The 57,671-nt window shown below is 40.8% G+C and carries 52 protein-coding genes and 1 pseudogene (2 of these 53 cut by a window edge); 11 read left to right on the forward strand and 42 right to left on the reverse strand.

The features are described 5' to 3' along the window. A protein-coding gene (locus IHV11_RS18645; RefSeq protein WP_197195860.1) for a vWA domain-containing protein crosses the window boundary here: on the reverse strand, positions 1-525 show its 5' portion. Its footprint begins 60 nt before the window's first position; 525 of the gene's 585 nt are visible here — the first part of the coding sequence; the start codon lies at positions 523-525; its stop codon lies off the left edge, out of view. A 97-nt stretch (positions 526-622) separates the two neighbouring features. On the opposite strand from IHV11_RS18645, the gene IHV11_RS18650 reads away from it, so the two are divergent. After that, positions 623-1,123 carry a hypothetical protein gene (locus tag IHV11_RS18650; protein WP_197195861.1) on the forward strand — a complete coding sequence of 167 codons (501 nt, stop codon included), beginning with the start codon at positions 623-625 and terminating at the stop codon, positions 1,121-1,123. Positions 1,124-1,166: 43 nt separating this feature from the next. On the opposite strand, the gene IHV11_RS18655 is transcribed toward IHV11_RS18650, so the two are convergent. From IHV11_RS18655 to IHV11_RS18665, 3 genes are all read right to left on the reverse strand, one after another. Next, the gene (locus tag IHV11_RS18655; protein WP_197195862.1) at positions 1,167-2,279 is read right to left on the reverse strand and encodes an NAD(P)/FAD-dependent oxidoreductase; all 1,113 of its coding nucleotides are present in this window, start codon (positions 2,277-2,279) and stop codon (positions 1,167-1,169) included. A gap of 111 nt (positions 2,280-2,390) precedes the next feature. Beyond that, complete coding sequence (locus tag IHV11_RS18660) at positions 2,391-3,176, reverse strand: SDR family oxidoreductase (RefSeq protein WP_197195863.1); 786 nt, start codon at positions 3,174-3,176, stop codon at positions 2,391-2,393. A 120-nt stretch (positions 3,177-3,296) separates the two neighbouring features. Further along, a complete protein-coding gene (locus tag IHV11_RS18665; RefSeq protein WP_197195864.1) occupies positions 3,297-4,418 on the reverse strand; it encodes an NADH-dependent flavin oxidoreductase in 1,122 nt (373 codons plus the stop codon). A gap of 406 nt (positions 4,419-4,824) precedes the next feature. On the opposite strand from IHV11_RS18665, the gene IHV11_RS18670 reads away from it, so the two are divergent. Further along, positions 4,825-5,283, forward strand: a complete 459-nt coding sequence (locus IHV11_RS18670) for a TspO/MBR family protein (RefSeq protein WP_197195865.1) — start codon at positions 4,825-4,827, stop codon at positions 5,281-5,283. A 47-nt stretch (positions 5,284-5,330) separates the two neighbouring features. Here IHV11_RS18670 and IHV11_RS18675 read toward each other — a convergent pair whose 3' ends face one another. The 22 genes and pseudogenes from IHV11_RS18675 to IHV11_RS18780 form a co-directional block, all read right to left on the reverse strand. Continuing rightward, a complete protein-coding gene (locus IHV11_RS18675) occupies positions 5,331-6,044 on the reverse strand; it encodes a VCBS repeat-containing protein (protein ID WP_197195866.1) in 714 nt (237 codons plus the stop codon). A 111-nt stretch (positions 6,045-6,155) separates the two neighbouring features. After that, positions 6,156-7,247, reverse strand: coding sequence for a D-xylose ABC transporter substrate-binding protein (gene xylF / locus IHV11_RS18680; RefSeq protein ID WP_197195867.1), 1,092 nt, complete (start codon positions 7,245-7,247; stop codon positions 6,156-6,158). A gap of 23 nt (positions 7,248-7,270) precedes the next feature. Continuing rightward, on the reverse strand, positions 7,271-8,791 hold the full coding sequence (locus tag IHV11_RS18685; protein WP_197195868.1) for a response regulator: 1,521 nt from the start codon (positions 8,789-8,791) through the stop codon (positions 7,271-7,273). Beyond that, positions 8,769-10,232, reverse strand: a complete 1,464-nt coding sequence (locus IHV11_RS18690) for a sensor histidine kinase (RefSeq protein ID WP_197195869.1) — start codon at positions 10,230-10,232, stop codon at positions 8,769-8,771. The genes IHV11_RS18685 and IHV11_RS18690 overlap by 23 nt, the downstream gene beginning before the upstream one ends. After that, positions 10,229-11,206: a sugar ABC transporter substrate-binding protein gene (locus IHV11_RS18695; RefSeq protein WP_197195870.1), complete on the reverse strand. Its 978-nt coding sequence runs from the start codon at positions 11,204-11,206 to the stop codon at positions 10,229-10,231. Before IHV11_RS18695 ends, IHV11_RS18690 begins: the two co-directional genes overlap by 4 nt. A gap of 176 nt (positions 11,207-11,382) precedes the next feature. Continuing rightward, positions 11,383-12,558, reverse strand: coding sequence for a sugar ABC transporter permease (locus tag IHV11_RS18700; protein WP_197132309.1), 1,176 nt, complete (start codon positions 12,556-12,558; stop codon positions 11,383-11,385). Between the two features lie 11 nt (positions 12,559-12,569). Next, positions 12,570-14,090 (reverse strand): sugar ABC transporter ATP-binding protein, encoded by a 1,521-nt coding sequence (locus IHV11_RS18705; protein WP_197195871.1) that lies wholly within the window; start codon positions 14,088-14,090, stop codon positions 12,570-12,572. Between the two features lie 92 nt (positions 14,091-14,182). Next, entirely contained in the window at positions 14,183-15,283 is a 1,101-nt protein-coding gene (locus tag IHV11_RS18710; RefSeq protein WP_197195872.1) for a sugar ABC transporter substrate-binding protein, read from the reverse strand. Positions 15,284-15,462: 179 nt separating this feature from the next. Continuing rightward, positions 15,463-15,858, reverse strand: coding sequence for a VOC family protein (locus tag IHV11_RS18715; protein ID WP_197132305.1), 396 nt, complete (start codon positions 15,856-15,858; stop codon positions 15,463-15,465). A gap of 133 nt (positions 15,859-15,991) precedes the next feature. After that, a complete protein-coding gene (sstT, locus tag IHV11_RS18720) occupies positions 15,992-17,230 on the reverse strand; it encodes a serine/threonine transporter SstT (RefSeq protein ID WP_197195873.1) in 1,239 nt (412 codons plus the stop codon). 298 nt (positions 17,231-17,528) lie between these two features. Then, the gene (locus IHV11_RS18725) at positions 17,529-19,196 is read right to left on the reverse strand and encodes a M4 family metallopeptidase (protein WP_197195874.1); all 1,668 of its coding nucleotides are present in this window, start codon (positions 19,194-19,196) and stop codon (positions 17,529-17,531) included. Positions 19,197-19,497: 301 nt separating this feature from the next. Continuing rightward, on the reverse strand, positions 19,498-20,175 hold the full coding sequence (locus tag IHV11_RS18730) for a Type 1 glutamine amidotransferase-like domain-containing protein (RefSeq protein ID WP_197195875.1): 678 nt from the start codon (positions 20,173-20,175) through the stop codon (positions 19,498-19,500). 101 nt (positions 20,176-20,276) lie between these two features. Further along, a complete protein-coding gene (locus IHV11_RS18735; RefSeq protein ID WP_197195876.1) occupies positions 20,277-20,879 on the reverse strand; it encodes a lysozyme inhibitor LprI family protein in 603 nt (200 codons plus the stop codon). A gap of 159 nt (positions 20,880-21,038) precedes the next feature. Beyond that, complete coding sequence (locus tag IHV11_RS18740) at positions 21,039-21,995, reverse strand: tRNA dihydrouridine synthase (RefSeq protein ID WP_197195877.1); 957 nt, start codon at positions 21,993-21,995, stop codon at positions 21,039-21,041. 255 nt (positions 21,996-22,250) lie between these two features. Continuing rightward, the gene (locus IHV11_RS18745) at positions 22,251-23,165 is read right to left on the reverse strand and encodes a hypothetical protein (protein WP_197195878.1); all 915 of its coding nucleotides are present in this window, start codon (positions 23,163-23,165) and stop codon (positions 22,251-22,253) included. A 69-nt stretch (positions 23,166-23,234) separates the two neighbouring features. Next, entirely contained in the window at positions 23,235-24,686 is a 1,452-nt protein-coding gene (locus IHV11_RS18750; protein ID WP_197195879.1) for an MBOAT family O-acyltransferase, read from the reverse strand. Positions 24,687-24,810: 124 nt separating this feature from the next. Then, positions 24,811-26,205, reverse strand: coding sequence for an AMP-binding protein (locus tag IHV11_RS18755; RefSeq protein ID WP_197195880.1), 1,395 nt, complete (start codon positions 26,203-26,205; stop codon positions 24,811-24,813). Beyond that, complete coding sequence (locus IHV11_RS18760; RefSeq protein WP_137791400.1) at positions 26,198-26,446, reverse strand: phosphopantetheine-binding protein; 249 nt, start codon at positions 26,444-26,446, stop codon at positions 26,198-26,200. Before IHV11_RS18760 ends, IHV11_RS18755 begins: the two co-directional genes overlap by 8 nt. Before the next feature lie 544 nt (positions 26,447-26,990). Further along, positions 26,991-28,367, reverse strand: coding sequence for a 23S rRNA (uracil(1939)-C(5))-methyltransferase RlmD (gene rlmD / locus IHV11_RS18765; protein WP_197195881.1), 1,377 nt, complete (start codon positions 28,365-28,367; stop codon positions 26,991-26,993). A gap of 117 nt (positions 28,368-28,484) precedes the next feature. Further along, positions 28,485-28,890 (reverse strand): annotated as a pseudogene (locus tag IHV11_RS18770) (DUF1259 domain-containing protein). Between the two features lie 144 nt (positions 28,891-29,034). After that, entirely contained in the window at positions 29,035-29,499 is a 465-nt protein-coding gene (locus IHV11_RS18775) for a GNAT family N-acetyltransferase (RefSeq protein ID WP_197195882.1), read from the reverse strand. Positions 29,500-29,578: 79 nt separating this feature from the next. Then, complete coding sequence (locus IHV11_RS18780; RefSeq protein WP_144704382.1) at positions 29,579-30,484, reverse strand: diacylglycerol kinase; 906 nt, start codon at positions 30,482-30,484, stop codon at positions 29,579-29,581. A 367-nt stretch (positions 30,485-30,851) separates the two neighbouring features. Between IHV11_RS18780 and IHV11_RS18785 the strand changes: the two genes are divergently transcribed. The 6 genes from IHV11_RS18785 to IHV11_RS18810 all read left to right on the forward strand — a co-directional run bounded on the left by IHV11_RS18785 (position 30,852) and on the right by IHV11_RS18810 (position 35,726). Further along, the gene (locus IHV11_RS18785) at positions 30,852-31,064 is read left to right on the forward strand and encodes a hypothetical protein (protein ID WP_197132279.1); all 213 of its coding nucleotides are present in this window, start codon (positions 30,852-30,854) and stop codon (positions 31,062-31,064) included. Positions 31,065-31,113: 49 nt separating this feature from the next. Then, on the forward strand, positions 31,114-31,944 hold the full coding sequence (locus IHV11_RS18790) for a TIM barrel protein (protein ID WP_197195883.1): 831 nt from the start codon (positions 31,114-31,116) through the stop codon (positions 31,942-31,944). Between the two features lie 129 nt (positions 31,945-32,073). Continuing rightward, positions 32,074-32,892 (forward strand): ABC transporter permease subunit, encoded by an 819-nt coding sequence (locus tag IHV11_RS18795; protein WP_197195884.1) that lies wholly within the window; start codon positions 32,074-32,076, stop codon positions 32,890-32,892. After that, a complete protein-coding gene (locus IHV11_RS18800) occupies positions 32,889-33,809 on the forward strand; it encodes a hypothetical protein (RefSeq protein ID WP_197195885.1) in 921 nt (306 codons plus the stop codon). Before IHV11_RS18795 ends, IHV11_RS18800 begins: the two co-directional genes overlap by 4 nt. Before the next feature lie 14 nt (positions 33,810-33,823). Then, the gene (locus tag IHV11_RS18805) at positions 33,824-34,804 is read left to right on the forward strand and encodes an ABC transporter ATP-binding protein (protein WP_197195886.1); all 981 of its coding nucleotides are present in this window, start codon (positions 33,824-33,826) and stop codon (positions 34,802-34,804) included. Continuing rightward, complete coding sequence (locus tag IHV11_RS18810; protein WP_231620407.1) at positions 34,797-35,726, forward strand: ABC transporter ATP-binding protein; 930 nt, start codon at positions 34,797-34,799, stop codon at positions 35,724-35,726. Before IHV11_RS18805 ends, IHV11_RS18810 begins: the two co-directional genes overlap by 8 nt. A gap of 51 nt (positions 35,727-35,777) precedes the next feature. On the opposite strand, the gene IHV11_RS18815 is transcribed toward IHV11_RS18810, so the two are convergent. Next, positions 35,778-36,272: a hypothetical protein gene (locus IHV11_RS18815; protein WP_197195887.1), complete on the reverse strand. Its 495-nt coding sequence runs from the start codon at positions 36,270-36,272 to the stop codon at positions 35,778-35,780. A 102-nt stretch (positions 36,273-36,374) separates the two neighbouring features. On the opposite strand from IHV11_RS18815, the gene IHV11_RS18820 reads away from it, so the two are divergent. Then, a complete protein-coding gene (locus IHV11_RS18820; protein WP_197195888.1) occupies positions 36,375-37,337 on the forward strand; it encodes a hypothetical protein in 963 nt (320 codons plus the stop codon). 72 nt (positions 37,338-37,409) lie between these two features. On the opposite strand, the gene IHV11_RS18825 is transcribed toward IHV11_RS18820, so the two are convergent. Next, on the reverse strand, positions 37,410-40,493 hold the full coding sequence (locus IHV11_RS18825; RefSeq protein ID WP_197195889.1) for an efflux RND transporter permease subunit: 3,084 nt from the start codon (positions 40,491-40,493) through the stop codon (positions 37,410-37,412). Positions 40,494-40,586: 93 nt separating this feature from the next. Here IHV11_RS18825 and IHV11_RS18830 point away from each other — a divergent pair, with 93 nt between their 5' ends. Beyond that, entirely contained in the window at positions 40,587-41,420 is an 834-nt protein-coding gene (locus IHV11_RS18830; RefSeq protein WP_197195890.1) for a TetR/AcrR family transcriptional regulator, read from the forward strand. A gap of 311 nt (positions 41,421-41,731) precedes the next feature. Here the strand turns inward: IHV11_RS18830 and gatB are convergent, their stop codons facing one another. The 10 genes from gatB to IHV11_RS18880 all read right to left on the reverse strand — a co-directional run bounded on the left by gatB (position 41,732) and on the right by IHV11_RS18880 (position 54,779). Further along, entirely contained in the window at positions 41,732-43,162 is a 1,431-nt protein-coding gene (gene gatB, locus IHV11_RS18835; protein ID WP_197195891.1) for an Asp-tRNA(Asn)/Glu-tRNA(Gln) amidotransferase subunit GatB, read from the reverse strand. 12 nt (positions 43,163-43,174) lie between these two features. Further along, a complete protein-coding gene (gene gatA / locus IHV11_RS18840; protein ID WP_197132256.1) occupies positions 43,175-44,632 on the reverse strand; it encodes an Asp-tRNA(Asn)/Glu-tRNA(Gln) amidotransferase subunit GatA in 1,458 nt (485 codons plus the stop codon). A gap of 15 nt (positions 44,633-44,647) precedes the next feature. Further along, positions 44,648-44,938: an Asp-tRNA(Asn)/Glu-tRNA(Gln) amidotransferase subunit GatC gene (gatC, locus tag IHV11_RS18845; RefSeq protein ID WP_197195892.1), complete on the reverse strand. Its 291-nt coding sequence runs from the start codon at positions 44,936-44,938 to the stop codon at positions 44,648-44,650. Between the two features lie 613 nt (positions 44,939-45,551). Then, the gene (locus tag IHV11_RS18850) at positions 45,552-45,806 is read right to left on the reverse strand and encodes a YciI family protein (RefSeq protein WP_197195893.1); all 255 of its coding nucleotides are present in this window, start codon (positions 45,804-45,806) and stop codon (positions 45,552-45,554) included. A gap of 90 nt (positions 45,807-45,896) precedes the next feature. After that, complete coding sequence (locus IHV11_RS18855) at positions 45,897-46,241, reverse strand: DUF3905 domain-containing protein (RefSeq protein WP_197195894.1); 345 nt, start codon at positions 46,239-46,241, stop codon at positions 45,897-45,899. A 236-nt stretch (positions 46,242-46,477) separates the two neighbouring features. Next, positions 46,478-48,025 carry an L-glutamate gamma-semialdehyde dehydrogenase gene (gene pruA / locus IHV11_RS18860; protein WP_197191946.1) on the reverse strand — a complete coding sequence of 516 codons (1,548 nt, stop codon included), beginning with the start codon at positions 48,023-48,025 and terminating at the stop codon, positions 46,478-46,480. Between the two features lie 471 nt (positions 48,026-48,496). After that, positions 48,497-49,708, reverse strand: a complete 1,212-nt coding sequence (locus IHV11_RS18865) for a CamS family sex pheromone protein (protein ID WP_197195895.1) — start codon at positions 49,706-49,708, stop codon at positions 48,497-48,499. Between the two features lie 42 nt (positions 49,709-49,750). Beyond that, on the reverse strand, positions 49,751-51,757 hold the full coding sequence (gene ligA, locus IHV11_RS18870) for an NAD-dependent DNA ligase LigA (protein WP_197195896.1): 2,007 nt from the start codon (positions 51,755-51,757) through the stop codon (positions 49,751-49,753). 21 nt (positions 51,758-51,778) lie between these two features. Continuing rightward, on the reverse strand, positions 51,779-54,019 hold the full coding sequence (pcrA, locus tag IHV11_RS18875; protein ID WP_197195922.1) for a DNA helicase PcrA: 2,241 nt from the start codon (positions 54,017-54,019) through the stop codon (positions 51,779-51,781). 67 nt (positions 54,020-54,086) lie between these two features. Continuing rightward, entirely contained in the window at positions 54,087-54,779 is a 693-nt protein-coding gene (locus IHV11_RS18880) for a heptaprenylglyceryl phosphate synthase (RefSeq protein ID WP_197195897.1), read from the reverse strand. A gap of 154 nt (positions 54,780-54,933) precedes the next feature. On the opposite strand from IHV11_RS18880, the gene IHV11_RS18885 reads away from it, so the two are divergent. Further along, on the forward strand, positions 54,934-55,473 hold the full coding sequence (locus IHV11_RS18885) for a GNAT family N-acetyltransferase (protein ID WP_197195898.1): 540 nt from the start codon (positions 54,934-54,936) through the stop codon (positions 55,471-55,473). On the opposite strand, the gene IHV11_RS18890 is transcribed toward IHV11_RS18885, so the two are convergent. The 4 genes from IHV11_RS18890 to IHV11_RS18905 form a co-directional block, all read right to left on the reverse strand. Continuing rightward, entirely contained in the window at positions 55,470-56,000 is a 531-nt protein-coding gene (locus IHV11_RS18890) for an NAD(P)H-dependent oxidoreductase (RefSeq protein ID WP_197195899.1), read from the reverse strand. The genes IHV11_RS18885 and IHV11_RS18890 overlap by 4 nt on opposite strands. Positions 56,001-56,081: 81 nt before the next feature. Beyond that, the gene (locus IHV11_RS18895; RefSeq protein WP_197195900.1) at positions 56,082-56,504 is read right to left on the reverse strand and encodes a MarR family winged helix-turn-helix transcriptional regulator; all 423 of its coding nucleotides are present in this window, start codon (positions 56,502-56,504) and stop codon (positions 56,082-56,084) included. A gap of 351 nt (positions 56,505-56,855) precedes the next feature. After that, on the reverse strand, positions 56,856-57,161 hold the full coding sequence (locus tag IHV11_RS18900) for a YerC/YecD family TrpR-related protein (protein WP_066242834.1): 306 nt from the start codon (positions 57,159-57,161) through the stop codon (positions 56,856-56,858). Positions 57,162-57,178: 17 nt separating this feature from the next. Beyond that, a protein-coding gene (locus tag IHV11_RS18905; protein WP_197195901.1) for a DUF3048 domain-containing protein crosses the window boundary here: on the reverse strand, positions 57,179-57,671 show its 3' end. 524 nt of this gene lie beyond the right edge of the window; 493 of the gene's 1,017 nt are visible here — the last part of the coding sequence; its start codon lies beyond the right edge, outside the window — the gene reads right to left on this strand; it ends in the stop codon at positions 57,179-57,181.

Raw genomic sequence — 57,671 nt, forward strand, 5'->3', positions numbered from 1 at the left:
ATCATGAGTAGCATCAAAACTAAACGCGTCTTTTTCTTTAATACCGAGATTTTGCGCATCAGCTATAACATCAATATTTGCACCCATAAAAATAAATTCCCAATTGTATCTCTCTTGCTGATGTTCAATAAGCTTCTTTACCTTTTCGTGTGTAAATTCAGAGCTCGCGTTCTCCATTCCATCTGTCGTAATAACAAAAATCACTTTACCTGGTCTATCGTGTTCTTCAGTGCGTGATAGCCTGTAACCCACATCCAATATGGTTTTGCCTACAGCATCCAAAAGCGCTGTAGTTCCGCGGACATAATAGTCCTTCCTCGTTAACTGGACTTGTTCTGCAGGTACACCGCTCCATAGAATTTCATACTGATCATCAAATAAAACGGTCGTAAGAAGTGTTTTTCCCTTCCGCTCAACTTGCCTTTTTACGAACGAGTTAAACCCTCCAATAGTGTCCTTCTCCAGCCCTGACATCGAACCACTTCGATCAAGCAAAAATACGATTTCTGTTACGTTTTTGTTCACCTTTAACCATCTCCCAACATTTGTCATGCTATAATTATAGCTAGAAAGATCCAGTAAATGGTCGCCTGTGAAGCGACATTTTAGGAGGTGGTCGGATATGCTTGATCAAAAACTTTTATTAGAATTAGAAACCTACCTGATTGATTATTTCATAATGGAATTAGAAGGTTGTCAGTCTTCTAAAATGATGGAGGAATGTTTAGAAGAAAACAGTCTCCGTTTTGAGTTAGATGCGTTTATTCATCAAAACAAAAAGCCAACGTTACAGGAAAAACTTTTTCAACTGATTGATGAAAAAGGTGTGACCGACGCAGATGTTTATAAGAAGGCCGGTTTAGATCGAAAGCACTTTTCTAAGATTCGCTCTAAATCAGATTACCGACCAAAGAAAAATACGATTCTTGCGCTGGCTCTTGGTTTGGAATTGGACAAAGATGACACAGAAGAGCTTCTGGAAAGTGCAGGATACTCACTATCTTTCAGCGATACAAACGACTTAATCTTTAAGTTTTTTATTAATAAAAAAATCTATGATATAGATGCTGTCAATGAGTACCTGGTGTATTTCAGCTTAAAGCCAATTGGAAGTACCATATAAAAAGACAACTCACTTAAGTGGAAGTTGTCTTTTTTCATAGCCATTATTCAATTGCACCAGATACATCATAGTTAGATATATCTAGTTCTGTAGATTTTCCTAACGCAAGCTTCGCAAGTTCAGCTCCTAAGTAAGGTCCACTTGTAAGCCCTGATGCACCAAGGCCGTTCGCGACCAAAATGTTATTAAAATTAGGAAGCGGTCCGATTACTGGTAAAAAACCTGGCGTGAACGGTCGGAAGCCCACTCTTGTTTCAAGAAGTGATCCTTCTGACAGGCCAGGTGCGACAGGTAAGGCTTTTGAGAGTATGTCATGAATACCGCCTGCCGTTACCCGGTTATCAAAACCTACCTCATCTTCGTGTGTAGCTCCTACGACTACTCGATCATCAAAAGTGAGAATGTACTGATTTGTCGGCGGCATCACCACTGGCCAATCGTCTGTATCTGTTTTTTGCAACTCCAAGTGGATGATCTGTGCTTTTTGTGGAGTTACTTTAAAGTTGATTCCAAGTGGCTTTAAAATTTCATTCGACCATGCTCCTGCTGTTATGATGATTTGATCAGCGAAGATTTTTTGTCCATTAAGAGAAACACCCGAAACTACTTTTCCTTCATAAAGTAGAGCAGCATGACCATGAAGAAGCTTCGCACCGTTTTTCTTAGCTCCATTCAACAGAGCGTCACGCATCGCTCTTCCGTTTACACGAGCACCGCCACTTACAAAGACCGAACCGAATTCGTCGGATAAGGGTGGAAAGCGTTTCTTCGTTTCTTCAGGAGAAAGAATCGTGATCTCACCAATTTCCGGAGCATCTTCTCTACGTTTCAAAGCCCGTTCTGCCATTTTCTCAAGTTTTTCAGGATCTGCATGTAAGCTGAGTGTACCTACACGTTTGTAACCCGTATCGGTTTCACCGTCTTCTTCAAGCATCTTGATGAGTTCAGGATAATACCGAGCTCCGCCCTTTGCTAACTGATACCAAGCTTTGTTACGGCGCTGAGATAGCCACGGACACACAATGCCTGCTGCTGCATCTGTCGCTTGTCCCCTATCTTTTCTATCGATTATTAGAACCTCTGCATCAGATTTACTAAGATGATAAGCGGTAGACGCTCCCAAAATTCCGGATCCGATAACAATTATTTTTTTCATATTCCAACATCCCTACTATCCCGTTATATATGTATCTAACTATAGTATTTTCTTAAACAAAACTCAAAAAACCCTGACTTTTCATCAGGGTCTCCTCAGATGTTGATTACTTTATATTTTCATTTCCCAACGTTCTTTCTCCGTTTTCTTTAACTGTTCTTCTACTTCCTGTGGGTGAACAGTTCGGAAATGGTGTTGCTCAGCCGGGATGATCTCAATCATTTTCTTCATCATGTCCTCTGGATCATATTGATTCTTCAGCTTCTCTTCTTGCTTCTTCATATCTTCTCTTCTTGTAAAATTCTTTTCGGGGTCATACCATTTGTATTTTTCTTCTGCACTTCGATCATTGAAGCCTGTTGCATAAGCACCTGGATTGATGGTTGCCACTTTTACACCGAACTCTTGAAGCTCAGCCTGCATCGTTTGAGCAATTCCTTCAATCGCATGCTTTGTTGCCGTATACGGGCCAACATATGGTGTCGCTGATATACCTGCCATAGAACTTAAAAAGATAATTTTCCCGCTACGCTTCTCGACAAATTTTTTCGCTGCTAGCTGAACGGATTCCAGCGTAGCAAATACGTTAACTTCAAATAGTGCACGAACGCGGTCCATCGGAACTTCGGCTAATGGGCCTCCCTCATTGATCGCTGCATTTGCTACAAATATATCAAAGTCATATTTCTCTATTTGTTTTAAATCTCGTTCATTTGTAATATCAAGTTTGAACACCTCAATATCAAGACCTAGATCCTTAGATTCTTCTAAAAGGGCTGTTTTTTGTGATGTCGTTTCAGTTGTGGCGATGATTGCGTGCCCTTTTTTAGCGAGTCCGATTGCGGCACCTTTTCCTAATCCACTTCCTGCACCTGTTATAAATATAGTTTTACTCATTCAATCTGCCTCCCAGTCTTATGTCTACTCTATCTCTTCCCACACCTGTTGAAAGTAAACTTTGTTGTGTTCACAAACAAACAAAAAAAGCAGGATCAGCTCCTGCTTTTTTATCAATTATTAAACTCCCGGAAACCATCCTGGTGCGTTCAAGACTGCGTTCCACAACGGATCTGGTACTACAAGTTCATCTTGCTTTGATTTATCAAGTTTCGTTACGATTTCAGACTCTTTGCCTTGTTCGATCTTTTGTACCCAGTCTGGATCAATGATCAGTTCACGCCCTAAAGCAATGAATGGCACTCCTGTTTCTAAAGCTTTGATCGCATCATCTGCTGTATAGATTGATCCTACTCCCATAACAGGTACACGATCGCCTACTCTTTCGTTAATAATCTCAATGCGTGAACGTGTATCTTCAACTCCTCGTCTAGGTTCAGACCAGAAATCCATTACCGAAACGTGAAGATAATCTAATTTCTTTGCACTAAGAGCATCAACAAGCGCTAACGTATCAGCCATCGTAATTCCTGGTGTTTCAGGTTCTTCTGGTGAGAAGCGGTAGCCTACGATGAATGAGTCATCTGCATATTCAGCGACTACTTTTTTCACTGAATCTACAACCGCTAAAGGAAACGCCATACGTTTCTCTAACGAGCCGCCCCATTGGTCTTCACGGCGATTAGCGTGTGGCGAAAAGAACTGCTGAATCAGATAGCCGTTCGCACCGTGGATCTCAACACCGTCATAACCCGCTTCAATCGCTCGTCGAGTGGTTTCACCAAAATCACGAATGATAGAAGATACTTCTTCTGAAGTCAGTTCGCGTGGCACAGGTTTTCCTTCAGCTGAAGGAATATTGCTCGCACTTACAACATCTCCGTTCGGAACAAGCTCAGGCGGTACTTCACGACCACCATGAAAGATTTGTAGAATCGCTTTTGATCCTTTTGCTTTTATGGAAGAAGCTAAACGACGAAGACTCGGAATCATTTCATCCGTATCTCCAGCGAACTCTCCCGGAAATCCTTTACCGTTAGCCGTAACATTCGTACAAGCTGTAATCACCATTCCAACACCTTCAGAACGGCGCTCGTAGTAGCGAATTTCTTCATCTGTTACAGTTCCGTCTTCATTTGAAGAAAAGTTTGTCATCGGTGCCATGACAACACGGTTCTTAAGTTCAACTCCATTTTTAAAACGATAAGATTCAAACAATGGTGCATATTTTTTATTCATCATGTTTGTCTTCCACCTCTTTATTAGCTTTTTTCTTTTTTTCTACACGATTAATCTATTATTACTTTTTCCTTCTCCTTGCAAGTTGATTGAAGTGAAAGGTGCGAGACTCCTGCGGGACGAGTGGGCAGGTGAGACACTCAATGGCGCGTAGCGCAGAGGGGCTCACCGTCCGCCCCGCGGAAAGCGAGCAGCCTGAAACGGAAATCAACCACTTACAATAACATTCTAAGGAATTACTTCAGTGATAACTTTCTTTTTTAAAGTAACTATTATAATAATACCCTCAGTTCCCAAATGCAAAAAATACGCTTGTGGTTTTAAGAATAATTTAAAAAGGGAACAGTATAATTCTAAGAAATATAGACAATTGCTTACACGATTCCCACTACAACCCAGGAGGTAAATCATGAAAAAATCCAGTATAGTCGTCTTTGTCATTATCTTTGCCCTGTTCTATGTTTCCAGTTTTCTATTTCCGGTCGATCGCGAGTGGTATGATGCATTGAACAAGCCATCATGGACTCCGTCAGGACAGACAATCGGTATTATATGGGCCGTTTTGTTCTTTTTAATCGCTCTATCCGCAACTCTTATCTACAATCAATATGGTTTTAAACCCATTGGCTTTTGGATTCTATTTGCGATCAACTATGTATTCAATCAAGCTTTCGGTTATTTTCAGTTTACACAAAAAGATTTATTCGCAGCGAGCATCGACGCACTATTGATTGCGGTGACGACTTTACTTTTAGTCATATATGCCGGTCGATTAAGGAAAGTTTCAGGATGGCTCCTCCTCCCTTATCTTCTCTGGAGTTCGTTTGCTACCTACTTATCATGGACCATCTATAGCATGAACGCATAAGCAAATAGAGATCTAGCCTTTTAAAAAGAAAAGGCTAGATCTCTTTATTACGTTCCAGAAATCGCTACGTATTGATTCTGAAGAACAAATTGATTATTCTCCCATCCAAGCGTGTTCACCACATACCCTAGAGCGTCTGCGTTATATAACCCTGCGATCTTTTGATAAGCCGAAAGTTCGTAAATTCCATTGGAATCAAAATCGATCGGATATAGACCACTTAATGGATTCACAAAGCCGGTAATTGGCTTCTTCAACTTTCCGTTCACATCATATATTTCATTTAAATACTCTTTGTCTCGTTTTGATAGATCAATGATATACGTTTTCTTATTACGTTTACTAACAACTCGAACTTTGTAGTTATTCTCATAGATCACATCATATTCATAAGCAGCATTGTAAGCGTTGAAATTAAACATCTCTTGCGGTGTGTTCCCTACAAACGAATACACATAATGATACATGAATCCTCCGCTGCCACCAGAATTGATGCTGACCAACACGTCTGAAACACCGTTACCTGTAAAATCTCCTAAAAACAAAGTGGGGTTGTATCCAGCATTGTCAGAAAGAGATACTCTTGTCTGAGCACCTGTTCTTCCGTTTTTTACAAAAAGCGTAATGTTCTCAATGAATGGGCTGTCCTGACTCTTCGTACCTGTTAGATATACATCGTCTGGTACACGATCTCCAGTCACATCTCCCTTAGCGAACGCAACAACACTCGGAGTTACTCTATAATTGTAATGGTTATACATAACATGCTCCTTAGATATCGTTTACTAACATGTTATGGGCACCTGGCGAGAATGACACAATCTTTATTCAACAAAAAAGCCCCGCGCCATATGAAAATCACGGAGACTGATTTATTGCTGATTCTCATAAACATCACTTTTAGAATGGAATCCATCACGAAAAATCGTTACTTCAAGATTCCCCTTATCAACCGCAATCGGTGATAATAAAACAGAAGGAACCTCCATTTTACCGTTGTTTATCTTTCGTTCTACTTTTATCGTTTCTCCTTTTGCCATCTTCACTGCCAATTCTGCAGCTTTCTCTGATAAAGCCTGAATCGGTTTATATACCGTCATCACTTGAGTTCCACGCACGATCCGCCGCACGCCAGCAAGTTCGGCATCTTGTCCAGCTACCGGAATCTTCCCTGCGAGCCCTTGTGCTCCAAGCGCTTGTATGACACCACCCGCAGTAGCATCGTTTGCTGCAATTACCGCATGAATCTCATTGTTGTTAGCTTTCAAAGCTGACTCCATATTTTTAAAAGCATTAGCAGGCGTCCAGTCTTTGGACCATTGATCGTACACGACCGTGATAACCCCTTTATCAATCAAAGGCTGCAGAACTCGGAAAACCCCTTTTTTAAACAGATGAGCATTGTTATCCGTTTCAGCTCCTCCTATATACACGTACTTTCCATTCGGAACGAGCTTTGTTATCGCTCGAGCTTGAAGCTCGCCTACCTTTTCGTTGTCAAAAGATACGTACATATCAAGGTCTGCATTTTTGACTAGGCGGTCGTATGCCATCACCTTAATCCCTGCTGAATGTGCTTTTTTTACGATCGCCGCCATAGCTTCAGCGTTATGAGGAACAACGACAAGAAGGTCAACCTCATTTTGGATGAGTGTTTCAGCCTGTGCAATCTGCAAAGAATCATCACCGTTGGCTGCAAGAATCTCTACTTCAGCCCCAAGATTCTCTACGGCTTTTTTAAAGAGTTCTTTGTCTTTGAGCCACCGTTCTTCCAATAACGTATCCATGGAAAAACCGATTCTAATCTTTTCCTCTTCCGTTGTCTCGCTGCCCACTTTTTCATTTTTAGAAGAAATCGCTTTTCCAAGTGTCTCATTACTCGTACTGTCTTTGTCGCATCCGGAAGCACATATCATGGCTATGAATAACAGGACGAGGCATACACAATTTATAATGTTTCTCATGAATGATACTCCTTTACGTACCTTCATCCTTTTTTTCCAAGAACAGTTCTACGATATTCTGTAGGTGAAAGCGTAACCATTTTTTTGAACACTTTGCTGAAATAGTTAGGTTCGTGATATCCAACCTCAAACGTGATTTCTTTTAAGCTTTTTTCTGGATCTGCCATCAGTTTCTTCGCCTTTTCAATCCTGCATTCTGTCAGAAAATCAATATAGTTGATTCCTAGTTTTTCTTTAAACATCTTACTGATATAGATAGGACTCATCCCCACTTTTCTTCCTAACGTCTCAAGAGAGATGTCTTCATGCGAATGCTTTACGATATATTGTTTAATCTGATGAATCGTATCCGCCTCAAGCTGTTCATAATGCTCTTCGTATGAAGTCCGCATCTGTTTTAATAAATGTTCTGATTCAAAACGAAGCTGACGGTAATCTTGAGATTGATAGGAAAAGAAAGGCGTTTCTGTCTCCACTCCCATCTCGCTCATCACTCTTGCTGTGACCCAGAGCAATTCGAGAACACGCTGCTGCGTTTGGAGCAAATCCACCGCCTCATTTTCGCACCGTTTGATGAGATCCATTACATTCTTATGAACTTCATTCCACTTTCCTAACCTAATCTCATCCAAGAACTGTTTTTCACGCTGCTTGGATTGAGGTCTGTCCTCTGTACTCCCAAGCACTGGAACATCATGATAAAAGCGATATTTAACAGGCAAGGAGGAATCCATCGTAGCAATAAGAGATTCTTGATAGGACTGCCGAACTTGATCTAAAGAATGACACACATTTCCGATTCCGATAAACCATCCATCATCTGAATTTACTTTTTGCAGTGAGAGAATATCTTTTGCAAGAGAAATGGCTTGAGAACGGAACGAACAGTCTGGTTTACGAAAAACGATAATAGGAAGCTGGTGGCCATACAATGCTCCAACCCACCCACTCGCCGATTTCCTAACCTTTTCTTTGATCAACGAATAAAGGTTTTCTCCCCCTTGTGGAAGTAGAATACTCATCACAAATGATTCATGAGTGGAAGAAATGTCGAGCATATCAACAAGCATATCCAGATGGACGTCATGTACATGATCAAACAACAGCTGTGTGACAACATCTGTTTCCACGAGCGGTAACGTACTTTCCAAAACCTTGAGAGATCTGCGTTCTTCTGCAATTTCCATTAAGACTTTCCCGACCGTTTCCTCAATCTCGCTCACTCTGCTTGGCTTCAATAAATAATCCTTCACCCCTAGTTTGATCGCCTGACGAGCATAATCAAACATATCAAAAGCTGTAATCATCACAAATTTAATAAAAGGATCCGTGGATGTAATCTGCTGAATCGCTTCTAGTCCGTTCATTCCTGGCATCTGAATGTCCATCATCACTAAGTCAGGCTTTAATTCCGCCGCAACTTGTACAGCGACCTTCCCATTTTTCGCTTCATGAATCTCGAGATTAGGAAATGCCTTCTGCAGAATCACTTGTAGCCCTTCTCGTTCAATCTGCTCGTCATCAACGATCAAGAGTTTGAGCATGCTGTTCAATCCCCCTCGTCTTAGGAATTCTTATTAACACCTTCGTTCCTGCACCCATCTCACTTTGAATATCCATCAAGTTTTCCATACCATAAAAAAGTCGGAGCCGTTTCACAACATTCGTAAACCCTATACCTGTTGAAGCACGATTCGTCTCGATCAGCTCACCGTTTAAGATCTGTCTCCTAATATTCTCAGGAATACCAGGGCCATCGTCCTCCACTTCAATCATCACCATGTTATCGTCATCTATGATTCGAAGCCAGATCTGTCCGCCATCTTCTCTTGGTTCAACTGCATAGATCACGGCGTTCTCAATTATGGGTTGCAGAGTCAAGCCAGGAAGTTGAACCTCTAAACAAGACTGATCAATATCGAGGTGCAACGTCAGCCGGTCAGTAAACCTTGCTTTTTGAATGTTCATATATTGCTGAATTACCATCACTTCATCTTGAAGCGTAACGGATTTATCTAACCACTTTAAGTTGTATCTTAAAAGACCAGCCACACTTACAAGTAAATCACTCGTTTCTTCTGATCCTTCCAAGTAGGCCTTTTTTGAGAGCGTATTCAGCGTATTAAATAAAAAGTGCGGATTAATCTGGCTTTGTAGATTCTTAAGCTGACTCTCTTGCAACAGAAGCTTGTTTTGCTGCAATTCATGCTCAAGCTGCGCCTTCTGCTGTATTTCCTGAAACAGATTATTAATATTGATGCGCATTCGGTTAAAGGTTTGAGCAAGAAATGAGATCTCATCATTCGATTCAACTTTGATCTCTTTATCAAACTTTCCCGCAGACAGCTCGTTCGCTGCACGTGTTAACTGCTGCACAGGTCTTGTGATACTTAAACTAAACCAATACGTAATTACGAGCAACACAAGTGTGATGAGAAGCATCAGCCAGATTCCTAATTTCTTAAACTCTGCAGACTGATCGATGATACCTCTATAAAATACGTCGTAAGTCCTTAGCTCTGTATCGATCAAGGTAAGGGTCATTTCTGAAATATATTTTGAGAGACGCGTCGCTTCGGTGAATTCTTTGTTTGAGGTCTCGGTGTCAGATTCTTCGTAGAACATAAGAGAGCGGTCTGTTGTTTCGATCAAACTATCAATAAGATTCATATAATTCATGAGTGCAAATTCATTTTCAGAGTTTCTTAGCTTTCCGATTTCCCCTTTTGCCTCGTTAAGTTTTACTTTGCTTTGATTGAGTTTATCTACATTTTCTTCAGAGGGATCCAGCAAGAAATTATTGAGATCTGTCACCACTTGTTGACTGCTGCTTGTAACTTCATTCATGCTCAAGTATCGCTGCAGAATGTCATTGTATTGATTTTGCGTTTGTTGATTATAGTAGGTAAGCGCTATCCAAATAATAGCCATGATGATCAGAACGACTGATGCGAGCATCCATATTTTTTTCTGTATTCTGTTCATCTCTCATCCATCGCCTTTATCATTCGAATTTCACTAGAATAACCATCCGCATCAAGAGGAACGGTTTCGTTCTTCAGCCACTGCATCAAAACATCTACACTTTTTCTTCCCATCATCTCCGGTGACTGCTCAATCACACCATCCAACTTCTTTTGTTTAAGTAATGTGATCGATTCAGATCCATCATCAAAAGAATAAATAAAATAGGGTTCTACTTGTCCGCGTCTACCAATCTCCTGAATCATGGCCCCAGCCGTATTAGCGTTCACGGCAATAAAGCCGTCCGCCTCGGGATACTGATTCAAAAGGTCTCTTGTTTTTGCAATAACTTGCTCTCTCGTCTCAGGTGTTTCTGCATAAACCGTCTTTACGTTAGGAAAGCTTTGAAGCACTTCTTTAATGCCTGAAAGCCGCTCTTCCTGATAATACTCCTTTTGGCTATCGCTTAATAAAATCACTTGCCCTTCTTGCCCCATGTCAGACAACATGAGTTTAGCGATCATCATTCCAGCTAAGTGCTGATTAGAACCTACGTATGTTTTTCGGAGGCTTTCTGCTTTAGGTACGTCATTACCTACCGTAATAATAGGAATGCCATAAAACGCCGCTTTAACCTTCGTCAATTCTTTAAAACGATCTGTATCAAGTCCCTGTACAATAATGCCGTCTACTTTTGACTGAATAGCAATCTCAAGCTTCTTCAAAAAATCATCCTGGTTCTTGCCGTAGCTTCCCCATACTTCAAGACTTGCTCCACTTTTTTGAGCTTGTTGTTCCGCACCTTTTCCAACCTTATCCCAGAAAGGCGTATCTAACTCTTGAGTAATAAGAACAATACGAAAACGATCTTCTTTATGAGAAGAAGCTACAGGTAGTTTCCAATCAGATTGAAACGCTTTTTGTGCCGTTATAAACGTTAAATAACTGAGGAAGATACATATGAAACTTAGAACGATTATCCCAGCTTTGCGCAAGTGAAGTATCCCCTTTTTTTCCGATAATTTACTAATCTTATTTTATCATAAGATACTTGATGCAAACGCTTACCTGTTTTCCAATTATAGGTAAATGCTAAACGTATAAGAGTTAAAAAAGTGAAGACATCTTTTATCACGATGTCTCCACTTTTAACGAACTACGAGTTTAAGTTTTATCCTCTCTTTTTACGTGTCATCACATCAAACAATACTGCTGCAACTAACACGCCACCTCTAATCATGTACTGCATGGAAACCCCAACCCCAAGAAGGTTCATCCCGCTTGATAAGGAAGCCATAACAATGGCACCGATGATGGCACCCGTTACTTTTCCGACACCACCGGCTGACGATACACCACCCACGTATGCTGCTGCAATCGCATCAAGCTCAAAAAGCGTTCCTGCTGTTGTTGTAGCCGATTGAAGACGCGAAGTAAAAAGAATACCAGAAAGTGCAGCAAGCATTCCCATAGAACCAAACACCATGTACGTAATTTTATTTACATTGATTCCGCTGAGATGTGCAGCTTCTGGGTTACTTCCTACTGCGTAAATGTGACGGCCAAGCACCGTTTTCGTCGTTAAGAAATGATACGCTACAACGACAAGAAGCATAATAACAACGGTCCAAGAAAAGCCGTTATAACCTGCTAGGATCCAAGTTACATAGGCGATAATCGCTGAAACAAAAATGAGTTTAAACGTAAATATCCCTTTAGATACAACGTCGAACTGATATTTAATCTTGTTCCGACGAGTAGAGATCTCGCTATAAATGTACAGTAATATCGATAGTAGACCTAGAATTAAAGATAAAAGATGCAAGCCGTTTACGATCATAAGAGAAGGAATAAATCCGTTGCCGATCGCGTTGAACGCATCGTCTTTGATAATAATTGTTCCTGTTTTTTCCGTTACTTGTAAAAGCGCACCGCGGAAAATCAACATTCCGGCAAGCGTAGCTACGAACGAAGGGATTGCATATTTGGCGATCAACAAACCGTTAAACAGACCAATAACGATTCCAAGCACCAGAATCACCGGTATTGTCACATAGATAGGCAGCCCCATCTTTGTTAAAAGAATGGCCGCGATCGCACCAAGAAATCCTGCTGCGAACCCGACAGATAGATCGATATGACGAATAACGATAACAAGTGTCATTCCTACTGCGAGTACAGCGATATAACCAGTAGAATCTAATAGATTACTAATATTACGTGATGACATGAACAGCCCATCCGTCATGATGGAGAAGGTAAGCATAATCACAAACAAAGCGATATACATCCCATAATCACGGATATTCTCTTTCACTAACATTCTTGCTTCTTTAATAAATCCCATGTGTTAACCCCCTATTGCGTTGCAAGCTGCATGATGTTTTCTTGATTGGCTTCTTCAATCGGCAGCTCGCCTTTCATTCTTCCTTCAGCCATGACGTAGACACGATCACTCATTCCCAGCACTTCACCAAGTTCAGAAGAAATCATGATAATACTCATACCCTCGCTGATTAATTGGTTCATAATCGTATAGATCTCAAATTTGGCACCTACATCGATACCACGAGTAGGCTCATCCAAAATCAATATCTTTGGCCCAACGAACAGCCACTTTCCGAGTGATACCTTCTGCTGATTTCCTCCACTCAAGTTACCGACCGTTTGCTCTAGTGAGGATGCTTTAATATACATGGACCTCTTGTATTCTGTTGCTCTTTTTACCTCTTCATTCTCGTTGATGATGCCCTTATCAGCGACTTCGTTAAGATTTGCCGCCGTTATGTTGTTCTTAATATCTTGAATGAGAAACAGCCCGTCACCTTTTCGGTCTTCTGTGACATAAGCGATGCCTGACTTAATCGCGTCACTCGTGTGCTTGAACGTTTTTTCCACACCTAAGACTTTTAGGTGACCTTCTAGTTTGTAATTTTTCGGATTTCCAAACACACTTAGTGCAAGTTCTGTTCGTCCTGAGCCCATAAGCCCAGCGATTCCGACGATTTCCCCTTTTTTCACATGAAAGTCGATGTCTCTTAACACATGTCTGCCAAGCTCGGTACTATAAGCAGACCAATCATTCAGCTCGAGTATTGTTTCACCGATCTTTTTATCTGGTCTCTTCGGATAAATATCATCAATATCCCGTCCGACCATATTTTTAATGATCATGTTCTCTGATATTTCTCCTTTAGAAGCATCGAGCGTACAGATTGTTTTGCCATCACGCAGGACCGTCGCTTGATCAGCAATCGATATGACTTCTTTTAGCTTGTGTGAAATCATAATACTCGTGATGCCCTGTTTCTTAAGCTCACCTAGGAGTTTTAAAAGATTCTCACTGTCATCTTCATTCAGTGCGGCGGTCGGTTCATCTAAAATTAGCAGCTTAACGTCCTTACTTAGCGCTTTGGCGATCTCGACCAACTGCTGCTTTCCTACACTCAAGTCTTTTACGAGTGTTTCAGGATTCACGTCAAGCCCCACCCGTTTCAGCATTTTCTTTGCTTCAGCAATCGTCTGATTCCAGTCCACCAAGTTTCCGCGTTTAACTTCGTTTCCAACAAAAATATTTTCATAAACCGTGAGATCCGGAAATAAAGCTAACTCCTGATAGATGATAACGATGCCGGTTTGAACACTGTCACTAATCTTATTGAACTGCTGAACACTTTCTTCAAACACGATGTCTCCTTCATACGTTCCATAAGGATAAACCCCACTTAGCACTTTCATCAGCGTGGATTTCCCTGCTCCGTTCTCCCCGATCAAACAGTGTATCTCGCCTTTTCTTACTTTAAAATTTACATTGCTGAGCGCTTTCACTCCGGTAAACGATTTGGAGATCTCGTTCATCTCCAAAATATATCCGCTCATCATGATCCCTCCAATTAGCCACTCCACAGTCTTCATTGTGAAAAATAGTGATAGACGTAGAATCTATCACTATTTCTCGTCCTGCTATTTTCTTATTCAAGCCCTGTAAAATCGTCGGCTTTATAATAATCAGAATCAATTAGTTCTTTCTTAACGTTGTCTTTGTTTACAACGATTACGTTCGTTTGTTTTGCTTTTACTTCCACGTTTCCATTGTCGTATGAACCTGTTGTTTCTGGCTTCTTCTCATCAAGGATCTCAACTGCCATTCCCATTGCATCCTTAACAAGTGTACGAACATCCTTAAATACAGTCATCGATTGTTTGCCATCAATCACATATTGGATAGAAGCTTTTTCTGCATCCTGTCCTGTTACGAGGTAGCTAGAAACCGCGCTGTCTGATCCAAATACATCTGCGATCGAACGAGCTGTTCCATCGTTTGGAGCTAGAATCGCAACATCACCTTTCAAGTCTGCCTTAGCAGCCGTCAAATGTGTTTGCGCTTTGTTCTTCGCTTCGTTTGCGTCCCAGTTCGTTGTTACTTGGCCGATGATCTTGCTCAGCTCATCGCGAGAAAGTTCAGCTTTATCTTTTAAAGCTTCAGCTTCACTAGAGTTAGCGATCTTGAATGTGCCGTCAGCAATCTTAGGTTGAAGTACTTTCCAAGCTCCTTCAAAGAATAAGAATGCATTGTTATCAGAAGCCGCTCCAGCATAAAGGTAAAGCGGAGTGTTAGATCCTTTAGCGTTGTCGATCAAGTATTGACCTTGTGCAGCACCCACTGCCAAGCTGTCAAACGTTACATAATAATCAACCGCATCCGTATTCGTGATCAAACGGTCATACGCAATAACCGTGATGTCATCTTTTTTTGCTGCTTCTACTGCCGCAGCTGCTGCATCACCGTCTTGTGGACAGATGATAAGAACATCGATTCCTTTGTTGATCAATGTTTCAACGTTTTCTTTTTCTTTTGCAGAAGATCCTTGGCTGAACAGAATCTCAGTCGTGTAATCCGTTCCTTTTAAAGCATCCTTAAATCTTTGCTCGTCCTGCACCCATCTAGGCTCATCTTTCGTAGGTAAGACGATACCCACGCTTACCTCACTATTGCTGTCACTGCAACCAGCTGCAACAAGCATAAGCATGACAACAGCAAGCATCAGAGATAGTAATTTACTTTTCTTCATTATCAGTTCCCCCTTTAAAAAGTACTTACAAGGTAATTATAGCTACGAAAAAAGAAGGTTTGAAAGCGCTATCATTAGCACTTTATTAATATCGTCTGTATTTTTTTAACTAAGGGGTTTTTTTACAGCCGCAAAAAAAGACAACGCCAATATACTAGCGTTGTCTTCACCATTATTATCTATTTCGCATTCTCATCAGGCTGATGAATGCCGAAAATATTGCCTTCTGTATCTATGTAGTATCCTTGCCAAGCCATTCCTGGCAGCGCGTACTTCGGCATCGCTACTTTTCCGCCTTGCTCTAAAATCTTGGCTTCTGTTTCATCATAGCTTTCAACACCCATCGTACATGCATATCCATTTAATGCTTGGTTCGGTTCAGGCGGCGGGCTCTGTCTTTGCATCAAAGCACCATTGATCCCCATTTCTTTGTCGTCCCCAGTCACTGCACCGTAATATGGCATTCCGGCAAATTCACTCCAATCTTGAAATGACCAGCCAAACACCTCACCGTAAAACTTCATTGCCCGCTCCATGTCATCCACATGAATTTCAAAATGCACTAATCTTCCCATGAGTAACCTCCTGATTTTTTTATAATAAAACCACTTAAGTCATTCCATACACATAATAGTAATTCCTTTAAACGAGAAAATACGGCAACAAAAAGGCACCTTCAACGCTAAACAACGTCTCAGGTGCCATCTATTATGCTGCTTTTTGAATATTAATTTCTTTTCCTTCTTTACGCCACTCTTTGTACTCAGCAGCCGCTGTAAAGAGAACGTCTGTTGATGAATTTAGAGCTGTTTCAAAAGAATCTTGTAAAACACCGATGATAAAGCCGACACCAACTACTTGCATCGCCACATCACCTGGGATGCCGAACAGACTACACGCTAGAGGGATCAATAATAACGATCCACCAGCAACCCCTGAAGCGCCACACGCGCACACAGCGGATAAAACACTTAGAAGAATAGCTGTTCCGAGATCAACCTGAATGTTCAGTGTATGAACCGCGGCAAGCGTTAAAACAGAAATCGTAACCGCAGCACCTGCCATATTGATCGTCGCCCCTAATGGGATGGATACAGAATAATTATCCTTGTCCAAACCAAGCTTCTCACATAACTTCATGTTAACAGGAATATTGGAAGCAGAGCTACGTGTGAAGAATGCTGTTATTCCACTTTCTTTCAAGCATTTGAAAACAAGCGGATAAGGATTTTGTCTGATTGCTGCGAAAACAATAAGTGGATTCACAATCAAGGCAACAAATAACATACAACCAATTAAAAGTCCTAACAACTTGCTATAACCCAATAATGATTCAATACCGTTTGACGTAATTGATTCAACGACTAGTCCCATGATTCCTAGAGGTGCTAACTTAATGACCCATGTTACCAATTTAGCTACAGCGTCCGAAACGTTTGAAATCATCGTTTTTGTCGTTTCCTGTGCACTTCTTAAAGCAAGTCCTAAAAGCACTGCCCATGCCAGGATACCGATATAATTCGCGTTAACCAAAGCGTTGAATGGATTATCAACAACGTTCATCAGCAGCGTTTTTAGTACTTCAGCAACACCACCCGGAGGGGTAACCCCTTCAGCTCCCTTACCAAGAGTCAGACCTACAGGGAAGATAAAACTTGCAATAACAGCTGTTAATCCAGCTAAGAATGTACCTATAAGATAAAATAAAATAATGGCTTTCATGTTCGTCTGATGGCCCGCTTTATGTTGCGCGATCGCCGACATAACCAAGAATAATACTAATACAGGTGCGATTGCTTTTAGTGCACCTACAAACAAAGTGCCAAAAATAATAACAGGTTTTGCTGCTTGCGGAATCGTTACAGCTAGGATAATACCAACAATCAATCCTATAATGATCTGTTTAACAAGACTTAACTGATTCCACTTTTTCAGTATACGTTTCATAGATGTCATCACCAATCTAGTTAGAATTGTAAAGCTGTTTATCTGAATAAACCTGTAGCATACGTCTTTTAACAGATAGGAATAAGAAAGCCCACCAAATTAAATCCACCTGAAAAAGACAATTGTCCTTCTATTAAATAGTATTATAGTGAGTATTTCGACTTAATACAATGTATTTATAAAAGTTGTAATAATTAGAATATTTTGATAAATATTAACGGGTTTGTTTTACTAGAATAAAACCTCAGGATATTATTCCTGAGGTTTTCATTTTGTATTACAGCTACCAATGGTTCGATTAATTAATACCAACCGCATCAAAGCCTGCGTTAACTGCTGTTACTTCAGTACTTCCTGAACCATAAAGATCTGTTGCAGCTTGTACGATGGCTTGACGAGCTTCACTAAAGTTAGAATTCGATGTTAAGTAGACCGATAGTGCACGGTAATAAATTTTACCTAATTTTTCTCTACCAAGCTCCTCACCAATCAGATATGCAGCATGATTCGTAATGGAAGAGTTCACATGTACACCACCATTATCTACATTCAGCGGCATGTTATAATATTCATCCATATGTGCTGGATAGACCCCACTGCCATATGCCGCCCTTTGCGGGTTGCTGACAACAACACTGTTCGGGTCGCTTAAGCTACGCAATCTCGTTACGCCATCTGCTTTTGCAGCCGGTGCCATGATGTCCTCACCCATTTCCCAATCACTATCATCAACGAGTGCACCAAAAACGTCAGCGAATGATTCATTAAGTGCTCCCGATTGGTTACGGTAAGCTAGATTTGCGGTATGCGTAATCACACCATGTGTCATTTCATGTGCCGCAACATCAAGACCTGCAGATAATGGAATGAAAAATTCTCCGTCACCATCTCCGTAGGCCATATAACGTCCATTCCAGAATGCATTATTGTAATCGACTCCAATGTGTACATAGGAATTGATCGCCATACCTTCTCCATCCAAAGAATTCCGGCCATGCTCATTCAAATAATACTCATAGACCTTTTCAGAATTATAGTGTGCATCAACAGCAGCTCGGTCATAGTCACTCGTAAAGGAAGCTGAATTCCCCGTATAAATCTTATCATTACTAGAATCCCAATCACTCGTAGCATCATACGTAAAGATTCCTTCAAGATTTTCATGAGAATAATCTGCTAAAGCAAACCTTGTACCAGATTTCGGCTCTTTCACTCGTGTAATATGTAATTTTCTATGTTCACCATGAACGCCAAGGCCAGAGCCTGTTTGCGTTTTATGTTCATCAGCATGCATGAGCCCATTATACTGATCGATGACTTCTCCTGTCTTAGCATCTACAAATACAAACCAGTTTCCAGGTTCTTCACCCATAAAGTTAACGTTTATTTTATAAGCGGTGTGATTCTTATTTTCAAATGGATAGATAACGAGCTCAGATGTTGGTTCATACGTTAGCTCTTGAGGAGCTTTAACCGATGATAAAGCAGCTTGTAGCGCAGCTTGTTTACTGATGGCAGCTTGTGTATCTACGAGTTGATCGACAATCGTTTGATTCGTTCTTCCATTCACAGAAACGATCTCATGATTTTTATTAAAATGGGCGACGACTTCAGAACCTTCTACAGGAATCCCATTGACTGCTTGTGAAAACCGTACGTGAGTCATTCCAAGTTCATCTTTATTTACACTTTTTACTTTTAAATTTTTTTCCGGACTTTTAATACCTGTTTTATCTTGATTTTTCTTTAAATAATTTAGTGCGTTAGAAGAACTGCTTGAGGAAAACTTCTCTGCATTTCTTTCCTTCACAAAGAAAGGTACACTCGCTTTCTCATTCCATTCTTTAGCCACTTGAACACGGTTGACTTCACTTGAATGAACAGGTTGTGCAAGTACATTAACCGGAATGGAACTTAATAGAAATGCAGATGACAAAATGACGGAACCTATAAGCTTTTTCTTCACGAAACGATACCTCCTATTAATTGGTTATTATCATTATATAGGAGAGGAAAAAATTCCGAATGAACAATAAGAATTATCTTAATTTTACAAAAATATAAATATTAACTATGGGCATGAGCGTCGTATAGGTGAAATCTACTAATTAAGACTAACGTGTTCAAAAATTCAAAGGAGAATCTCTCACTAGTTTTCAGCCCCATAAAAAAAGAAAAAAGCATAGGTATCACCTGCTTTCTTCTTCATAAAAAAATCTCTACTTTAAATTTAATTCCTATCAGATTCATTTTCCGAATGATATGACCTATGAACTAACTTTACTTAAAAGTTTCCAATGTCCTTCAGAAATCACTTCAGTCTCACCATTAATTACTTTGATTGCGGTATCATCATCAATAGCATATGCTGGTCCATTAATCTCAGCAGCCCATTGTTCTGCAGCTGCCATAGTGTTTTCCGGCAGCATCTCGTGATCAACATGTGGAAAGATTGAAAAATCGACGAATCCAAGTGCTTGATCTTCACCGCTCGGTGGAGTCCAGCCAACGAAATCTTTCCCAATCTTAGGTGTCATCACCATACTACCTGCACTCATTCCCACATATACTGCACGAAGCGATGGTAATATCTCTGCTAGCCCCGACTGCTGCATCCAATGATACAGGTAAAGAGCGTCTCCGCCCGAAACTAAAAAGACGTCGGTCTCCTTTACAAGGGGTACCCAGCGTTCTTTATCTATGCTTGGCAGCGCAGTAAGCTCGAGCACACCAACTGACTTCCAACCTAGGTTAACCATAGGATTTTCCTCTTTCCCGGTGATGAACTCCCAAGCTTTCACGCCTGGTCCCACCCAGGGATGTCCGTACATGGCAGTAGGTATACAAAGGGCGTTGCAATCAGCAATTGGCTTGTCCAACATATCAACGAGCGCCTCATGTATGCTTTTGTTAATCACGCCTCCAGATGTGAGCAGTAATTTCATAACGTAACTCCTCCTTGCTTTTCCATGAATGTATCTATAATTCTACAGAAGCTGTCACCTTCCTCTTATACACCTTGTGGAGTTACTTTTAGACTCAGTTATTACTTCATATAATTCTCAATTAATTCAAAGCATCTCTTCTCTGTAAGATTGTTTATTGTTCTTACATATTCGTATTGCTCCAATGTACCGCCTTCATATTTAAGAGATTCCTTTTTAGCTATATTTTCCCTATTGATTAACCATTCACGTTGTTCTTTTCTTAATTGGTTCATCTCTTCTTTATTGAGTTGCTTCTCTAGTACTCCATAAATTTCGTTTAACAAGTCATCTAATAGTTCGTATGCATCGCCTTCCACTTTCTTTAAAGCGAATGTTGTATCATCTACTGGATTCTTTCTCATCTCTGCTACTTTATTCTTCGTCTCTTCCCATTTTTGAAGATATTTTTCTTTTGTACTTTCCTTAATTTCAGAAGCATCTTTCTGAGACATATCTACCTTTTCATTAGTATGATCACTTCCTGAAGCTTTTTCAATATGATCTTTATTTGAAATATCTGCACCTGATTTTTGAGTTGATTTTTCATTTTTTGATTCGTTATCCGTTGATCCATTTGAAGGATCGATTGAATTTCCACAAGCGGATACTATAACGAGCAGAACGGTTACAACAATGATTAACAACTTCCGATTGTTTTTCATGAACGTACCTCCCTTTTGTATTTGATCTAGCAGTTGTTAGCTTCACCTTAACATAAATTACCTCTTGATGAATTTAATGGGTTCAAATCAAAAAAACAGCATGTACCCATAAGGTATCATACTGTTTTTCAATCTATTTCTTTATTCTTTTAGAAGTTATTAATGATTGATTTGATCTAGCAACGCTCTCACTTCATCCGTTGATTTTGTGTTCATCAACTGATTGCGTAATTCTGCCGCTCCTGGGAATCCTTTTACATAGATTTTGAAAAAACGGTGAAGTCCTGTGATAGAACGCGGCACTTCTTCCGCGTATTGATCTTGGAGATCAAGCTGCAGTCTTAACAGATCAAGATATTCTTTGCTGCTGTGCTCTCTTGGCTCTTTTTCAAAAGCAAAAGGATTTTTAAAGATTCCTCGTCCGATCATAACACCATCAATTCCGTATTTTTCAGCAAGCTCTAGCCCTACTTGACGGTCCGGAATGTCTCCGTTAATCGTTAGTAACGTATCTGGTGCAATTCGGTCACGCAGCTTTTTAATCTCAGGAATAAGCTCCCAATGAGCATCTACAAGACTCATTTCCTCTCTTGTTCGTAAATGGATAGAAAGGTTTGCAATATCCTGCTCTAAAATATGCGTAAGCCACGCTTCCCACTCATCAATTTCTTTAAACCCAAGTCGTGTTTTCACACTAACAGGCAGTCCGCCAGCTTTAGCCGCCTGAATTAATTCAGCCGCTACATCTGGACGTAGAATAAGGCCACTTCCTTTTCCTCTTTGTGCGACATTCGGTACAGGGCAGCCCATGTTAATGTCGATTCCTTTAAAGCCCATCTCTTTCATGCCAATACTCATTTTACGGAAATATTCAGGGTTATCTCCCCATATATGTGCCACCATCGGCTGTTCATCTTCTGTAAACGTCAAACGGCCGCGAACACTTTTTAATCCCTCTGGATGACAATAGCTATCTGAGTTTGTAAACTCCGTAAAAAACACATCCGGTCGCCCAGCCTTACTTACAACATGACGAAAAACAACATCTGTCACGTCCTCCATTGGAGCAAGTACAAAAAACGGACGCGGCAGATCACGCCAAAAATTATCTATCATTGATGCTCAAATCCTCTCACTATAATGCAACTTCAAAATCCCGGTAAAATAAATATTCTTTTACTCTTATATCATGATTGTTCACTCAATATCAATCACTGCACATTTATAATTTATGGAAATTTACAAATGTACAAAAAAGCCTCTCGATGATTATGATATCAATACCTTCTTTTTCGTCCCTGCCCTTCTCACCTGCAGGTCTGCACCTTTATTAACTTTTAAAGTTATTTAAATATTTCATGTTTAATTGATTCAATCCTTTTTTAAATAGCCCATTCTCTTCAGTTCCTCGTATACGATCCAAGAGAACTTTTTTCTGCCCTCACTGTTTAAATGATCGGGGTCGATAAAATATTCTTGCTTGTTTACGAATCTTGGATCACTCATATAATTTAACAATGGAACATCTAGATTTAGAGCTTCTAAATGCTGAAAAACAAGTCTATTCATAACTTCTTTATTGAAATATTTTTGATAAGACTGATGAACGGGCTCCATGGTCAACACGACTTGGTAGCCTTTATCGCTGCAATAATCTACAATTTCTTCTAACTGCTTTACATTTGGTTCAATGTTATTGTTTTCTATTGCTTCCTGGTACTGTTCTTCTATTTTCTCATATTTTCTTTCTGAATAATCTTTACCGTTATTTGACCAAGGTTGATGAGAATTCCATCTTAAGTCTTTTAGTTTACCCGTAATTGCAGAGCTAAGACTCCCAGTATTTGTCCCAGGTAAATTCAAGTAAGTGTAATAATCAATAATATTATACGGTTCAATATCACTACGATCTAAAACTCTATAATAGTTCCCAATGTTCTTAGCCTCAGAATTGGCGAAAGTCATCTGAGAGATGGAAACGAGAACGACACCACCAGGTTTAAGATGCTCACCATACTCTTTCAACAATTTAGAGTCGTATTGAATGGTCTGAGAAGGAAGCGCTAAGTCCAGATGGGACAAACCAGTGGGCTTAAAATAATAACCATACATCGAATGAGATGCACCTAGATTGATGAGATCAACAGGATGTGGTTGTTTCTTAAATGCCAGTATGTCATGATCAATATTGTAATCATATGAATCCTTAACGAATTGATTGATCGGCATAAAAAGTAGGATAACAACACCGATGATAATTGTTAACTTGATGAATAAACGTAACATAGCAAATCCTTTCAACACCGTGTATCTTTTATCAAATCTTCACCTAAACTACACATGGAAGTTGTTGTATCAAAATCCACCATAAACAAATCCATTCTCTGTAACACCTAATATAAGAACTGAAAAAATAAGAAAAATATAAAATGCCAATCTAGTAAATGTGGAGCGCTTTGATAGGAATTCCCATGCTGAACCATTGTTTCTTTCTATATATTGAAACAGTTGTAGAATAATAAAGAAAAAAATAAAAAGTAACAGATCAAATAACGGAAAAATTTCAAAAGCTTTAACCATTCCCACCGGGCTCCAAGAGCTGATGCTCAAGAAAAGTTTTGCGTGATCAAATGCTTGTGCTACGGTATCCGATCGAAAAAAAACTCTAGAAAAGCAGACTAGAAGAAAGGTTATTGCAATCTTCAACCACCTATGAAGCACTGGAGTTCTATCCAATCGAATAAACGAAGCCATACTTTCACGATAAGATTTCGTTGCATCTCCAAACACGCGATAAAACCCATGAATGAGACCCCATAATACAAAAGTCCAAGCTGCTCCGTGCCAGATGCCGCTTACTAAAAAAGTAATCACAATGGCAAAATAGATTTCACTTCTCTTTTTTTTCCTCTTACCTAACGGGAAGAAAATATAGTCCCTAAGCCATGTGGAGAGCGTTATATGCCATCTACTCCAAAAATCTGAAATCGAAACAGCAAAGTGCGGCTGCTTAAAGTTTTCAGTTAAATTGATTCCCAACATTCTTGCGCTACCAATGGCAATGTCACTGCATGCTGAAAAATCAGCGTATAACTGTATCGAGAATAAGATAGTAGCTAGTACGATTTCAGAACCAGACGGGTTGGGACTATCGTAAACACTAGCAACGATTGGAGCTAGTCGATCTGCAATCAATGTCTTTTTAAAAAAACCCCATGCGATTCTCTTCATTCCATATACTAAATTTTCATAGTCTAAACGCTGTTCGACTTTCAATTGTGGAATTAATTTTTTGGCACGTTCAATTGGCCCTGCAACCAGTTGTGGAAAAAATGCAAAATAGACCGAAAAATAACCATAATGTCTTTCAGCTTTTTGCTTTCCATAGAAAATATCCACAAGATAACTTACAGCCTGAAATGTATAAAATGAAATGGCTAATGGCAGAACAATCTCTTGGTAGGGTATCGCATAATTCCAACCCATGGATGTCGCCAACGACCGAAGCGATTCATTCACAAAATTAAAATATTTAAACCAACCAAGAAAAAACAACAATACAGAAATACCAACGATCATGGCTTTTTTCTTCTGTTTTTTGGTCTCCTGTTTTTCAATAAAAATTCCAGTGAAATAAGTAAAAGCTGTGCTAATTAAGAGTAATAGTATAAATTGAATACTTAAACTAGCGTAAAACACATAACTTGCAACCAATAAAAGAACCCATCTCAATCGATGGGGGATTATATAATTCAACAAAACGGTTATTGCGAGAAATAGAAGAAACTCAATTGATATAAAAGTCATTCAATCACCTGATAAAAAATTACCTTATATTTTTTTCTGATAAAACGAACTAGAAATTATGCATAAATGGCATTGCAACACGTTGAACAGATGGTGGTCGGTCATAGAGATCACCAACTATAAATTAGCCAAGTTTAGGGAGGTTTGAATAGAGGATTTTTCCAAAGTGATTCCGTGGGATTTCCTCAATTCTCATAATCTTAAAGCCCTTCAAGTTTAATTTTTCCTTGACTATTTTTTTTATCTGAACATAATCATCTCTTAATGTGTAGATATACATTTGGTCATCACTTCCAGCACAGATACAATCGTGGCCATGCTCATGTAAAAACAATTCTACATCATCAAGACTGATGCGGTTTCCATACACTTTTATCATTCTTTTAATGCGTCCTGATATGAAGAAATACCCATCCTCATCAAAGTAAGCCATATCTCCTGTACGCAAAACACCTTTATTCTCATCTTTTTTAGAAAGATCGAATAACGACTCAGCATACCCTAAGGAAACATTAGGCCCTTTGTATATCAATTCACCTGTCAAATGAGGTGCTGTAATTTTGTTTCCCTTGTCATCTTGAATGAATAGCTCTCCACCTGGAATAGCAATACCGATACTCCCTGCTTTTTCAAGATTTTTCTCATAGGGTAGATAGGTCATCCGGGCTGTCGCCTCTGTTTGACCGTACATGGTAAAAAACTGAATCCCTTTCTGATTACACACATTAGCAAATTTGCGAGAAAGCGTTTCGTTCAATTTGCCACCAGCTTGAGTTAGTTTTTTTAAACTTGGCAGACTAAGCTCTTCAAACTTCATCCTGTCAAGCATCTCATACACAAAAGGAACTCCACCAAAAGTTGTGACTTGCTGCTCCTTACATAAATTCCAAAAATCCTTACTCATTATAGAAGCCCCCGTTACAACGACTGTGGCTCCACATACGAAATGGCTGTTAATAATAGAAAGCCCGTAGGAGTAATTCATTGGTAGTGTAGTGATCGGTTTTTCGTTTTCATGGATATCAAGGTACTTTGCTATTGATACAGCGTTTTCAAAAATATTTTCATAGCTTAAACGAACAAATTTGGGGCTCCCCGTACTTCCAGAGGTTGTTAAGAGTAGAGCAAGATGTTCATGAAGATTATGTTGAAAATGGGTAGGACATTTATATAATGTGTAATCTCCATATACAAATGAAGAATCCATTGTCTTTGAGAGATCTTGATTATTACTACTTGCCCAGATGTATGCAGGCTTATAAAGATGAACCAGTCTTCGTAACCGATCTATATGGATGGATGCATCCAAAAGCACGGGGACAATGCCACCTCTAATAAAGCCCACGTAACCAAATAAAGACTCTTTATTATTTGAGCACAAACAAAAAACGAGCGTTCTTTCACCCACATTACCGCAGATGGCATCCGATAATTCTACCATTTCTGAGTATGAATATTCTCGGTCTGCATATACAGCTGTGCGGTTCCCAAACTGCTCCATTTTTTTGAAGTTATTCATTAATAATGTTCACTCCCGAACGTTCCAATAGCTCAATTCCAGACTGATAAGAATTGAATTCCGTCATCCATTCTGAATCTAATGAGACATCAAATGCATCCTCAATCTCACAAATGAGCGCCATATGTGCGATTGAATCCCATTCTGCTGATTCTGCTAATACTAAATTCTCAACTACTTCATCTTCCTCTAGTTCCAACACATTAATAAAGGCATTTCTATATTTTTCGATGTTCCTCATCATTTACACCCTTTCATTTGAAGACCAAACAAGTTCTATATACCTAATCAATCTCCAGACACTTCGGAGAATAAGATTTTTCTGTCAAAGTTACTACAAACTACGACAAACTACGGGATCGTAAGTAATTATTAATAAGAACTATACAACATGTACAAACTATTATTGCGTTTCTTATTGATAATAATTATCATTCCCAAGCATGATTCTAGCATATCGACTTTTGAAAAACAATAACACTTGCAAACTGTTAAAATTAGGAATGCAATATCTACTTCAGCCCTAACTGTGACACACATTTCGTGAGCAGTCTGCAAAGTCATCTTCACAGTCAAAATAAAAAAAGAAGTGAGCCCTCTTGAAGGCTCACTTCCTGTAATTATCAATACTCATTTTCATTCATTTACAATCTTGTCACATCTTGCCCACACTGCTGATACGTTCCCTTCAAAACAATGCCAAAGTCATTGTCTTTATCTCTACGGCATCCTTACAATTCGAACAGTAAGTATAAAAGGAATAGATAGCCATTTTTATTTTATAATTAGTTAAGCTCAAGCAACGCAACAGCTTCAACATGCGTCGTCTGAGGAAACATATCGACCGGCTGGACTTTCTGCGTTTTAAATCCACCATCTTCAAGTACGCGTAAATCACGTGCTAGTGTGGCTGGGTTACAGCTCACATAGACTACGCGCTTAGGCTTCATTTCGATGATAGTTTTTAATAACTCCTCGTCACAGCCTTTTCGTGGTGGATCCACGACGATCACATCTGGCGTGATGCCTTGTTTTTTCCACTCGGGAATCACATCTTCTGATTTACCAACAGCAAACTCAGCGTTATGAATGTTATTTAACTCCGCATTGCGGCGCGCGTCTTCAATCGCTTCTGGTACGATTTCTACACCGTACACTTTTTTTGCTTTTTGTGCGAGGAACAGGGAGATTGTCCCGATTCCGCAATACGCATCGATGACCGTTTCATCACCATTCAGTTCCGCATATTGTAACGCTTGATCATAAAGCACTTTCGTCTGGTCTGGATTGATCTGATAAAACGAACGCGCTGAGATGGCAAACTTGATGTCGCCAATAAAATCATAAATATATTCAGCACCCCAAAGCACGCGTGTTTCTTCACCAAAAATCACGTTCGTACGTTTTGAGTTCACATTTTGAACGATTGATTTAATCTCAGGTAGTGCTTTTCGGATATCTTCTACTATCTTCTTACGCTGCGGCAGGTCTTGACCGTTCGTTACGAGTACAATCATTAAATCACCTGTCGTTTTCCCGTATCGCGCAATGATATGACGAAGAATACCTTTATGTTTTTCTTCATTATAAGCACTGATATTGTACTGATTCACGATTTCTTTCACAGCTTGTACCGCGTCGTCGTTCGTATCCCCCGTGATGATACAGCTGTCCATCTCTACAATTTCATGGCTGCGCTTCTGGTAAAAACCTGTGATGATGCGGCCGTTGCGTTCACCAACTGGCACTTGCGCTTTATTACGATAACGCCAAGGTTCTTCTCCCATGCCAAGTGTTGAGAGAACTGGAACGTCTTCTAACTTTCCGATTCTCGCTAGAACGTCTTCTACTAACTTGCGTTTGTATTCCAACTGTCCTTCATAGGATAGATGCTGAAGCTGACACCCTCCACACCATTTATAGATCGGACAAGGTGGTTCAACACGTTCAGGGCTCTCTTCGATCAGCTCTTCTAAACGACCAAAACCGAATCCTTTTTTCACACCTACAACCTTGATCTTCGCACGCTCGCCAGGCAATGTATTCGGCACAAACAAAGTAAACCCATTTACACGAGCAACTCCTGCCCCCTCATGGGTTAAATCCACTATATCTACTTCATAACTTTCATTTTTATGAACAGGCAAATCAGCCTTTGTCATTGTCATCGTCCCTTTTTGTCTCTTATGCTTTTCTGATTGTAGCATAACTGTTAGTGGACACCAAATGCTTACATAAAAAAACGGACCACCTATATGTGGCCCAGACGTAAGAATTTTTTAAGAAGAAGGGTAACTCGATAAATAAGAAAAAGAACGGCTTACCTTCTGAGCAAAATTTAAAGGCGGTTCGACGGATTGAACATGCATGTACATAATCTGCGGATTAACGTATAGCCAGTGATTATGAAGCGCACTTACAATGAGCCCCTGGTGAACAAACGGCATACATAAAACGTGGTATTTCTTCCTGTAGAACAGCAATTTCTAATAGGTTCAAAGCATTTCCACTTTGATCCAAAGACTCAAACGATACCCCTACTGGAAGTACCGCTTTACTTGGTTTTCCTTGCACAGTAGCTGAAAACGTTCGGTGCAGGGAGACCGAACAAACACCTTGGTGATTTTGTGAACGACCATTTAATATTTTGGCAAACTGCTCGCACAGATTCTGGTTGCTATCCATCTTCTAAAAACTCCTTTGGAAGCAAGGGAATATGAAATAGAGCGTTATGCCCCCTGAAATCTATTTTACTTTTCAACTTACAAAGCTATGACAGGTCTTTTTATGATTAAATAGATGTCTTTTATGGACAGCTGTATCATTAAATTAGCATTCGTATTCCATTTTGATAAACTCAAATTCACTACCGTTTGTAGCTTGCATAAAAGTCTTAATTTCTTTAAAACCCATTTTTCCATAAACGTTTATCGCTCTTTGATTAAATGTCGCTACAGATAATGTTATTTTTTTTGGTTTGTATTCACTTTTCACAAACTCTATTCCTGATTTCAGAAATTTGAAGCCTATACCTTTACCGGTTAAGTCTGGTCTCATTCCTAAACCAATATCATATATCCGTTCATCTGCTTTATTCACGCTAAAAAAACCAATTAGTTCATTATTATTAAGGACTGAATACACAGATTCCCCTCTCTTTTCTTGGTTAATAAATTCTGCTAAATCATCTCTATCTGACTCCATATTATAGAATGAATACTCTCCATCATAGTGCCATTGAAACGCAATCTCCTCAGCTTGTTCTTGAGTCATAACCTGAAATAGGTAAGTCATAAACATCTCCCGTTACTCATTTATTAATAAAAAAGAACACTCAGCAGATTTTGCTTCAGTGTTCTTTGACATGGTTGGTTTAAGGTTTAAGTCGCTCTTTTGGTACGAGTAGTTCAAAGTGATGGTGTAAATTTTCAAACTCACCAGGCAGGATGCCTCCTAGCTCTCCATCTAGGTTGATCTGCATCTTTTCGCGAGGCGTTACTTTAACACGCTTTGCCTTCTTATAAATGACATGATCATCATGAATGTGTTCCCCACGGATCGCAAGAGATGCAATACGTACAAATTCTGCAAGATTCGTTTTCTTTAAGATGATTACATCAAAAAGACCGTCATGGAATTCTGATGATGGAGCAAGCTTCTCAAAGCCTCCAACTGAATTTGTGTTAGCTACTAAGAAGAGCATGATCTCGCCTTCGTATTTTTCTTTATCATCGAATTCGATTTCTACAAATGTAGGACGAATCGACGGCAACATCTCTATTCCTTTTAGGAAATACGCCAGTTGTCCGATCATCGTCTTCAGCTTGCTTGGCACTTCATACGTTAGCTCTGTTATACGACCGCCACCTGCGATGTTGATGAAGAACCTGTCGTTTACTTTACCAATATCAACAGGCATATGTACACCACCGCATAGAACGTCACAAGCTCCTTCAATCGTGCGCGGCACACCTACTGCACGTGCAAAGTCATTCGTAGTTCCCGCAGGAATGATTCCTAGCATTGGGCGATCTTCTAGTCCTGCTAATCCATTGACCACTTCATAGATCGTTCCGTCTCCACCAGCTGCGATAACCAGGTCGAAGCCTCTTTCCCCTGCTGCACGTGCAGCGCGAGTCGCGCAACCTTCTTCGGGTGTTGTTGCATGACATGACGTTTCATATCCTGCATTTTCAAGTCTGTCTAGAATATAAGGAAGCTGTTTTTTTACCGTTTCTCTTCCCGAACTTGGATTATATATTAGTCGAGCTCGTTTCATATCTTTCACCTTCATTGTTTGACTTCTTTTAAAAGTTTTAACCTAAATTTGTTTGTTGTATAACTGCAAAAAACAGCCCACTGCCGGACTGCTTCTGTCGATTCCTCTTATATTATAGTGATACCTGTCTTAAATTGCAAAGCAGTTATCTCCCAGTATGTGTTAAAATTGTGTCTAAATTGTAGGGGGTCTGTCCCGGGGTCAGACCCCGGGACAGACCCCTTAAAGGATTTCTTACATTTTTTGTAGAATTATACAATTAAAGCAGCTTACGGCCTGGACAAGCTTCATCTCTTTCTTGATTCGCATATATAAGGAATAACAACATACGGTAACGAGTAACAACACAATTTAAGGAGGTGCTTCTATGTTTTGGCTATACATTTTAGGACCTATCGCCGCGGTGACTTTACTAGCCGCAATCGTCAACTGGAGAACAAGGCTAAAGTACAGAAGGTATAACTACAAATACGAGCTTGAAGAGCATGTTAGTGATCAAAACAAGATCAATAATGCAGCAGCCTGGAACGCATCCCAACATAATCACCACTCGGGTGGTAGCGGTGGTGGAGGATTTTAAAAGACAGGATCTCATTTCCTGTCTTTTTTATATTATCTAGGAGGTTAAGATGACACATACAATCGGCATTTCTGGCAGTACCATCATGTCTGATGAAACAAAATTCAACGATCTGTTTCGAGTTCATGAGCAGATCACACATATTGAGATTGGAGAATTCGAAAATGAAGATGCCTTTCAGAGGTTTCTATCACTTCTAAAGAATAGCAACAAAACCTTTGGCATCCACTCTCCCATCTATAGAAATGGAAGTAAATATGATTTATTAGAGAAGTTTCAATATACACCTGAACAAGCATGGACCTTGTTCGAAAAGGAAATTCAGCGTCTCGTTGAATTAGGCGCCCAGTATATCCTTGTTCATTTCCCTTATTTTCAAGGATGCGCCCGTAATCCCGATACGTTAATTGAGCAGGGTCTGAAACGATTATCTGAACTACAGCAAACATACAACTTGCCGATCGTCTGCGAACCAAAGCTTGGATTGGATAAATCGCCAAAAGGAATACAGTACCTAAATGATTTTCCTATCACAGTATGGAAAAAATACGGACTGAAGCTGTGCATCGATATTGGTGATTACCTATTAGCGGCAGATGAAAAGGCTCTAGACATGATTCAGAAGTGGAAAGATCACATTAAAGTTGTCCATCTACACAACATTGAATATATGGATGACAAATACATATGGGTTCCGATCCATCCATCACATGAAGATGACGGACGACATTATTCCCTTAAGGAAATTCTCCACGTTTTATCAAGTTACCCCGATCTTATTTGGATACTTGAACATACACCGCACTCAAATCCTTCTGAAACATTTATTCAAGAAGGAATCGACTGGTTGGCAAAAGAGGTTTTACTGAAAAAATACTGATGATTTCCATTCAGTATTTTTTTGTTGGAAATTTAATACATAACGCTATTCAAAAGACATGTCAATTCGTTTACAATTATTACATACAGATTATTCTGTCAACTACAGCTACAAAAAGAGGTGTAATAAATGAACTTTTCATTTACAAGTTATCTGAAGAGGCTTCGGTCGATCTTAATCGGCGTTTTGATCATCAGTTTTCTTCCTTCTATCTTCTTTGGTATCGCACCACTTCAAAGCATGAAGCTTTGGGAGTACACCATCGAGAATCGAAAATATAGTCTATTTCCGGATATTTTTGATAAGTTTTTTTACTCGATGACGATTTTCTTTACAGCACTACTCCTAGGTCTCCTAGTAGCGTTATTGCTGACGTTTTTAGCGACACTCCTGCCAAGACCATTAAAACGCGCTGTCTATGGATTTTTAACACTATTTGAATCATTACCAGATCTTTTTATCGTTATCGCGCTACAAGTTTCAGCAGTATATATCTTTAAGAAGACTGGATTATTAATCGCGAACGTTTCCGGCGTCTATGACAACCGCATCTACTTTTTTCCGATTCTAACACTCTCTGTCCTGCCAACGATTCAACTCTTTAAGATTACCTTTCTACTAATGAAAGAAGAGCAAAACAAACCATACATAACCGTAGCACGAGCGATGGGACTCGGAAACCTCTACATCACGCTCAATCATGTGTTCCGTAATATTATGACGAGTCTCTTTCAATATTCCAAGACCATCTTTGTTTTCATGCTTTCGAACTTATTCATTCTAGAATACGTCTTTAACTTGAACGGAATCATGACCATCATGCTGAACACGCAAGGTGTTTCGTTTATCATAACGGTCTTGTTTATCGCAATTCCTTTCTCCTTCCTGTTCGAGGTCATGGAATCTTACCGCGGAGGCTTAAACGTTCAAAAGGAGGATGCAGCATGATCGTTCGATTGCTTAAACAGCCGCAATTCTTAATTGGATTTCTATTTATCGTGAGTTTAATTTTATTAAGCTTTATTTATCCATCTCTCATGGATGTTCAAAAGGAATCTAAGTTCCTATATGACGAGAATGAAGTCATCGTTGGTGTTGCTCCTTTCTCACCGAAAGACATGCCTCCTTTTGGAACGGATATGAACGGAAAGCACTTATTGTATCTTGTTTTAGAAGGTGCAAAGTATACAATCCTAATCACTTTAGTCATCGCTTTTCTTAGAATTTTCTTCGCCCTTTTCTTTTCCTTGTTTCATAGAAAATCGAAGAGTACGTTCTTTGACGATATCGTACAAGCTACACTCTATATTCCAACTGCTATCTTAGCTTATATGTTCATGGTTCCGCTCTTTGTAAAAGATGCCACTGAGCCAATGAGCATGATGACTCTGATTATCGTGCAGTGCTTGATTCTCGTTGGTATTGGTGTACCGCCTCTAGTATCAACGTTTTCTGAAGAGATACGCTCTATCCTAGCAAAAGACTATATTGTTAGCACCTTTTCATTAGGATCGAAAAAGCCATATGTCTATTACAAGCATGTCCTGCCTGAACTGAGCTCAAAACTCCTGCTTTTATTTGCTCAGCAAGCCATTCAAACATTAATTTTGTTAGCACACTTAGGTGTTCTTGCCGTTTTTATCGGTGGATCAAAAACAGTGATGATGGGTGATATCTTTAACTTAACGCCTGCAACCATTTCATTAAGCGGCGAATGGGCTGGTATCATCGGCCAATCATATCAGAAGCTCTTAACGGCTCCTTGGATTATTTTAGTGCCACTATCATTCTTTGCTTTTACGATTTTCTCGATCAATCTCATGATACAAGGTATACAGAACAGCCTCGAATCCAACAAATCATAAGTGAGGTGTGAAACATGTCTAACAGACTTTTAGAAATAAACAATCTAAACATAGCTTTCGGCAGTGGAAAGAACGTGTTTAATGCGGTTACTGATTTAAGTCTCTCCGTCAGTAAAGGACAGACTGCCGCTCTTATCGGCGAATCAGGTTCTGGAAAAAGTGTCACTTCTCTTTCAGTGTTGAAAATTCTACCAGCCAATGGTCGAGCAGAGTCAGGCTCGATCCGTTTTGACGATAAAGAGATTTTGCAGATGACAGAAAAAGAGATGCAAAAAATACGAGGCAACGAGATCTCCATGATCTTTCAGGACGCGATCGCCTCACTGAATCCTGCTATGAAAGTGGGAATTCAGATCACAGAAGGCTTGAAATATCATAAACAGATAGCAAAATCAGAGCTTAGAACCGTGGCGCTCTCCCTTCTCGAACAAGTAGGTTTTCATAATCCTGCACATATTTTTGATCAATATCCTTCTCAGCTGTCAGGAGGCATGAAACAACGTATCTTAATCGCAATGGCCATATCCTGTAGACCTAAACTGATAATTGCGGATGAAATAACGACCGCGTTAGATGTAACGATTCAAAGGCAGGTATTAGATTTGATCGCTGATTATAAAATACGTGAAGACGCTTCTGTTTTAATGATCACACATGATTTTGGTGTTGTGGCAGAATATGCTGACTGGGTGTATGTCATGTTTGGGGGAAGAATCGTAGAATCAGGAGATGTGTTTACGATCTTTAATAATCCCATCCACCCTTATACAAAAGGCTTGATCGGCTGCATTCCAAGTATGGAGAGCGACAACGAACGTTTAAAGAGCGTTTACGATTATTCGTTTGAAGAAGCAGGATATAAGGGAAGAAAATTCGCACCAGAGACTTATTCCATGGAAAGCAAAGTCTATCATGCTCCGTCTTCTCTTATCGAAGTGGAACCTGGGCATTATGTTCGTCTATTTGATGAGAGCGAGGTGACGATCGTTGGATAAACACTTGATAACCATCCAAAACCTTTCTAAGTATTTTATGACGAAGACAGGAATCCATAAAGCAATCGATGGAATTACTCTCGATATTTTTAAAGGCGAAACATTAGGTATCGTTGGGGAGTCTGGATCTGGTAAGACGACCCTTGGCCGAACGATCATGCGATTGTATGAGCCCGAACACGGAAACATTACGTTTGATGGTCTGGACATCACACATATGCCCGAAAAAAAGTTGCGGCCATACCGTAAAGAATTTCAGATGATCTTTCAAAATCCTTATGAGTCACTCAGCCCTCGTTTAACGGTCGGGGAAATTTTAGAAGAACCGCTTGTTATTCAGAAAATGTTAAGCAAAGAAGAACGTACGAAGAAAGCATACAGTCTATTGGAAAAAGTCGGGTTACCGAAGACTTCTTATCTTAAAAAGATCCACGAATTCTCCGGTGGACAGCGTCAGAGGATAGGAATCGCTCGCGCATTGATGCTAGATCCTAAATTTATTATTGCAGATGAACCTGTCTCAGCGCTCGATGTATCTGTTCAAGCGCAAGTGTTAAATCTATTAAAAGATCTTCAGTCCGAACTAGACCTAACCTGTTTGTTCATCTCACATGACCTTGGCGTGGTTCATTATATGAGTGACCGTGTAGCCGTCATGTATTTAGGCCATCTGATTGAATTAGCGCCAAAAGATGAATTGTATCGAAATCCGATTCATCCTTATACGAAATCTCTTTTATCATCCATTCCGATCGCAGACCCTGAGCGTCGGAATGCATACAGAGAACCTATCATTATGCCAGATAAACCGCTCTATCCGCCACAGTTGATTCATGTTGGTAGCGATCATTACGTGTCTGCGAACATGATCAATATTAAAGAGTTTGAGATTGAAAATAATAGAAACCTCATTCGTAATTGAGCAAATGAAAAGAGACTGCGTTCTAAGCAGTCTCCCTTTTAAACTAAATAATTATTTTCGCAAAATCACAAACATACTCACGCTCATTGCTCCTATAGTAAAAATAGACGCAATGATCACACCAATCCATACCATGAATAGATCGTCTCCTGGATAAGCGGGTTCAAGTGTTGCATAATACCAAAGAATCCACCCTAAGAAAAAGAGAAAAAACGTGCTTCCGATGAACGCCATCCTCACTTTATCCTTCCACGATCCTCTCCACACTTCAGAAAATAGCATCCACGTAAAAAGACTGAGCGGTATGCACAGGCATAGCCCCACCATAGCACCGTAAGGCAGAAAGAAAAGAATTACAAAAGCTAGTGCGAATAATGCAGCGTTCGCAACAAATAATGTTATACCTGCTTGCCAGTAGTTCGTACTTAAAGAACGACTCTTCAATTTATTAGTAATGTTTCTTACGATACCAACAGTGGCAATATCTCTTTGTTTTGTTATGAGGATTAACGTAAACAAGATTCCAGCTAACAATAAAACCGTCAAAAAAACACCCACTTTTTTACAATAAATTCATCTTATATTATCATTAAAGTAGAGAACTAGAATATAGCTATTTGGTAGGAGACGTAAAAGGAGGCGCCATAGATGTTTAAACTATTTATTTTATTTTTCGCCATAGTCGTAATCGCTCCCCTAGTTATTAAATTCACCACTAAACCGAATTATCAAAAGGTGGCAGAAAAAACTGAACTTCCACCTAACTTTGGGATCCGTGAAGATTTACATTTACAAAAAAGTGTAAGAAACATGGAGAAAGCTCTCCCTCGTGAGTTTAAAGAAAAAATAAAACGCAGATATCTTTCAGAGCACCCAAAGGCAACAGAAGCCTACTTTGAAGTTGTATATTATGAACTTCAACGCTTCTTTATCATGTGTTCACTTTTAAATAATGTACCGATGTTCAGTAAAAAGGTGGATGACATCTGGCACGAGATGCTGATGTATACGAAGGAGTATGAGAAGTTTTCTGCTGAACTATGCGGTGAGCATATTCATCATGCTCCTAACGATGTTGTAGAACCCGATCCACATGGGAGAGCTTGGTTTGATCTTTTGTATGCAAAGCTGTTTACGTTTACCGATTTCACACATATCGCTTGGGGTAGTTTCTTTCAAAATCCACTTCACAACGGCTTTTTACAAGAGCTTAATTCACTATCTATTGAAGAGTTAAATAAAAAATACTTCAGAGAAACAGCAGATAAGGATACTGTTACAGCTCTGCTTACGAAAATCAAAGGAGATATAAAGCGTGTATCCCATGATAAAAATCCTTATACAGGATTAAAGGTTGCACCACATTCCATAGATAGTGCACCGATCTTAGCTGGTGCGATGCTTTATTATTCTTATCATCATTATGAAGACTATGATATGCACATGGCAAAATTGAGTCCCGCTTCTAACTATTACTCAGGTAACACAACAGCTTGCGGAAGTGGGTGTGGCAACCACCGTGACGACAATGGCGGACATGATAGCAGCTGTAGCAGTGACAGCGGGAGCAGCTGTGGAAGCAGTTGCGGCAGTGGATGCGGAAGTAGTTGATGCGATAAGTAATCTGCTTTAAATATAAAAAGCCCTGCAAGTGACTCAACATCACTTAGCAGGGCTTTCTTCTTAATTCTCTTCTACTTCTTTACGATTCTTTTTAAAGATTTTGGAGAGGACTTCATATACGATTGGCACGATGATCAGCGTTAATAATGTAGAACTAGCTAAACCGCCGATTACCGTAACGCCAAGACCTTTTGAGATCAGTCCGCCACCACCTGAGCCAACTGCTAACGGAATCAATGCTCCGATCGTTGCGATAGCTGTCATCAGGATCGGACGAAGACGTGTTGCTCCTGCTTCTAGGATCGCATCACGCATACTCATTCCTTCACGTTCCATATGAATGATTCGGTCTACGAGTACGATAGCATTCGTTACAACGATACCGATCAACATCAGAAGCCCCATCATAACCGATACAGATATGGTTTCACCTGCGATCAATAAACCTACAAACGAACCAATCACAGCAAATGGTAGTGAGAACAAGATCGCAAACGGCGCGACACCTTCACGGAATGTTACGACAAGTATGAAATACACGATCGCAATCGCCGCAAGCATTGCCGCTCCAAGCTGTGTAAATGTTTCGTTCATATCAGCCTGAACACCCGCTACTCCAACTGTAACTCCTTTTGGCATATCCAGTTTATCGATGTCTTTTTGGACTTCCGAAGTTGCTTTGGACATATCATCGCCAATTGCCTTACCAGACACGGTAGCATAATACTCTCCTTTACTTCGGGCAAGGGTATTCAGTGTTGTTCCTTTTTCAACCGTAACAAGCTCAGATAACGGCATTGTCGTGCCAAGAGCTGTTGGAACCTGTCTTGCTAAAATATCGTCTACGGACTTAGGTTGTTTCGTTTGCTCCTGCTGAACGATAACGTCTAGTGTATCACCGTCTTTTTCGATCGTCGTTAAGACTTCATCCGCTTTCATCGGATTCAGCATCATCACGATCTGACCTGTTGTTAGTCCGTATTTTAGAATCTCATTTTGATCGACGTTAAACGTATGCTCGACAAACGCATCCTTTGCGCTTGACGAAACATCTTCTAACTGATCGTTCTTGTTCATGGCTTCTTCTGCCATCTTCACCGCTTTATTGAGTTTATTCAGATCTTCACTGTAGAACGTATAGCTGACTTCGTTTTCAGCTCCTGTTGATGCAGCGAAGTTCTGACTCTTCCATTCTCCTGATTGACCAAGGTCAGCGACATAGTCTTCTATTTCATCCCGCACTTCTGGGAAGTTCTCCATTTCCGGATCAAAGATGAGGTACATGAGTGCCCCGCCTTCTCCGCCGCCGGCCATAGCCATCATCGGATCCGCGTTATCTGATACAGAGATTTGAACGATATCAATATAATCGCGTTTTAGCATCTTCTCTTCTAAAGCTTCAACGTTTTTCAATGTTTCTTCTTTAAGCTCCCCAGCTTTTGGTGTGTATGTTAAATACATAACTTTGTCTTCTTCACTGCCCATGAAGCTGAAACCGATGATAGGAGTTAAAGCTAAACTACCTGCAAGTAAAAGGACCGCCAAGATAGAAGTGATAATTTTATGATTAAGAGATTTATTAAGAATCCCTTTATACCATTTTGCTAATTTACCAGTTTCCTTATGGCTGCTTTCTGTCTTTTCGCTATACAGCTTCTTTTTAAACAAAAAGTGCGACAACGCTGGAACGATTGTTATAGCAACAATGAGTGACGCACCAAGCGCAAATGTCATCGTTAACGCGAACGGCGCGAACAGTTCGCCTACCATACCACCCACAAAGATAAGCGGAGCGAATACCGCAACCGTTACGAGTGTGGAAGAAAGGATCGGCTTAAACATCTCAATTGTCGCTTCTCTAATTAACGCACGTCCGTTTAATTTTTCTTCTTTCAAATGCAAACGTCGATAAATATTTTCTACAACAACGATTGAGTCATCGATTACACGACCGATCGCAACCGTAATCGCCCCTAGTGTCATGATGTTCAACGTAATATCCATCCAGTTGAGCACAAGTAGCGCCATAAAGATGGAAACCGGAATAGAGATGATTGAGATAATTGTTGATTTAAAATCACGAAGGAATAACAGAATGATCAGTACCGCGATCAAACCACCAAACAAAGCTTTTTCAATCATGGTTGCGACTGAATCTTCAATTGGTTTTCCTTGGTCGAGTGACACATCAATAACTAGACCGTCTACTTTAGATTTCTCTTCTTTAATCAGCTCTTTTACACCATTTACAACATCAACCGTGTTGGCTTGCTGCTCTTTTACGATTTGAATGGCGATCGCTTCATCTCCGTTTGTTCGGGAGACAGATTCCACTTTACCTACCGTTTTAATATCAGCAATCTCACTTAGCTTTACAAAAGGTGTTGGGTTAGTTGCAGATGGTGTTACCGGAATCATCATGTTCTTCAGTTCATCTGAAGTCATGAATTTTCCATCAACGGCAACTGCTTCTTCACCTTTTTCAAACTCATACAATCCTAATGAAACAGCCATGTTGCTTGCTTGGATCATTTCTTTTACTTTATCTTCTGTTAGATCAAACTGTTTCAACTTATCTTTTTTATATGTAAGATCTACCTCTTCGATATGCTGACCCGTAATCTTAGCAGATGCCACACCATCGATTTTCTCGATCTTAGGAAGAATGATCTCTTCAACCGTTGATGTTAATTCAACGATATCCTCTTTCGTACTACTTACACTAAGTGCCGCAACAGGCATCATATTCATACTGATTGCTGTCACAGTCGGCTCCTCAGCTGTTTCTGGCAATTCGACTGCATCTAGTGCAGATTGGAGCTCACGCTTTGCTTCGTCCATGTCTATCCCGTATTCATATTCCACTTGGAGATTAGACATGTTTGAATAAGAATTTGAATAAACGGCTTTAACATCTTCAAGCCCTTCAACCGCTTTCTCGATCGGCATCGATACGTCTTCCATTACTTTCTCTGGCGTAGCTCCAGGATAAACGTCCATCACCATCAAGTAAGGAATCGAAACATCCGGAATCGTTTCCATATTCATACGTGTTCCTGAATAAATACCTGAGACTGTTATAATAATGGTAAGCAGCCATACAGCTAATTTATTCATTAAGACAAAATTAACTAAACCTTTCATTCATCCACCAACCCCTAATTGACTTATCCAACTCAATTATTTATACTAATGACTGATTGGTCATTTGTCAATGAATTACTTAGGAGCGATACAATGAGTAAGAAACAACTAATTATGGAGAGTGCCCTCGAACTATTTGCACAGCAAGGGTTTGATGCCACATCAGTCCAACAAATTACTGAACACGCAGGCATCTCAAAGGGTGCATTTTATTTATCTTTTAAATCAAAAGACGAACTGATCAACGGTCTAATCGACCACTTTATGCTGAGTCTGATCTCAGATATTGACCAAGTAGTCAAAAATCACGAGACGCATACTGAACTATTATACGAATTCTATCAAGCTGCGTTTCATACTTTTCAAAAGCATTCTGATTTTGCCAAAATTTTTATAAAAGAACAATCAAAAACACCGAATGAAGAGCTGATCTCAAAGATTCATCACTATGATAAACTCATCGATAACATCATATTAGGCATGTTAGACCGCATTTATAGCGAAGAGATCTCACAGACGCGTTATGATTTGATCTATTGTGTAAAAGGCTTTATTCATACGTATTCACATTTAATTCTGTTCTTTAACGTTCCGCTGGATCTTCATACATTGAGTCGCTCACTTGCGGAAAAAACAGCACTACTCGCCAAACATTCAGAAACGACGTTTATCACAGAAGAGCTTTACCACACGATTAATGAACCTTTTCATGTTCATGTAACAAAAGAACAGCTGCTAGAGATGATTGAGCAAAAGATAGAGGAAGTGGATGATTCAACGTTAAAAGAATCATTGAATCTCCTGAAAGAGCAGATGATTGAACCGAGTCTCAGTCCTGCAATCGTAAAAGGATTAATCTTAAACCTGAATAACCACCCAGCATGTAAGCAGATTGCTTATTTGATTCAGGATTGTTTGGAAGTATAGAGAAAACTTTTTGAAAGTGTTGATCTACGCTCCGGGACGCTCGCTTTCCTGGGGGTGTGCGGTGAGCCTCTTAGCGCTCTGTGCTTTTAAGAGTCTCACCTGTCCCACTGATCCCCAAGGAGTCTCGCACCCTACGCTCCAATCAACTTGTCAAAGAAGAAAATGATATACAGTAATTCAAAGTAGATTTGTTTTAGAACTGCACTGTAATCCGATACACCCACAGTCTGAAGAACTCATTCCAAGAAACTATTAAAGGGTAAGGCAACCTCAATTTGACTAGGTCGCCTTACCCTTTTTGAATACAAAATCTATCTCTTTTTAAGTTCTTCCACAATCAGCTTGTTTACAAGTGGAGGGTTTGCTTTCCCTTTTGTTTCTTTCATCACTTGTCCAACAAGGAATCCGACTGCTTTTTCTTTTCCGTCTTTATAATCCGCAACAGATTGCTCGTTCGCATCAAGGATCTTCACAACGATTTCTCGGATCGCTCCTTCGTCTGAGATCTGAACGAGACCTTTTTCTTTAACGATTTTCTCTGCGTCGCCACCGTTCTCGATCAACTCTTTGAATACCGTCTTCGCGATCTTGTTAGAGATCGTTCCGTCTGCGATCAGCTTAATCATGCCAGCAAGACCTTCAGCAGTCAGAGCAGTCTGGTCTAACTCTTTATTTTCGTTGTTTAAGTACGCACTCACTTCACCCATGATCCAGTTGGATGCTTGCTTCGCATCTGCACCCGCTTTGATTGTCGCTTCAAAGAAATCAGCCATCTCTTTTGTCATCGTTAATACTTTTGCGTCATATTCAGGTAATCCGAAGTCACCGACATAACGCTTTTGACGAGCATCCGGAAGTTCTGGAATGTCCGCTTTCACACGATCCATCCATTCTTCATCGATAAAAATGGATACAAGATCAGGCTCTGGGAAATAACGATAGTCGTCAGATCCTTCTTTTACACGCATGAGGATTGTCGTTTTCGTCGCTTCGTCATAGCGACGAGTCTCTTGAAGAATCTCTCCTCCAGCTGAAACCACTTCACGTTGACGCTTCTCTTCATGCTCTAACCCTTTTTGTACGAAAGCAAACGAGTTTAAGTTCTTAAGCTCTGCTTTTGTTCCAAACTTCTCTTGACCTACCGGACGAATTGAGATGTTCGCGTCACAGCGCAATGAACCTTCTTCCATCTTACAGTCAGATACACCTGTATATTGAATGATCGCTTTAAGCTTTTCTAAATACGCGTAAGCTTCTTCCGGCGTACGAATATCCGGCTCAGATACGATTTCAACAAGAGGCGTTCCTTGACGGTTTAAATCGACAAGTGATCCGTCTGCTGTATGAGTCAACTTACCTGCATCCTCTTCCATATGGATACGCGTGATGCCGATTTTCTTTTTGTTTCCGCCCACTTCTATCTCGATCCAGCCGTGTTCACCGATCGGCTTATCAAATTGTGACACCTGATAGGCTTTCGGGTTGTCTGGATAAAAGTAGTTTTTGCGGTCAAATTTTGTTTCTCTATTAATTTCGCAGTTAAGCGCAAGTGCTGCACGCATCGCAAAATCTACAGCTTGATGGTTCACAACAGGTAACACGCCAGGATGTCCTAAGCAGATCGGACACACATTCGTGTTTGGCGGTGCACCAAAGTTTGTAGAACAGCCGCAGAAAATCTTAGTGTTCGTTTTTAATTCAACGTGTACTTCTAATCCAATTATCGTTTCAAATTCGCTCATTCTCTGCACCCCCTACAGCTTCGGCTTTTCTGTGTGATGATCTGTTGCTTGTTCAAACGCATGTGCTACGCGATAAATCGTGCTCTCGTCAAAATGCTTACCGATGATCTGAAGTCCGATCGGCAGTCCATCTGAGAATCCACAAGGTACAGAGATCGCAGGCACACCCGCTAAGTTAACCGGAATCGTTAGAATATCGTTCATGTACATCGTTAATGGATCTTTCGTCATAGATCCACATTTAAACGATGCAGATGGCGTTGTTGGTCCGATGATTACATCGTATTTTTCAAAAATGTTCGTAAAGTCTTCTTTAATCAGCGTACGAACTTTTTGTGCTTTTTTATAATAAGCATCGTAGTATCCAGAGCTTAACGCGAACGTTCCAAGCATGATGCGGCGTTTTACTTCCTCACCAAACCCTTCGCTTCTAGACTGCTTGTACATCTCGATCAAGTTCTCACTGTTATCTGAACGCAGACCGTAACGAACACCATCAAAGCGTGAAAGGTTAGCAGAAGCTTCAGATGATGACAGCAAGTAGTACGTTGCAAGTGCATAACGAGAATGCGGCAGAGATACTTCTTCCCATGTCGCTCCAAGTCCTTCAAGTATTCTTAGAGCTTCCATCACGCGCTCTTTTACGCCAGGCTCTACACCTTCACCTAGGTATTCTTTTGGAACCGCAATCTTCAGCCCTTTCACATCACCAGTAAAAGAAGCCAAGTAATCTGGGATATCCACTTTTGCAGATGTAGAATCCATCGGGTCGTTCCCTGCGATGGCTTGCAGCAAGTATGCATTGTCTTCGACGTTACGCGTTACAGGACCAATTTGATCCAGTGAAGACGCAAACGCGACTAAGCCGTAACGAGATACGAGTCCGTAAGTTGGCTTCAATCCAACAACACCACAGAAAGCAGCAGGCTGACGTATCGAGCCACCTGTATCAGAACCTAGTGAGAAAAGAACTTCTCCCGCTGATACGGATGCTGCAGACGCGCCGGATGAACCTCCTGGTACACAAGAAAGATCCCACGGGTTGTGAGTTGGGTGGAATCCGGAGTTCTCGTTTGATGACCCCATCGCAAATTCATCCATGTTCAATTTTCCGATCGTAATCGTGTCCGCTTGATTCAAGCGTTCCACAACGGTTGCATCATAGATCGGTTCAAAGTTCTCTAAAATGCGAGACGCACATGTTGTACGAATCCCTTTTGTTACGATGTTATCTTTGATTCCGATCGGCATACCAAAGAGCAGTCCTCTGTCAGCACCGGAAACGAGCTTTTCATCTAATTGTTTAGCCTTAATGCGGCTGTATTCTTCATTTAGTGTTAAAAACGCCTTTACTTTACCATCTACTTGATGAATGCGGTCAAACGTCGCATCCACAATGTCAGTTACACTCAATTCTTTTGTATGTAATAACTGATGAAGTTCTGAGATCTTTTTATCTAAAATCGACATACGTGGTCTTTCCTCCTACTCCAAAATGTTCGGAACTTTAAACTGGCCATCTCTTTCTGAAGGCGCATTTTTCATCGCCTCATCCACTGAAACAGAATTTCTCACTTCGTCTTTGCGAAGGATATTCTTCAGCTCCTGAACGTGTGTAGTCGGCTCCACGTTATCTGTATCGAGTTCGTTCAGTTCTTCAGCAAACCCGATGATCTTATCCAATTGTTCAGTCAGCAATTCGGCTTCTTCCTCCGTAACCGCTAACCTGGCTAAATGCGCCACGTGCTTCACTTGATCTTTCGAAATTCGAGACAAGCTCGCCACCTCCAAGACTTTCTATACGAAAAGTATTATTCTGATGATAACAAAAAGCTTGCTGTATAAGCAACTTGAGGACGGAACATTCACGAAATTGAGTTATTTTCGTTGAGTTTTGTGGGATTGTAGGTTTGTTTGGGGGATGTGCGCTTGTTTTTACGGTACGTGTTTTTATATTTATTACGCGTTCACCGGTGAATTGGCTGTTTCCACCTGTAACTGCTGAGTTTGCACCTGAAAAAGGGATGCGAGCACCGCTAAGACGACCGTGAACACCTGAGATTGCACTCTTATCACCTGTGACAACATTCTATACTAAAAACAATTGTTACAAATATCAATTGGCTCTTTTCTAAGATTGTTTTGCTTTTTAGTCGACGTCTATGACAGTTAGGGTGTGAGACTCCTGCGGGACAGGCGGGCAGGTGAGACACTTATACGTGAATCGTACGAATGTGGCTCACCGCCTGCCCCGCGGAAAGCGAAGCACCCGGAGCGGAAAGCAACTACTTTCGGAAAGCAACAATGTATAAAAAACAGCATAAAAGAAAAAAGAATCTACTTTTTCGTAGATTCTTCGTAGATTCTTCCGTTAATGATACTAAATGCTTTAGATTCCCCACTCATGAAGCTCTAAACGGCGTACTCCTTCTTTTACGTAAGGATCTTCTTCCGCTAATTGTTTCGCCTCGTCTAATGACTCCGCTTTATAAACGACCATACCGCCTGCTCCGTCTAAGAATGGTCCTTTTAGATGAACTTTATCTTGTGTAACAAGCTCTGCTAGGTAGTCAAGGTGAGCCTGGCGGAACTCTTGATTGAGCTCTGGTTTTTCCATATGTAAAATTGCTGCAAAATATGCCATGTGTGTTACCTCCCTCATTATTACTCTCATCTTACTATAGGCAGCTCTCAGCATAAAAGAAAAAACATCCGGTCAATAAAACCAGATGTTTTAATCTTTACCGTAGCTCGAGTCTTTCGTTGGATGGCGGAGCATGCCTTCTTTCGGTGGTGCTTTCTTTTCGATCAGATCGCGGTTCATGTTCGTGTTCCAGCCGATATCGTTCGTCGGATGCACCCACTCATCCCCTGCCATCACTTCTGGATCTGTGTCTGTACTCCAGTTGTTGAGAGGAGAATTGGACGAGTCGTAAAGGCTATCTCCGATTACCACACCATGCTCGTTTACAAACGGCGCTTGCATCTTCATACCTGTACCTTTAAAATCAGGCGAACTGATTTGATGAGGCAACGTTTCATCCAAATCGACTTTCTTTTGCTCTTTATCTTTTGACATCTTCACACCTGCTTTCATATCGGTATACGATTAACTTCTCCTGAAGCGAGGTGTACAATCCATTTTTTTGTTTGCAGATGGTGTGAAGACTTATAAATTTTTTTGAGGACTTATAAAAAAATTTGAAGACTTATAAAATTTTTTCAAGACTTATAAATTTTGTTGAAGACTTATAAACGAAGATTCTCACAGAAAAAAAACCCTTTCTCAGGCGAGAAAGGGCTCAATTTCAAAGATTAAAGTGTTTCTGAAGTTGTTTTAGCTTGCATGTGAAGTGTTAGGTAGTCTGGGCCACCCGCTTTTGAGTCAGTACCAGACATGTTGAATCCACCAAATGGCTGATATCCAACGATTGCACCTGTACATCCACGGTTGATGTAGAAGTTACCTACGTGGAACTCTTCACGTGCGCGCTCGATGTGCTCACGGTTGTTAGAAAGAAGCGCACCTGTTAGACCGTACTCAGTGTTGTTTGCGATTTCCATCATGTGATCGAAGTCACGCGCTTTACATACCGCTACAACTGGTCCGAAGATCTCTTCTTGCATCAGACGAGCTTTTTCATCTACATCAGCAAAGATTGTAGGCTGGATGAAGTAACCTTTAGAGTCGTCGCCTTCTCCACCAGTCATCAGACGGCCTTCTTCTTTTCCGATTTCAATGTACTTCATGATCTTGTTGAAAGAAGCTTGGTCGATTACCGGCCCCATGTAAGTGCCAACTTCTTCAGGGCTACCCATCGTTAATGTTTTAGTAAGCGCTACAGCTTTTTCTAAAACTTCGTCGTAAACGTCCTGGTGGATAACGGCACGAGATCCAGCAGAACATTTTTGTCCAGAGAATCCGAACGCAGAGTACACAATTGAGCTTGCTGCTAATTCAAGATCAGCATCACGGTCAACAACAACTGTGTCTTTTCCGCCCATTTCAGCGATTACACGCTTCAACCAGATTTGGCCAGGGTGTACTTTTGCTGCGCGCTCATAGATACGGCAACCTACTTCACGAGAACCTGTGAATGATACGAAGCGAGTTTTCGGGTGGTCTACTAAGTAGTCACCGATCTCTGCACCGCTACCTGGAACGAAGTTAAGTACGCCTGCAGGAAGTCCTGCTTCTTCCATCACTTGTACGAACATTGCTGCGATAACTGGCGTTGAGTTCGCTGGCTTCAACAATACTGTGTTACCTGTAACGAACGCCGCTGCTGCAGTACCTGCCATGATCGCAAACGGGAAGTTGAATGGAGAGATAACGATACCTACTCCAAGTGGAATATAGCTAAATTTATTAATTTCGCCGTCACGGCTTACAACTGGTTGTCCAGCTTTAAGCTTGATCGCTTGGCGTGCATAGTATTCTAAAAAGTCGATCGCTTCAGCTGTATCAGCGTCAGCTTCTTTCCATGGCTTACCTGCTTCTTTTGTAAGCATAGCGGAGAATTCATATTTACGGCGGCGGATGATCGCTGCTGCACGGAACAAAATGTTCGCGCGGTGTTCAGGATCCCACTTTTTCCAAGATTCGAAAGCTGTTAATGCAGCTTGCATCGCTTGCTCAGCATGATCTTGAGTCGCTTTGGAAACAGATCCAATCACTTCTTCTTTGTTAGCTGGATTTATAGAAACAATCTTTTCGTCTGTCGTGATCTTTTCACTGCCGATAACAAGCGGAAACTCTGTACCAAGCTTTGAGTTAATTACTTTTAACCCTGCTTCGTAAGCTTCCTTGTTTGCAGGAACTGAAAAATCCATAAATGGTTCATGACGGTATTCACGTGTCATAATAAATTCCCCTCCTATTAAAGCGTTTTCATTATTCGGTTTCCCACGTTCATTCTACATGAACAAAGCGGTTTGTTCAAACAAACTGATAATAGTCAGAATTCTTTATTTTCAAGGGATAAGCCCGCTTTGTGCATCTTTTTTCTTTATGGTGAATGATTAATAAGGTTTTGTATGAGTTTATGTGATTTTCGTAGGAGATGGGCGAATAATTATGAATTCTATGTTCTTCTTGAAGTATATTTTTCCAAATAACAAAGAAGCTTTTGGAAGTGGTTGATTTCCGCTCCAGGTTGCTCGCTTTCCGGGGGGCGTGCGGTGAGCCACCCTACCGCTGGCGGTCTCGCACCTTGCGCTCCTATCAACTTGTCATTGAAGTTTTAAAAACCTTCAAAAGCTAAAGTTATTAATACAACGAAAACAAAATACAAAAGCCCACTAACTATAATGGTAGTGGGCTTTCAAACATCTTTATTTACGATAAATATGCACGAACGGTTCTTCTTGTGTTGTTTCGTCCTTCACGATGAGCGCCTCTGGTTGATCAACTGCTGAACCGATGTATACTTCTACCGGCACGTTCGGCAGCTCGCCTAGTGCGGACGTCGCGACGAACTGGGTGAAGGAGATGATTTCCGCTTTACCGCGGAACTGAACAGGAATCTCAAGCGTCAATCGCTCTAGGTTGCCGTCTTTATAGTACCCTTTCCCGATCACCCCGATATAGTTAGGGAAATACTCCTGAACCTTTGATTTGAAAGAAGTAAACTTTTCGTAGTCACTTCGCTTCTTTTTTGAAGCTGAGTCTGAAGGGAACAGCACATAATCTTCATCTACGTCTTCCCATGAACTTACTGAGCTGCTTCCTTTTTTCACAACGCCTGACGCAAAGAAGTTTCCAGGCGTTACAGAATCACGCTCTTCTTCTTGATAGAGAGCAAATACAATCGGAACATCTTTAAGCTTTGAATCTGTGCGCAATCGGCTTGCCACTTGTCCTGCTATTTTCTGTGCTTCTTGTTTCACTTTTTCACGCTGGAGCTTCACTTCACCAGGATAGATCAAGCCTTGTTGGTTAACGTCATAATAGTACGTGGAGTTAAAGGATAAACCGACTACCACACCGCCAAGCTTTACTTTCCCATCGCCACTCTGAACGAGATAATTGTGTTCAAGAACATAAGAAAGATACTTAGGATTGTTTTTGTTTGCTTCTAGCATCTTATCTTTAAACCCTGGGTCACCTTCGTCAACTTTTACACCCAGCTTAGGGTTCAATCCTGTTTGGTCTAGCTCACTCTTACTTTTTCCTGGTTCTTCGTCTGCTCTTTTCAGCCAGTTCGTAACCGTGGGCTCATTCAGAAATTGTCCTTCTTGGAAAAAGTACTTGTCTGTACTGAATGTGTCTTGAGCGATGCGCATTAATCCCATCTCAAACTCGTTGATATCAAGCCGGTTATCAACGCCATAACGGATTACACCACGAGCACCACCTGGTTCGAACGGAAAAATACTTCGATAGTACTTTTCACCGGTATTGATCTCCCCTGTTATAATCGCTTTCTCATCTTTTTTGCCCTTTTCTTGCACGATCTTTTCTTCTTTTTCCAGCTCATCGCCACCCCAGCAGCCGGTCAAAAGCAGTAAAGTACTCAAGAAAAGGAGCCCAACCCGTTTCATCATTACGGACACTCCTCTAGTATTGTTGGTTAGCTCTCGCCAATCTTATTTGTTAAGCTCGTCCACCAATTTCTGCTCATCCCAAACCTCAATACCAAGGGTCTTCGCTTTATCAAGCTTAGAGCCAGCATCTTCTCCTGCGATCAGCATATCTGTATTCTTACTCACGCTCCCAGTAACTTTCGCTCCTAGGCGCTCCAATTTTTCTTTTGCATCATTACGAGTCAAAATCGATAGTTTACCTGTTAATACGACTGTTTTCCCAGCAAACGGAGTATCAAGATCTTCCACTTTTACAAGCTTCGGACCTTTGTATTCCATGTTCATGCCAAGGTTCTTCAGCTCAGCTACGAGCTCGTGCACTTCAGGTTTTGAAAAATAGAGCAGGATAGAGTCAGCCATCTTTTCACCGATCTCTTCAACAGCTAAAAGTTCTTCTTTAGAAGCACTCATCAAACCATCCATATTTTCAAAACGCTGCGCGATCGTCTTCGCCGCTTTCGCTCCAACGTGACGAATACCAAGACCAAACAGCAGACGCTCTAATGAATTTTCTTTCGACTTTTCGATTGCAGCAAGCAAGTTGTCTACCGACTTCTCACCCATACGCTCTAATTCTAACAGTTTCTCGCGCTCTAGCTTAAACAAATCCGCAAAGTTTTGTATTAATTTTTCTTTAAATAGCTGTGCGACTACTTTTTCACCAAGTCCATCAATGTTCATGGCGTTTCGCGATACAAAGTGAATAAATCCTTCTCGAATCTGTGCTGGACATTGCGGGTTCAAGCACCTTAAAGCCACTTCCCCGTCCAAACGCTCTAGCTTGCTGTCGCATTCTGGACACTCGGTTGGCATATTAAAATCGATCTCATCACCAGTTCGGCGCTCCGTGATTACATTTACGACTTCAGGAATGATGTCACCTGCTTTTTTAACCACAACATAATCGCCGAGCTTGATGTCTTTTTCACGAATCAAGTCTTCATTATGTAACGAAGCACGCTTTACCGTCGTTCCCGCAACTAACACAGGCTGAAGCAACGCGGTTGGTGTTACAACACCCGTACGCCCGACGTTCAACTCGATACCTTCTAGCTTTGTTACCACTTCTTCAGCAGGGAACTTGTAGGCAATCGCCCAACGCGGGTTCTTCGCCGTAAATCCTAGTTCCTCTTGCTGATACAGAGAGTTCACCTTGATTACGATCCCATCGATCTCATATGGAAGGTCTGGACGCTTTTCCTGCCAGCTATTCACATATTCAATCACTTCATCGATGTTCGCGCATTTCTTCCACTCCGAGTTCGTTTTAAAACCTAGGTGGTTTAAGTACGTTAAGCTTTCGTCGTGCGAATCGACCGAATGACCCTCAAGCTTTCCTACACCATAAACAAAAATATCGAGGTTACGGCTCGCTGCAATCTTTGGATCAAGCTGACGTAGAGAACCCGCTGCAGCATTTCGTGGATTTGCAAAAAGCTCTTGTCCTTCTTCTTCTCGGTGTGCATTGAGCTTTTGGAAGGATTTTTTCGGCATGAACGCCTCGCCTCGAACTTCAAGCATCACATCTTCTTTTAGCTTGAAAGGAATAGAACGAATCGTTTTTAAATTATTCGTTATATCTTCACCGATTGTGCCGTCTCCGCGTGTAGCTCCACGAACAAAACGACCATCTTGATACGTGAGGGATACAGCTAGACCGTCGATTTTAAGTTCAGCTACATACGATACGTTCGAACCTACACCATCTCTTACACGGCGGTCAAAATCCCTTAGATCTTGATCATTGAAGGCATTGCCGAGACTCAGCATCGGTACGGTATGTTCCACTTTTTCAAAAAAGTCCAAAACAGCACCGCCTACACGTGAGGTAGGCGAGTGCTCGTCATGAAGTTCTGGATGATTGTTTTCAAGTTCGATCAGCTCTTTCATGAGTTGATCATATTCAGCATCAGGTACAGACGGCTTGTCTAGTACATGATATTCATAATTATATTTTTCTAGCATTTCCCGGAGTTCCAGGATGCGTTCCTTCGCTTGTTCTTCGTTCAACCCGTTCCACTCCTTCTTTTCTTACGCTTTTTCAATCGGGGCAAATTTAGCAAGCAGTCTTTTCACACCTACAGGCTGTGGAAACGCGATGTCGAGTTCCATAGAATCTCCTGAACCTCGCATACTTACAACGGTTCCTGTTTCCCACTTACGGTGTTTGACTTTGTCGCCTACTCTCCACTCCAGTTTCTCCCCACCAGAAGATTGATAGACAGGTGTAACCATTTTCTTTTTCGGTGCCATGAACGATGGCGTTGATCCTCCACCTGAGCGAGCACTCGCTCCCCACGGTACAGATGGCTTTTCTTTTACTTCTGTCTCAATAAGATCTTCAGGTATTTCAGCGATAAAACGAGATTGCGGATTTGTCGTCGTACGTCCATAAAGGGTGCGCATTCTAGCATTCGTTAAGAATAACTCTTCTTCTGCACGTGTGATCCCAACGTATGCCAGACGACGTTCTTCTTCCATTTCATTTTCTTCAAAAAGAGCACGGCTATGCGGGAATACCCCTTCTTCTAGACCCATCAAGAAGACCATCGGAAACTCTAGACCTTTTGCAGAGTGAAGCGTCATCAGAACAACAGATTCTTTTGGCTTGTCATCTGCTGCATCTTCATCGAGCTTATCGATGTCTGCAACAAGTGCCAGATCAGTTAAGAAGGCGATCAATGATTTATCATCTTGTTTCTTTTCAAAGTCTTGCGTAACAGAAATAAACTCATCAATGTTCTCTAAACGGCTTTGTGCTTCGATCGTTTTCTCTGCTTTTAGCGCATCACGATAGCCCGTTTTGCTAAGCACTTCTTCTGTTAGTTCGGTCACAGAAAGAAATTCCTGCTGACGCGTCCAGTTCGTTACAAACTCAGAGAACTCTCTTAAAGAGTTCGTTGCACGTGCACTAAGACCGATCTGCTCCACTTCTTGAAGCGCTTGATACATGGAGAGATCATTGTTTGCTGCATATTGTGCCACTTTATCCATAGAAGACGCACCAATCCCGCGCTTCGGTACATTAACGATACGCTGAAGAGAAATATCATCGTCCGGATTCGAAATTAATCGAAGATACGCTAAGATGTCTTTGATCTCTTTTCTGTCATAGAACTTTGTGCCGCCGACGATATTATAAGGAATGTTGGACTTGATCAAAACTTCCTCAATTACACGAGATTGAGCATTTGTACGGTAAAGAATCGCGATGTCATTATACGAACGTTTGCCTGATGATACAGCTTCACGAATCTTACCTGTTACGTAATAGCTCTCTCCTTGTTCATCGTCACCTTGGTAGTACGTGATGCTAGCGCCATCGGTATTATCTGTCCAAAGATTCTTTGGCTTACGGTTCATGTTGTTTTCGATCACTTTATTAGCGGCTTGAAGAATCTTTTTCGTAGAACGATAATTTTGCTCTAAAAGGATAACTTCAGCATCGTTATAGTCTTTTTCAAACGATAGAATGTTCGCGATATCCGCGCCACGCCAGCCGTAGATCGACTGATCCGAGTCCCCTACAACACAAAGGTTGCGGAATCGATCAGCAAGCATTTTCACGAGCATATACTGCGCTCTGTTCGTATCTTGATACTCATCAACATGAATATATTGAAACTTGCGTTGATAAAACTCGAGTACTTCAGGTACTTTTGCGAAAAGCTGGATCGTCGTCATGATCAGATCATCAAAATCTAACGCCTGATTCTTGCGCAGTCGCTTTTCATAGCCTTCATAAACTTCTTGAACAACACCTTCAAAGTGCCCGTTCGCCACTTTTGCAAAATCTGCTGCTGTTTTTAGTTCGTTCTTTAAAGAGGAAATCGCGCTTAATATTCCGCGAGGTTCGTATTTTTTCGGATCATAGTTGAGATCTTTCAATACTGCTTTAACGACAGACAATTGATCTGTCGCATCTAAGATCGTAAAGTTACGGTTGATTCCGATTCGATCGATATCACGGCGTAAGATTCGCACGCACATGGAGTGGAACGTAGAGATCCAGATTTCTTCTGCTACTGGTCCTGTAATCTTCGCGACCCTTTCTTTCATCTCTCGTGCTGCTTTATTTGTAAACGTGATCGCAAGAATGTTCCATGGTGCCACTTCTTTTTCCATCATTAAATAAGCGATACGATGTGTTAACACTCTCGTCTTACCGCTTCCCGCTCCAGCCATCAATAACAACGGCCCGTCTGTATGTTTTACTGCAGCTCTCTGTTCAGGATTCAATCCTGATAATAGCTTTTCAATCATTTGTTGCATACTCATTCTTCATTCACCGCCCGAACATATATTCTTATTTTTATTCTCACTCATTTTTGAGATTTTATCAACTTTTACCCTTAACCGCTTCAACTGTTTCAATCGCAGCATTTAAGTTGTCATAAATAACGTTCCCTACGACAACTGTATCCGCGAACTCTGACATCTCTTTCGCTTGTTCAGCCGAATGAATGCCGCCTCCATAATAAAGAGTCGTGTTTTCAAGTACTCCTTTTACTTGGCGAACGATATCAACATCACCATACGTGCCGCTGTATTCCAAATAAAAGATCGGAAGCTTAAACATTTTTTCGGCCAAGCGGGCATATGCTACAACATCATCTGCAAAGAGATCTGTGTCGGCACTCGAACGTTCAGCAGCCGCACAATCTGGATTTAAGATGCAATATCCTTCTGTAAGAATCTCTTCCCAGTTCATGATGTCGCCAAATTCTTTTAATGCTTCTGTATGAAGCCCCGTAATGAAGTTAGCATCCTTTGCATTTAATACGGTAGGAATATAATAAAAATCGAACCCTGGTGTAAGTGATTCGATATTAGATACTTCAAGCACACAAGGAACCGCATATCTACGGATACGTGACATAAGGTCTAACGTATTATCAAGCGTTACGCCACTAGATCCCCCTACAATAACAGCGTCCGTTCCGCTCTCACAGATCCGTTCAAGGTCACTGTCACTGATCTCTTTATCTGGGTCTAGCTTAAACACATGCTTCCATTTTTGATAATCAAACATTGTGTTCTTCCTTTCATGTTTAGAAACACCCGTGCTTGCTATTTTAACAAGCCAGTTCTGTACTTCTGCATTATAACAAAAATAAGGTTCTCACTCTATGATTCATCATGTGGAAAGATTGTGAAGTTCATACTGCTTTTTAGGAGGAATAGCTATGCTTATGTGGCATATCGACGACGAAATCATGCTAAAACAAGCAGACGTTAAAGAATCCGACAACATCTATAGATTGTTAGAAAAATCACGTCAACATCTTGGACCGTGGATCAGCTGGGTCGATTATACTCAATCTAGCGGTGAGATGCGGCAGTTTATTAAAACAGTGAACAAAAAGATGAAAGAACAAACAGACGTTGTTCTTTTTATATGGTATCGAGGACAAGTAGCAGGATCTGTTGCTCTATATGATATTAAGTGGCACAACCAGTCAGGTATGCTAGGTTATTGGGTAGGATCAGGATTCGAAGGTCATGGAATCGCACAACGCGCGGTAAAAGGAATGCTGATGTACGCCTATTACACATTGATGCTGAATCGGGTGGAGCTGCGGGCTGCCGTACAAAATGAAAAAAGCATCAAGCTCGCCCGCCGACTAGGCTTCCAGGCGGAAGGCGTTGTCCGACAGGCAGAATGGATTCGCGGAAACTGTCGCGACCAAGTCCAAATGAGCTTGATGAAGAATGAATTTCATTAAATTTCAGGATTTAAAACATGGGAAATATAGTTTTGTGCGCTTTGTTCAACGGTTTCCTCTGACGCGCGAATCGCACTATGGAAGACGAACGGCGTGATATAACGCGTTCCGATCAAGTTAGAAGTCGCTTGGAACGGACGAAGCAGTTCGCTCATCGTATAGTGGTTGTAGCCCCCCGCTTGATAAGAGAAGTCTGGTCCTCCTGTTGAGATCGCCAGTACTAATTCCTTTCCATGAAGTGCGTCGCCACCTGGCCCGTATGCCCAGCCGAACGCTAGCACTTCATCTTGCCATTCTTTCAATAGAGAAGGTGAGCTGTACCAATAGAACGGAAATTGAAGAACGATTCGATCGTGCTGCAACAGCATACGTTGTTCTTCATCAACGTTCACTTTCCCGTCTGGATACAGGTCATAAAGTTTTCGAACCGTAACATGATCTTGTTTTTCTATTTCCTCTGCCCATCTTTTATTTACTGTAGAGTTTTGTAAATTAGGATGTGCGATAATGACGAGTGTTTTTTTCATTTGTGTGAGTCTCCTTTATGATTGAAAATTTATAATTTCATTTGCTTGTACAAACAACTTAAGTGATAAAGAAGAGAGCTCTTATGACTCGAGCTGCCCTGCTGCTAGATGTGTTGCTTTTGTGAGTGCTTTTCCTTCTTCTTCTCCTAAAAGATCGGAGTACGTCCGGTATAGATCTTTCCATGCTTTTTCGAGATCTGTTTGGATCTCAATTCCAGCTTGTGTTGGATGGATGTGTGACATCTTCCCTTGCACCTTACGCTCTGCAAGTCCCTTAACAACAAGCTTGTCCACGAATCTTGTGATCGTACTCGGTGTCATGTGAAGTTCTTCCGCTAATTCCGATTGAGAGATTCCCGGTTTGTCGTTTACGAGCATCATCATAAAGCCATGAGTAGGTGTAATTCCTGTTGGTCTAAACGATTCCTCAGCCATTTTGGAAATAACGCGAGAAAGCTTGTTTACGGTAAAATATAAACAGTTTTCTAGATACTTTTCAGGCATTTTAGCACCTCTTTTACATCTTTAATGTTGTTTGTACATACAAATATAAATTGTAATATGATTTCTGTCAATATTTTAAGTATATATAGGTGCTTGGCAGCCGCCAAGCTTACATTTTGAGGTTTACAGAGTGGGAAAACTACTGTGCTCAGCCTGAATCCTAAAGTTCTTGCTCTCAATCCACGAGTTTGGCTGCTCAATCCACGAGTTTTAGCGTTGAATCCTAAAGTTTTTACAGTTTATCCACGAGTCTACAATCCTCGACATCTATCGACATGTCCCGAACTCATCCCGCTGCACGACCCTCAAAATGAACAAAAAAACCCACCACTCAGGCAGGTTTTCGGCTCATTATTTCGCTTCTTCCTCTTCATGAACGCGGTCAAGGACCATCGCGTATGCGTCGTTACCAAAGTTCAAACAACGTTTTACACGTGAGATGGTCGCCGTGCTCGCTCCCGTTTCGCTCTCGATCTTGTGATAGGTTTTTCCTTCACGAAGCATGCGCGCCACTTCAAGTCGCTGTGCCAAAGATTGAATCTCGTTCATCGTACAAAGATCATCAAAGAATCGATAGCATTCTTCCATATCTTTTAGCGATAAAACCGATTCAAAAAGCTGATCTAATGCTTTTCCTCGTAATTTATCAATTTGCATGAAACATGCACTCCTTTTTATTGCATCTTAACCGAATCTGTCATTCCACTCGGTACAATGTTAATCCATGTCTTTCCTGGAACAAACGCTCCACCGTCCGGAACGATTCTTCCATCTTCGTTTTTCCACGAAATGTTTTGTGCGACACCATTCTGAATCAGAATCGCATCTCCGCCTGACGTTAAATTGATCTCTCGTCTGCCGGCATCATCGATTACCCGGTGTGCCGCTTCAACAATGAATACATTGCTAACCGTAATGGGTGTTTCGGTTTCACGATCTATCGTTGGTTCATTGTTGCTGCATCTCGCGTACGTCTTCTTCTTAATAGAGTACGTGAATCCTACTGTTTCCCCACCTGGATAAGAAATCTGAATCTCGTTTGCAGGCGTACCTTCTGTAGCTTTAGCACTCTCAATTGTTAAAAATGAAAGCATATCCAGATCATCTGATTGCTCAGCGCCGATCTTCTCCATCCCTTTTTGAATATTTTCATAAGTGATGTAAGAG

It is taken from the genome of Fictibacillus sp. 26RED30, from assembly GCF_015903845.1.
GTDB lineage: Bacteria > Bacillota > Bacilli > Bacillales > Fictibacillaceae > Fictibacillus > Fictibacillus phosphorivorans.

Excerpts from the sequence above, each read along its gene's own strand:
- IHV11_RS18880 (WP_197195897.1), bottom strand. The coding sequence starts at position 54,779 with ATGTTTGATTATCAAAAATGGAAGCATGTGTTTAAGCTAGACCCAGAT.
- pcrA (WP_197195922.1), bottom strand. The coding sequence starts at position 54,019 with ATGCAACAAATGATTGAAAAGCTATTATCAGGATTGAATCCTGAACAG.
- IHV11_RS18820 (WP_197195888.1), top strand. The coding sequence starts at position 36,375 with ATGTTTAAACTATTTATTTTATTTTTCGCCATAGTCGTAATCGCTCCC.
- IHV11_RS18785 (WP_197132279.1), top strand. The coding sequence starts at position 30,852 with ATGTTTTGGCTATACATTTTAGGACCTATCGCCGCGGTGACTTTACTA.
- IHV11_RS18715 (WP_197132305.1), bottom strand. The coding sequence starts at position 15,858 with ATGGGAAGATTAGTGCATTTTGAAATTCATGTGGATGACATGGAGCGG.
- IHV11_RS18690 (WP_197195869.1), bottom strand. The coding sequence starts at position 10,232 with ATGAACAGAATACAGAAAAAAATATGGATGCTCGCATCAGTCGTTCTG.
- IHV11_RS18885 (WP_197195898.1), top strand. The coding sequence starts at position 54,934 with ATGCTTATGTGGCATATCGACGACGAAATCATGCTAAAACAAGCAGAC.
- IHV11_RS18740 (WP_197195877.1), bottom strand. The coding sequence starts at position 21,995 with ATGATAGATAATTTTTGGCGTGATCTGCCGCGTCCGTTTTTTGTACTT.
- IHV11_RS18675 (WP_197195866.1), bottom strand. The coding sequence starts at position 6,044 with ATGTATAACCATTACAATTATAGAGTAACTCCGAGTGTTGTTGCGTTC.
- IHV11_RS18775 (WP_197195882.1), bottom strand. The coding sequence starts at position 29,499 with ATGACTTACCTATTTCAGGTTATGACTCAAGAACAAGCTGAGGAGATT.
- IHV11_RS18780 (WP_144704382.1), bottom strand. The coding sequence starts at position 30,484 with ATGAAACGAGCTCGACTAATATATAATCCAAGTTCGGGAAGAGAAACG.
- xylF (WP_197195867.1), bottom strand. The coding sequence starts at position 7,247 with ATGAGAAACATTATAAATTGTGTATGCCTCGTCCTGTTATTCATAGCC.
- IHV11_RS18705 (WP_197195871.1), bottom strand. The coding sequence starts at position 14,090 with ATGAGCGGATATATTTTGGAGATGAACGAGATCTCCAAATCGTTTACC.
- IHV11_RS18735 (WP_197195876.1), bottom strand. The coding sequence starts at position 20,879 with ATGAAAAACAATCGGAAGTTGTTAATCATTGTTGTAACCGTTCTGCTC.
- IHV11_RS18850 (WP_197195893.1), bottom strand. The coding sequence starts at position 45,806 with ATGGCATATTTTGCAGCAATTTTACATATGGAAAAACCAGAGCTCAAT.
- IHV11_RS18685 (WP_197195868.1), bottom strand. The coding sequence starts at position 8,791 with ATGCTCAAACTCTTGATCGTTGATGACGAGCAGATTGAACGAGAAGGG.
- gatA (WP_197132256.1), bottom strand. The coding sequence starts at position 44,632 with ATGTCGATTTTAGATAAAAAGATCTCAGAACTTCATCAGTTATTACAT.
- IHV11_RS18665 (WP_197195864.1), bottom strand. The coding sequence starts at position 4,418 with ATGATGAATAAAAAATATGCACCATTGTTTGAATCTTATCGTTTTAAA.
- IHV11_RS18890 (WP_197195899.1), bottom strand. The coding sequence starts at position 56,000 with ATGAAAAAAACACTCGTCATTATCGCACATCCTAATTTACAAAACTCT.
- IHV11_RS18800 (WP_197195885.1), top strand. The coding sequence starts at position 32,889 with ATGATCGTTCGATTGCTTAAACAGCCGCAATTCTTAATTGGATTTCTA.
- IHV11_RS18895 (WP_197195900.1), bottom strand. The coding sequence starts at position 56,504 with ATGCCTGAAAAGTATCTAGAAAACTGTTTATATTTTACCGTAAACAAG.
- gatB (WP_197195891.1), bottom strand. The coding sequence starts at position 43,162 with ATGAGCGAATTTGAAACGATAATTGGATTAGAAGTACACGTTGAATTA.
- IHV11_RS18855 (WP_197195894.1), bottom strand. The coding sequence starts at position 46,241 with ATGTCAAAAGATAAAGAGCAAAAGAAAGTCGATTTGGATGAAACGTTG.
- IHV11_RS18865 (WP_197195895.1), bottom strand. The coding sequence starts at position 49,708 with ATGATGAAACGGGTTGGGCTCCTTTTCTTGAGTACTTTACTGCTTTTG.
- IHV11_RS18755 (WP_197195880.1), bottom strand. The coding sequence starts at position 26,205 with ATGAATAACTTCAAAAAAATGGAGCAGTTTGGGAACCGCACAGCTGTA.
- IHV11_RS18750 (WP_197195879.1), bottom strand. The coding sequence starts at position 24,686 with ATGACTTTTATATCAATTGAGTTTCTTCTATTTCTCGCAATAACCGTT.
- rlmD (WP_197195881.1), bottom strand. The coding sequence starts at position 28,367 with ATGACAAAGGCTGATTTGCCTGTTCATAAAAATGAAAGTTATGAAGTA.
- pruA (WP_197191946.1), bottom strand. The coding sequence starts at position 48,025 with ATGACACGTGAATACCGTCATGAACCATTTATGGATTTTTCAGTTCCT.
- IHV11_RS18825 (WP_197195889.1), bottom strand. The coding sequence starts at position 40,493 with ATGAAAGGTTTAGTTAATTTTGTCTTAATGAATAAATTAGCTGTATGG.
- IHV11_RS18655 (WP_197195862.1), bottom strand. The coding sequence starts at position 2,279 with ATGAAAAAAATAATTGTTATCGGATCCGGAATTTTGGGAGCGTCTACC.
- IHV11_RS18745 (WP_197195878.1), bottom strand. The coding sequence starts at position 23,165 with ATGTTACGTTTATTCATCAAGTTAACAATTATCATCGGTGTTGTTATC.
- IHV11_RS18805 (WP_197195886.1), top strand. The coding sequence starts at position 33,824 with ATGTCTAACAGACTTTTAGAAATAAACAATCTAAACATAGCTTTCGGC.
- IHV11_RS18900 (WP_066242834.1), bottom strand. The coding sequence starts at position 57,161 with ATGCAAATTGATAAATTACGAGGAAAAGCATTAGATCAGCTTTTTGAA.
- sstT (WP_197195873.1), bottom strand. The coding sequence starts at position 17,230 with ATGAAACGTATACTGAAAAAGTGGAATCAGTTAAGTCTTGTTAAACAG.
- IHV11_RS18795 (WP_197195884.1), top strand. The coding sequence starts at position 32,074 with ATGAACTTTTCATTTACAAGTTATCTGAAGAGGCTTCGGTCGATCTTA.
- IHV11_RS18830 (WP_197195890.1), top strand. The coding sequence starts at position 40,587 with ATGAGTAAGAAACAACTAATTATGGAGAGTGCCCTCGAACTATTTGCA.
- IHV11_RS18650 (WP_197195861.1), top strand. The coding sequence starts at position 623 with ATGCTTGATCAAAAACTTTTATTAGAATTAGAAACCTACCTGATTGAT.
- IHV11_RS18760 (WP_137791400.1), bottom strand. The coding sequence starts at position 26,446 with ATGAGGAACATCGAAAAATATAGAAATGCCTTTATTAATGTGTTGGAA.
- IHV11_RS18660 (WP_197195863.1), bottom strand. The coding sequence starts at position 3,176 with ATGAGTAAAACTATATTTATAACAGGTGCAGGAAGTGGATTAGGAAAA.
- IHV11_RS18670 (WP_197195865.1), top strand. The coding sequence starts at position 4,825 with ATGAAAAAATCCAGTATAGTCGTCTTTGTCATTATCTTTGCCCTGTTC.
- IHV11_RS18730 (WP_197195875.1), bottom strand. The coding sequence starts at position 20,175 with ATGAAATTACTGCTCACATCTGGAGGCGTGATTAACAAAAGCATACAT.
- IHV11_RS18700 (WP_197132309.1), bottom strand. The coding sequence starts at position 12,558 with ATGGGATTTATTAAAGAAGCAAGAATGTTAGTGAAAGAGAATATCCGT.
- IHV11_RS18710 (WP_197195872.1), bottom strand. The coding sequence starts at position 15,283 with ATGAAGAAAAGTAAATTACTATCTCTGATGCTTGCTGTTGTCATGCTT.
- IHV11_RS18790 (WP_197195883.1), top strand. The coding sequence starts at position 31,114 with ATGACACATACAATCGGCATTTCTGGCAGTACCATCATGTCTGATGAA.